At 69.7% G+C, this 54783-nt stretch carries 54 protein-coding genes (1 of these 54 running past the window's edge); 22 read left to right on the top strand and 32 right to left on the bottom strand.

All coding sequences use genetic code 11. From position 1 onward, the window contains the following. Positions 1–1950, top strand: the 3' portion of a protein-coding gene (locus AC07NS_RS14820; protein WP_494604405.1) for a methyl-accepting chemotaxis protein. 270 nt of this gene lie to the left of the window's left edge; the window shows 1950 of its 2220 coding nt (coding positions 271–2220); its start codon lies beyond the left edge, outside the window; it ends in the stop codon at positions 1948–1950. 241 nt (positions 1951–2191) lie between these two features. Here AC07NS_RS14820 and AC07NS_RS14815 read toward each other — a convergent pair whose 3' ends face one another. From AC07NS_RS14815 to AC07NS_RS14785, 7 genes are all read right to left on the bottom strand, one after another. Next, complete coding sequence (locus tag AC07NS_RS14815; RefSeq protein WP_494604403.1) at positions 2192–3295, bottom strand: HPP family protein; 1104 nt, start codon at positions 3293–3295, stop codon at positions 2192–2194. Between the two features lie 57 nt (positions 3296–3352). Continuing rightward, a complete protein-coding gene (locus AC07NS_RS14810) occupies positions 3353–3634 on the bottom strand; it encodes a DUF1294 domain-containing protein (protein ID WP_494604401.1) in 282 nt (93 codons plus the stop codon). Continuing rightward, complete coding sequence (locus tag AC07NS_RS14805) at positions 3631–4080, bottom strand: hypothetical protein (RefSeq protein WP_494604400.1); 450 nt, start codon at positions 4078–4080, stop codon at positions 3631–3633. Before AC07NS_RS14805 ends, AC07NS_RS14810 begins: the two co-directional genes overlap by 4 nt. A 232-nt stretch (positions 4081–4312) precedes the next feature. Continuing rightward, positions 4313–4945, bottom strand: a complete 633-nt coding sequence (locus tag AC07NS_RS14800) for a hypothetical protein (protein WP_494604398.1) — start codon at positions 4943–4945, stop codon at positions 4313–4315. 145 nt (positions 4946–5090) lie between these two features. Beyond that, positions 5091–6110 carry a hypothetical protein gene (locus AC07NS_RS14795; RefSeq protein ID WP_494604396.1) on the bottom strand — a complete coding sequence of 340 codons (1020 nt, stop codon included), beginning with the start codon at positions 6108–6110 and terminating at the stop codon, positions 5091–5093. A 131-nt stretch (positions 6111–6241) separates the two neighbouring features. Then, a complete protein-coding gene (gene carB / locus AC07NS_RS14790) occupies positions 6242–9538 on the bottom strand; it encodes a carbamoyl-phosphate synthase large subunit (RefSeq protein WP_494604394.1) in 3297 nt (1098 codons plus the stop codon). Between the two features lie 181 nt (positions 9539–9719). Further along, positions 9720–10340 carry a DUF2306 domain-containing protein gene (locus tag AC07NS_RS14785; RefSeq protein WP_494604392.1) on the bottom strand — a complete coding sequence of 207 codons (621 nt, stop codon included), beginning with the start codon at positions 10338–10340 and terminating at the stop codon, positions 9720–9722. Between the two features lie 118 nt (positions 10341–10458). Here AC07NS_RS14785 and AC07NS_RS14780 point away from each other — a divergent pair, with 118 nt between their 5' ends. After that, complete coding sequence (locus tag AC07NS_RS14780) at positions 10459–11217, top strand: LytTR family DNA-binding domain-containing protein (protein ID WP_494604390.1); 759 nt, start codon at positions 10459–10461, stop codon at positions 11215–11217. Between the two features lie 178 nt (positions 11218–11395). On the opposite strand, the gene AC07NS_RS14775 is transcribed toward AC07NS_RS14780, so the two are convergent. Further along, complete coding sequence (locus AC07NS_RS14775) at positions 11396–12574, bottom strand: patatin-like phospholipase family protein (RefSeq protein ID WP_494604388.1); 1179 nt, start codon at positions 12572–12574, stop codon at positions 11396–11398. A 158-nt stretch (positions 12575–12732) separates the two neighbouring features. Then, a complete protein-coding gene (locus AC07NS_RS14770; protein ID WP_110118155.1) occupies positions 12733–12942 on the bottom strand; it encodes a cold-shock protein in 210 nt (69 codons plus the stop codon). A gap of 278 nt (positions 12943–13220) precedes the next feature. Here AC07NS_RS14770 and AC07NS_RS14765 point away from each other — a divergent pair, with 278 nt between their 5' ends. Next, positions 13221–13421: a hypothetical protein gene (locus AC07NS_RS14765; protein ID WP_110118154.1), complete on the top strand. Its 201-nt coding sequence runs from the start codon at positions 13221–13223 to the stop codon at positions 13419–13421. 105 nt (positions 13422–13526) lie between these two features. Continuing rightward, the gene (locus AC07NS_RS14760; RefSeq protein WP_199228314.1) at positions 13527–13673 is read left to right on the top strand and encodes a hypothetical protein; all 147 of its coding nucleotides are present in this window, start codon (positions 13527–13529) and stop codon (positions 13671–13673) included. A 108-nt stretch (positions 13674–13781) separates the two neighbouring features. On the opposite strand, the gene AC07NS_RS14755 is transcribed toward AC07NS_RS14760, so the two are convergent. Both AC07NS_RS14755 and pgsA read right to left on the bottom strand, forming a co-directional pair. Next, on the bottom strand, positions 13782–14117 hold the full coding sequence (locus tag AC07NS_RS14755) for a hypothetical protein (protein ID WP_494604387.1): 336 nt from the start codon (positions 14115–14117) through the stop codon (positions 13782–13784). Between the two features lie 77 nt (positions 14118–14194). After that, the gene (gene pgsA / locus AC07NS_RS14750) at positions 14195–14812 is read right to left on the bottom strand and encodes a CDP-diacylglycerol--glycerol-3-phosphate 3-phosphatidyltransferase (protein ID WP_487287631.1); all 618 of its coding nucleotides are present in this window, start codon (positions 14810–14812) and stop codon (positions 14195–14197) included. Between the two features lie 127 nt (positions 14813–14939). On the opposite strand from pgsA, the gene AC07NS_RS14745 reads away from it, so the two are divergent. The 3 genes from AC07NS_RS14745 to AC07NS_RS14735 all read left to right on the top strand — a co-directional run bounded on the left by AC07NS_RS14745 (position 14940) and on the right by AC07NS_RS14735 (position 18962). Continuing rightward, positions 14940–15683: an SDR family NAD(P)-dependent oxidoreductase gene (locus tag AC07NS_RS14745; protein WP_494604385.1), complete on the top strand. Its 744-nt coding sequence runs from the start codon at positions 14940–14942 to the stop codon at positions 15681–15683. Between the two features lie 177 nt (positions 15684–15860). Then, the gene (locus tag AC07NS_RS14740; protein ID WP_494604383.1) at positions 15861–17138 is read left to right on the top strand and encodes an MFS transporter; all 1278 of its coding nucleotides are present in this window, start codon (positions 15861–15863) and stop codon (positions 17136–17138) included. A gap of 147 nt (positions 17139–17285) precedes the next feature. Further along, complete coding sequence (locus AC07NS_RS14735) at positions 17286–18962, top strand: sensor histidine kinase (protein WP_494604381.1); 1677 nt, start codon at positions 17286–17288, stop codon at positions 18960–18962. A 181-nt stretch (positions 18963–19143) separates the two neighbouring features. Here the strand turns inward: AC07NS_RS14735 and AC07NS_RS14730 are convergent, their stop codons facing one another. The 5 genes from AC07NS_RS14730 to AC07NS_RS14710 form a co-directional block, all read right to left on the bottom strand. Continuing rightward, positions 19144–20262, bottom strand: a complete 1119-nt coding sequence (locus AC07NS_RS14730) for a hypothetical protein (protein ID WP_494604379.1) — start codon at positions 20260–20262, stop codon at positions 19144–19146. A gap of 49 nt (positions 20263–20311) precedes the next feature. Beyond that, positions 20312–21664, bottom strand: a complete 1353-nt coding sequence (locus tag AC07NS_RS14725) for a lipocalin-like domain-containing protein (protein ID WP_494604377.1) — start codon at positions 21662–21664, stop codon at positions 20312–20314. Between the two features lie 159 nt (positions 21665–21823). Next, positions 21824–23734 carry an excinuclease ABC subunit UvrC gene (gene uvrC / locus AC07NS_RS14720; RefSeq protein ID WP_494604942.1) on the bottom strand — a complete coding sequence of 637 codons (1911 nt, stop codon included), beginning with the start codon at positions 23732–23734 and terminating at the stop codon, positions 21824–21826. A gap of 19 nt (positions 23735–23753) precedes the next feature. After that, entirely contained in the window at positions 23754–24032 is a 279-nt protein-coding gene (locus AC07NS_RS14715) for a type II toxin-antitoxin system RelE/ParE family toxin (RefSeq protein ID WP_494604375.1), read from the bottom strand. Next, complete coding sequence (locus AC07NS_RS14710) at positions 24029–24319, bottom strand: antitoxin (protein WP_494604940.1); 291 nt, start codon at positions 24317–24319, stop codon at positions 24029–24031. Before AC07NS_RS14710 ends, AC07NS_RS14715 begins: the two co-directional genes overlap by 4 nt. A gap of 61 nt (positions 24320–24380) precedes the next feature. Between AC07NS_RS14710 and AC07NS_RS14705 the strand changes: the two genes are divergently transcribed. The 7 genes from AC07NS_RS14705 (at position 24381) to AC07NS_RS14675 (ending at position 31984) form a co-directional block, all read left to right on the top strand. Continuing rightward, positions 24381–25001: a TIGR02466 family protein gene (locus AC07NS_RS14705; protein ID WP_494604373.1), complete on the top strand. Its 621-nt coding sequence runs from the start codon at positions 24381–24383 to the stop codon at positions 24999–25001. A 126-nt stretch (positions 25002–25127) separates the two neighbouring features. Then, positions 25128–27212 carry a multicopper oxidase family protein gene (locus AC07NS_RS14700; RefSeq protein ID WP_494604371.1) on the top strand — a complete coding sequence of 695 codons (2085 nt, stop codon included), beginning with the start codon at positions 25128–25130 and terminating at the stop codon, positions 27210–27212. Positions 27213–27289: 77 nt separating this feature from the next. Continuing rightward, complete coding sequence (locus AC07NS_RS14695; protein ID WP_494604369.1) at positions 27290–28999, top strand: tyrosinase family protein; 1710 nt, start codon at positions 27290–27292, stop codon at positions 28997–28999. A 43-nt stretch (positions 29000–29042) separates the two neighbouring features. Beyond that, positions 29043–29468, top strand: coding sequence for a hypothetical protein (locus AC07NS_RS14690; RefSeq protein ID WP_494604367.1), 426 nt, complete (start codon positions 29043–29045; stop codon positions 29466–29468). Beyond that, on the top strand, positions 29465–30283 hold the full coding sequence (locus AC07NS_RS14685) for a DJ-1/PfpI family protein (protein ID WP_494604365.1): 819 nt from the start codon (positions 29465–29467) through the stop codon (positions 30281–30283). Before AC07NS_RS14690 ends, AC07NS_RS14685 begins: the two co-directional genes overlap by 4 nt. Before the next feature lie 348 nt (positions 30284–30631). Next, positions 30632–31393 carry a phosphocholine cytidylyltransferase family protein gene (locus AC07NS_RS14680; RefSeq protein WP_494604363.1) on the top strand — a complete coding sequence of 254 codons (762 nt, stop codon included), beginning with the start codon at positions 30632–30634 and terminating at the stop codon, positions 31391–31393. 147 nt (positions 31394–31540) lie between these two features. Continuing rightward, positions 31541–31984 carry a hypothetical protein gene (locus AC07NS_RS14675; RefSeq protein WP_494604361.1) on the top strand — a complete coding sequence of 148 codons (444 nt, stop codon included), beginning with the start codon at positions 31541–31543 and terminating at the stop codon, positions 31982–31984. Here AC07NS_RS14675 and AC07NS_RS14670 read toward each other — a convergent pair. Then, on the bottom strand, positions 31981–32907 hold the full coding sequence (locus AC07NS_RS14670; protein ID WP_494604359.1) for a phosphodiester glycosidase family protein: 927 nt from the start codon (positions 32905–32907) through the stop codon (positions 31981–31983). The genes AC07NS_RS14675 and AC07NS_RS14670 overlap by 4 nt on opposite strands. A 214-nt stretch (positions 32908–33121) precedes the next feature. After that, on the bottom strand, positions 33122–33856 hold the full coding sequence (locus AC07NS_RS14665; protein WP_494604357.1) for an SDR family NAD(P)-dependent oxidoreductase: 735 nt from the start codon (positions 33854–33856) through the stop codon (positions 33122–33124). 85 nt (positions 33857–33941) lie between these two features. Between AC07NS_RS14665 and AC07NS_RS14660 the strand changes: the two genes are divergently transcribed. Continuing rightward, a complete protein-coding gene (locus AC07NS_RS14660; RefSeq protein WP_494604355.1) occupies positions 33942–34358 on the top strand; it encodes a winged helix-turn-helix transcriptional regulator in 417 nt (138 codons plus the stop codon). Here the strand turns inward: AC07NS_RS14660 and AC07NS_RS14655 are convergent. Genes AC07NS_RS14655 through AC07NS_RS14630 form a run of 6 tightly spaced genes read right to left on the bottom strand, consistent with a single transcriptional unit; the run spans position 34355 to position 40071 of the window. Beyond that, positions 34355–35419, bottom strand: coding sequence for a hypothetical protein (locus AC07NS_RS14655; protein WP_494604353.1), 1065 nt, complete (start codon positions 35417–35419; stop codon positions 34355–34357). The two genes, AC07NS_RS14660 and AC07NS_RS14655, sit on opposite strands and share 4 nt — an antisense overlap. 18 nt (positions 35420–35437) lie before the next feature. Then, entirely contained in the window at positions 35438–36196 is a 759-nt protein-coding gene (locus AC07NS_RS14650) for an NTP transferase domain-containing protein (RefSeq protein ID WP_494604938.1), read from the bottom strand. Beyond that, positions 36196–37350 (bottom strand): ceramide synthase, encoded by a 1155-nt coding sequence (gene bcerS / locus AC07NS_RS14645; protein ID WP_494604351.1) that lies wholly within the window; start codon positions 37348–37350, stop codon positions 36196–36198. The genes AC07NS_RS14650 and bcerS overlap by 1 nt, the downstream gene beginning before the upstream one ends. Then, the gene (locus AC07NS_RS14640; protein ID WP_494604349.1) at positions 37350–38411 is read right to left on the bottom strand and encodes an LptF/LptG family permease; all 1062 of its coding nucleotides are present in this window, start codon (positions 38409–38411) and stop codon (positions 37350–37352) included. The genes bcerS and AC07NS_RS14640 overlap by 1 nt, the downstream gene beginning before the upstream one ends. Next, positions 38408–39601: an LptF/LptG family permease gene (locus AC07NS_RS14635; protein ID WP_494604937.1), complete on the bottom strand. Its 1194-nt coding sequence runs from the start codon at positions 39599–39601 to the stop codon at positions 38408–38410. The genes AC07NS_RS14640 and AC07NS_RS14635 overlap by 4 nt, the downstream gene beginning before the upstream one ends. A gap of 32 nt (positions 39602–39633) precedes the next feature. Next, complete coding sequence (locus AC07NS_RS14630; RefSeq protein ID WP_494604347.1) at positions 39634–40071, bottom strand: HIT family protein; 438 nt, start codon at positions 40069–40071, stop codon at positions 39634–39636. Positions 40072–40143: 72 nt separating this feature from the next. Between AC07NS_RS14630 and AC07NS_RS14625 the strand changes: the two genes are divergently transcribed. Next, positions 40144–40629 carry a DUF2141 domain-containing protein gene (locus tag AC07NS_RS14625; RefSeq protein ID WP_492854986.1) on the top strand — a complete coding sequence of 162 codons (486 nt, stop codon included), beginning with the start codon at positions 40144–40146 and terminating at the stop codon, positions 40627–40629. A gap of 149 nt (positions 40630–40778) precedes the next feature. Here AC07NS_RS14625 and AC07NS_RS14620 read toward each other — a convergent pair whose 3' ends face one another. Next, positions 40779–41666 (bottom strand): metallophosphoesterase family protein, encoded by an 888-nt coding sequence (locus tag AC07NS_RS14620; protein WP_494604345.1) that lies wholly within the window; start codon positions 41664–41666, stop codon positions 40779–40781. 150 nt (positions 41667–41816) lie between these two features. Here AC07NS_RS14620 and AC07NS_RS14615 point away from each other — a divergent pair, with 150 nt between their 5' ends. The 6 genes from AC07NS_RS14615 (at position 41817) to AC07NS_RS14590 (ending at position 47110) form a co-directional block, all read left to right on the top strand. Beyond that, positions 41817–42866, top strand: a complete 1050-nt coding sequence (locus AC07NS_RS14615) for a CDP-alcohol phosphatidyltransferase family protein (RefSeq protein WP_494604935.1) — start codon at positions 41817–41819, stop codon at positions 42864–42866. Continuing rightward, positions 42866–43777 (top strand): diacylglycerol/lipid kinase family protein, encoded by a 912-nt coding sequence (locus AC07NS_RS14610; protein ID WP_492854984.1) that lies wholly within the window; start codon positions 42866–42868, stop codon positions 43775–43777. The genes AC07NS_RS14615 and AC07NS_RS14610 overlap by 1 nt, the downstream gene beginning before the upstream one ends. Beyond that, on the top strand, positions 43774–44688 hold the full coding sequence (locus AC07NS_RS14605) for a hypothetical protein (protein WP_494604343.1): 915 nt from the start codon (positions 43774–43776) through the stop codon (positions 44686–44688). Before AC07NS_RS14610 ends, AC07NS_RS14605 begins: the two co-directional genes overlap by 4 nt. A gap of 32 nt (positions 44689–44720) precedes the next feature. Continuing rightward, positions 44721–45266, top strand: coding sequence for a helix-turn-helix domain-containing protein (locus AC07NS_RS14600; protein WP_494604341.1), 546 nt, complete (start codon positions 44721–44723; stop codon positions 45264–45266). Between the two features lie 154 nt (positions 45267–45420). Beyond that, positions 45421–45762, top strand: coding sequence for an endonuclease domain-containing protein (locus AC07NS_RS14595; protein WP_494604933.1), 342 nt, complete (start codon positions 45421–45423; stop codon positions 45760–45762). Positions 45763–45895: 133 nt separating this feature from the next. Continuing rightward, positions 45896–47110: an MFS transporter gene (locus AC07NS_RS14590; protein WP_494604339.1), complete on the top strand. Its 1215-nt coding sequence runs from the start codon at positions 45896–45898 to the stop codon at positions 47108–47110. A 231-nt stretch (positions 47111–47341) separates the two neighbouring features. Here AC07NS_RS14590 and spt read toward each other — a convergent pair whose 3' ends face one another. The 7 genes from spt to lptC form a co-directional block, all read right to left on the bottom strand. Continuing rightward, on the bottom strand, positions 47342–48556 hold the full coding sequence (gene spt / locus AC07NS_RS14585; protein ID WP_110118121.1) for a serine palmitoyltransferase: 1215 nt from the start codon (positions 48554–48556) through the stop codon (positions 47342–47344). 3 nt (positions 48557–48559) lie between these two features. Next, positions 48560–48811, bottom strand: coding sequence for an acyl carrier protein (locus tag AC07NS_RS14580; protein ID WP_198575767.1), 252 nt, complete (start codon positions 48809–48811; stop codon positions 48560–48562). 80 nt (positions 48812–48891) lie between these two features. After that, complete coding sequence (locus tag AC07NS_RS14575) at positions 48892–49848, bottom strand: NAD-dependent epimerase/dehydratase family protein (RefSeq protein WP_494604337.1); 957 nt, start codon at positions 49846–49848, stop codon at positions 48892–48894. A 1-nt stretch (position 49849) separates the two neighbouring features. Next, complete coding sequence (locus tag AC07NS_RS14570) at positions 49850–51562, bottom strand: fatty acyl-AMP ligase (RefSeq protein ID WP_494604335.1); 1713 nt, start codon at positions 51560–51562, stop codon at positions 49850–49852. Continuing rightward, positions 51559–52956: a lipopolysaccharide biosynthesis protein gene (locus AC07NS_RS14565; RefSeq protein WP_494604333.1), complete on the bottom strand. Its 1398-nt coding sequence runs from the start codon at positions 52954–52956 to the stop codon at positions 51559–51561. The genes AC07NS_RS14570 and AC07NS_RS14565 overlap by 4 nt, the downstream gene beginning before the upstream one ends. Then, on the bottom strand, positions 52953–54107 hold the full coding sequence (locus tag AC07NS_RS14560; protein WP_494604331.1) for a CDP-glycerol glycerophosphotransferase family protein: 1155 nt from the start codon (positions 54105–54107) through the stop codon (positions 52953–52955). Before AC07NS_RS14560 ends, AC07NS_RS14565 begins: the two co-directional genes overlap by 4 nt. A 12-nt stretch (positions 54108–54119) precedes the next feature. Continuing rightward, positions 54120–54728, bottom strand: coding sequence for an LPS export ABC transporter periplasmic protein LptC (lptC, locus tag AC07NS_RS14555; RefSeq protein WP_494604329.1), 609 nt, complete (start codon positions 54726–54728; stop codon positions 54120–54122). Between the last annotated feature and the right edge of the window lie 55 nt (positions 54729–54783).

Here is a 54783-nt window from a genome sequence, read left to right as displayed (position 1 = left end):
CGCGCCGTCTATCTGGCCCAGTTGAAGCCGATCGCCAGCGCCTCGCGCACCGAGCTGGGCGCCTGGCTGATGTTCGCCCCCGACGCCCTGGGCGACGACGCCGCCTTCGCCGGCCGCGCCGACCTGGGCTCGACCCCGCAGGGCCGCTTCATCGGCTACTGGGTGAAGAGCGGCGACAGCCTGAGCCTGGAGCAGGGCGAGGACGACGAGTTAACCCAGGACTTCTTCACGACCAGCTTCAACAGCGGCCGGCCGGCGATCCTGGAGCCCTATCGCGACAACATCACCGACGGCGGCGAAACCAAGATGCTGCTGATGACCTCGGTCACCTATCCGGTGATCGTGGACGGCAAGACCGTGGGCGTCATGGGCGCCGACCTGGCGCTGGACGACATCGCCAGCCGCCTGACCGCCCTGAAGCCGTTCGACGACGGCCGGGCCATGCTGGTCTCGCCGGGCGGCCTTTGGGTGTCGCACCCCGAGGCGGACCTGCGGATGAAGGCCTATGCCGATCCCGGCCTCGACACGATCAAGGCGGTGATCGCCGGCGGCGGTCCGACGGTGATCGAGGGCGTGAAGATCAAGGGCCAGCGGGCCGAGCGGTTGGTGGCGCCGGTGCGCCTGGCCTCGGGCGCGACCTGGGCCATGGTGGTCGATGTGACGGAAGACGCCTTGCTGGCGCCGGCGCGCAAGCTGGCCATGGGGTTGGCGATCGGCGGTCTCGTGCTGCTGGCCTGCGCGCTCGGCGTGCTGGCCCTGGCCTCGCGCCGGCTGATCGCCCAGCCCCTGCTGGCCCTGCGCGGCGCCGTGGGCGTGCTGGCCGAGCACCGCTACGACCAGCCGGTGGCCGAGGCCGCCCGCGCCGACGAGATCGGGGCCATCGCCCGGGCGCTCGATAAGCTGCGGCAGGAGCTGGCCCGCGCCCAGGCCATGCGCGAGGAGCAGGAGGGCCTGCGCCGCGCCGCCGACGCCGACCGCGACCGGGCCGCGGCCCTGACCCTGTCGATCGACGAGCAGACCGACGTGGTCCGCCAGGTGGGCGAGGCCCTGGCCGCCGTGGCCGAGGGCGATCTGGGCCGTCGCATTCCGGGTCCCTTCGCCGAGGTCTACGAGCCGTTGCGCCGCGACTTCAACACCGCCGTCGAGAGCCTGGAGCAGGCGATCGGCGAGATCGCCGAGGCCAGCGCCGCCATCGGCGAGGCCACGACCGCGCTCAGCCGCGCCTCGGGCGAACTGGCCGGCCGCACCGAGCGCCAGGCCGCCGGCATCGAGCGGGCCGCCGGCTCGCTGAACGAGATCACCCAGGCCGTGGGCGAGGCGGCCGGCGGGGCCGACGAGACCCGCCGCCTGGTCGCCGCCGCCCGCGCCGAAGCCGACCAGGGCGGCGCGGTGGTCACCCAGGCCGCCGCCACCATGGGCGAGATCGACGCCTCGGCCCGCCAGATCGGCGACATCGTCGGCCTGATCGACGAGATCGCCTTCCAGACCAACCTTCTGGCGCTGAACGCCGGGGTCGAGGCCGCCCGGGCCGGCGACGCGGGCCGCGGCTTCGCGGTGGTGGCCCAGGAGGTGCGGGCCCTGGCCCAGCGTTCGGCCGGCTCGGCCAAGGAGATCAAGACTCTGATCGGCGCCTCGGCCGTGCGGGTCGAGGCGGGCGTCGGCCTGGTCGAGCGGACCGGCTCGGCCCTGCACGGCGTGGCCGGACGCATGGCCGGCATCGACGCCGCCGCCACCCGCATCGCCTCGTCGGTGCGCGAGCAGGCGCAAGGCCTGTCGGCGGTCAACGCCGAGGTCGCCGAGATGGAGCGTTTCACCCAGGAGAACCTGGCCATGGTCGACCAGGCCCGCGCCGCCGACCAGGCCCTGGCGGGGCAGGGTGAGCGGCTGGAGGCCCTGGTGGGACGGTTCCGGCTGGGACGATCGGCGGGACGGCGGCGGGTGGCGGCTTAGGAACGAAAGCCGCGCCCTTCTTGAACCCTCTCTCATCGAGAGAGGGAGGGGCCCGCGCCGAAGGCGTGGGAGGGTGAGAGGTTACGAGCTCTCCGAACGAGGCTCGGTCGTTCGTCGCGGATATCTTGAAGTCCTGGGATTTGCCGGCCGGCGGTGAAACCCCTCACCCTCCCACCGCTTCGCGGTGGGCCCCTCCCTCTCCCTATGGAAGAGGGGAGCGATGAGCCCGCCAGGTTGAAATCTAAAGCACGCTCTCGACGATGTGCGCCCGGTAGAGCACCGCGATCAAATCCGTCTGGGTGATCACCCCCACCAGCCGCCGGTCGCGATCCACCACCATGGCCTCGTGGGTCTGGCCGCTGGAGAGGATCGGCAGCAGGGCGGCGATCGGGGTGCCTTCGCGCACGCGGTGGACGAAGGGATCGAGCGCGGCCTCGACCGTGCGGCGGCGGTTGGCCTGGAGTTCGGCGCGGCGGGCCATGCCGATGACGCGGCCCTCCTCGTCGACGACAGGGGCGACGCGCAGGTCGTGGCTCTGCAGGAAGGCCAGGGCGCTTTCGGCCGACTGGGCGCGGTCCAGCCGGATGACGTCGCGGGACATCACGTCGCCGCAGCGGATCTGCGAGTGCAGGCGCTGGTGGGCCTCGATCTCGACCTCGCGGAACAGGACGTCGAGGTCTTCGCGGCTGACGTCGAGCAGTTCGCCGTAGCGGGCCAGGGCCTTGTCGAGGTCGCCGGTGCTGTAGCCGATGCGCGAGGCGGGGGCCGGATCGGCGGTGCCGTGCGGGCTGGGCGGCGGGGCGGGCGCCTTGTGCGGATAGGAACGGCCGACCGCGCGGTTGTAGGCCATGCCGGCCAGGACCAGCAGGATCGAGTCCACGGCCACCGGATTGAGCGCGAAGAGATAGCCGGCCTTGGTCACGGCCGGTCCGCCGATGACGGTGATCAGGGCCACCGCGCCGCCGGGCGGGTGCAGACAGCCCAGCAGCACCATGGCGGCGATGGCCAGGCCAACGGCCAGGGGCGCGGCGAGCAGCGGCTGGGCCGGCAGCAGCAGGGCCACGGTGATGCCGATCAGCGCCGAGACGACATTGCCGCCGATCACGCCGCGCGGCTGGGCCAGGGGGCTGGCGGGCACGGCGAAGACCAGCACGGCCGAGGCGCCGATCGGCGCGACCAGCAGCGGGTGCAGCCAGTCGCCGCCGCCGACGGCGAAGCGTCCCAGCACCCCGGCGAACAGCAGGCCCAGCAGAGCGCCGCCGCCGCCCTTCAGCGCGTCGGCCGGCCGGATCGGCGTCTTGCCACGAAGCAGGGTGAGCAGGCGGTCGGTGGTGAGCGCGGTCATCAGGGTTTGATAGGCGATGCGGGCCGGCGATGGCGCCGAAAATCGCTGGCCGGCGGCTCAGCCGCGCTGGAAGGCGAGGGCGACCAGGCCGGCGACGATGCAGGCCTGGGCGAAGACGATCAGGGCCAGCCAGGCGCCGAACGGCTGCTTGCGGGTCTTGTGGCGCAGCCAGCGCTGGGCCAGCAGCGCGCCGGGCGCCGCGCCCAGGCAGGCCGACAGCAGCAGCACCCGCTCGGGCACGCGGCGCTCGCCCTCGACGGCGGCGGCCTTGTCGTGGGCGAACAGCATGAAGCAGAAGAGGTTGGCCGCCAGCAGGGCCAGGACGACGATGAAGGTCACCGCACCGGTTCCGGCGGGGCGTGGTCGAGGGGCGCCAGGTCGGGCTCGACCCAGCCGCGGCGGGCGGCGACGCTGAACAGACGTTCGCGCGACCAGAAGCCCAGCGGCCAGGCCTTGTCGCCCAGGGGCGTGGCCAGCAGGCGGGCGGCGGCTTCGGCGTCGTCCGTATCGGCGGGCAAGGCGGCGGCGAAGGCGCGGATGGCGGCCAGATAGGCCTGGGTGATGGTCTCGTGATAGCCGCTGGTGTCGTCGTTCACCCCGCCGACGGCCTCGTTATAGGCGCGGATGATCCCCGGCAGGTCGCGCTCCAGATTGGCGTCGCGGGTGCGGACGAGGCGCAGCGTCGCCGTCAGGTGGGCCGCGTGGGTCCACTCTTCCTTGGGCAGGCTGCGATCGAGCAGGCGCTCGGCCAGGCGGGCGATTTCGGCGTTGGCGTAGGCGGTCATGGCGGGTTCCGTGGAACCCGTCTGTAGGGGAGGCGGGGCGGCGAGGCTAGGCATGATCCTTCTCCCCTTGCGGGAGAAGGTGGCGGCCGAAGGCCGACGGATGAGGGGTTTCTCAGACATGAGACGCCCCTCCCGGCCTGACCGCTGTGCGCAGCTTGCAGTTCTGAGAGACCCCTCACCCGACCCCGCTCCGCGGGGCCACCCTCTCCCGCAGGGGGAGAGGGAATACGCCTTACCGCCGCACGTCCATCAGCTTGCCCTTCTGGTGCATGTCGAGCAGCTGCGCGTTGGAGATGAAATAGGTCTCGCCGGCGACGTAGTCGGAGGGGCTGGCGTCCCAGGGGACGTCGGAGGAGCGGTTGTAGATCTTCTTGCTGGGATGGATGTAGACGCCCTCGGCGTTGACCGCGCTGACCACGGCCGCGCCGTACTGGCAGTCGGGGCACTCGGTGTTGCGGCTGTCTCGGCCGAAATCCATCGTATAGACGTCGTCCACGTGGGGCGCGTGCAGATAGGTCAGGTTGTTCTTGCCGTCGACGGCGGCGCTGACGCCGACCAGCACGACCAAGGCGCCGGCGCAGCCCAGGCCCACCAGCCAGCCGCGACGATCGATGAACGGGATCGGCGGCTTGGAGAGGCCCGCCTCGAAGGTCTTCGAGTTCAGCAGGCGGTCGGCGTGGCCGCAGGTTTCGCAGACCTTGTGCCAGACCTTGCCGGTGGTCCAGCGGAACAGGAACCAGAGGTGCCGCACGGTGTAGTCCAGGACCACGGTGCTGGGCTGTTCCTTCTCGCAGTGACTGCACCGGAACGCGCCGGCGTTGGCGAACACGCGTCGTTGGCCCTGATGCCCCCAGGCGAAGAACATGGTCGTTTCCCCCTCGTCGGCCGCCATCGTGATGGTTCGGCGACCGTTGTTCCTTCATGCTAGGACACCGGTGTCCTACGATGCAAGCGGGATGCGTGCGTTGATGCTCTGGCTTCCCTTATGACGCGTGTTCCGGCTGGGCCGATCAGCGGCGGACGGGTTCGGCGAGGCTGATCGGGCCGTAGGGCGCCATGACGACGAAGCCATCGGCGTCGCCATGGGTTTCGGCGCAGGCGTAGGGACGGGTCTCGTCGTTGTCGGCGTCGGCCTTGGCGATGGGCCACAGGCCGTCGCAGTCGTCGATCAGGCAGACGCAACCGACATAGTCGGCCTCGTCCGGCGCGTCGGGATCGGGCTCGATCCGCTGGCGAAACAGACGAAAGGGGGCGTCGGGGCGCTGGCGCAGGCGGGCGAAGACCGAGGTCTTCGACCGGAACAGGGCGTAGGTGTCGCTTTGCGGATCGGCGAGCTCCTCGTCGACAACCTCGGGCGCGTAATCGCCGCCATAGGGGACGTTGTAGGCGTGGGCGTCGCCCTTGATCACCGCGGCGCGCCAGGCTTCGAGGGCCGCGCGCGGGGCCGCCGTGGCGGGGTTGTTCCGCGTTTCGTCGAGATCGCCGAAGGCCGCGCGATCGGCCGCCGAGACGCGCCGCACGGGGAGGGGGCCGGGCCGGGTCTCGACACCGGCCAGGATGATGTAGGGACCTCTGCCGACATAGTGGCAGTAGCCGCCCATGAAGCTTCCGTTCTCGCAGCGGCCGACCGTGCCGACGACCTCCACGGGGGCGAGCTGTTTGGGGACTTGGTCGAAGACGCCGTCGCCGCCGTAGAAGCCCAGGCGACGGATGGGGGCGTCGAAGTCTCCCGAGCGAAGGATCGGCCCCTTCTGGCGGTAGAAGCTCTCGATGTCGGGATAGAGCGTGTGGATGGCCGCCAGGCCGCTGACGCGAACGCACTTGCCGACGAACCGGGCCGGGTTGGCCAGCAGCCGGTCCAGGGCCAACCTGCGGGTCCTCTCGGGCGGACAGGAGCCCGGCTTGAGCGACATGGAGATGACGAAGTCGAGGTCGCCGTCCTTGGCTTCCGCCTGAGCTGGGGCGGGGGCTTGAGCCTGATCCGCGCCCGTCGCCAGCAGCAGCGCCGCGAGCACCCATCCGATCACCATGCGTCTCCCCCCGAAGTTTCGCCTCAACCTAGAGGGGCGGAGGCGGCATGGCGATAGGGTGGCGTCCCGACACGAAAAAGGCCGCCCGGATCGCTCCGGGCGGCCTTCCTGTCTCGAAAGCTCGTGGCGTCTTACGACGCGTAGCTTTGCAGCGGGCGCACTTCCAAGGCCTTGGCCGGGGCCGAGGAGATGGCCTGGGCGGCGGCCAGGGCGCCGGCGCTGGTGGTGTAGTAGGGCACCTTCATCATCAGGGCCGTGCGGCGGATGTCGAAGCTGTCTTCCAGGGCCTGCTTGCCTTCGGTGGTGTTGAACACCAGCTGCACGCCGCCGTTCTTCATCACGTCGACGATGTTCGGACGGCCTTCCAGCACCTTCTTGACCAGCTCGACCTCGACGCCTTGCTCGGCCAGATAGGCGCGGGTGCCGACGGTGGAGATGACCTTGAAGCCGGCCGCCTGCAGCAGCTTCACCGGCTCGACGATCCAGGGACGGTCGCTTTCCTTGACCGACACGAACGCCGTGCCCGAGGTCGGCAGGGTGACGCCGCCGCCCAGCTGGCTCTTGGCGAAGGCGCGGGCGAAGGCCGGGCCCAGGCCCTGTTCGCCTTCACGGATCCAGTCCAGGCCCATGACCTCGCCGGTCGAGCGCATTTCCGGGCCGAGGATGGTGTCGACGCCGGCGAAGCGGGCGAACGGGAAGACCGCTTCCTTGACCGCGATGTGGTCGTAGGGCTCGTCCTTCAGGCCGAACTCGGCGAGCTTGGCGCCGGCCATCAGCTTGGCGGCGATGGCGGCCACCGGTTGCCCAATGGTCTTGGCGACGAAAGGCACGGTGCGCGAGGCGCGCGGGTTCACTTCCAGCACATAGATGCGCGGGTTGTCGCCGTGCGGCTCCTCGATGGCGAACTGCACGTTCATCAGGCCGCGCACGTTGAGGGCCAGGGCCATCTGCACGGTCTGGCGCTTCAGCTCCTCGACGGTCTCGGCCTTGAGCGAGAAGGGCGGCATCGAGCAGGCGCTGTCGCCCGAGTGGACGCCGGCTTCCTCGATATGCTCCAGCACGCCGGCCACGAACACGCTTTCGCCGTCGCACAGGGCGTCGACGTCCACTTCGGTGGCGCGGCTCAGATAGTGGTCGAGCAGGATCGGGTGCTCGAACGAGATCTCGCCGGCGTTGGCGATGTAGCGTTCCAGGCCGTCCTGATCGCGGATGATCTCCATCCCCCGCCCGCCCAGCACGTAGGAGGGACGCATCACGAACGGGAAGCCGATCTTGTCGCCTTCGGCGCGCGCCTCGTCCCAGGTGCGGGCGATGGCGTTTTCCGGCTGGGCGATGTTGAGGCCGTTCAGCAGTTGCTGGAAGCGCTCGCGGTCCTCGGCCAGGTCGATGGCGTCGGGGCTGGTGCCCAGGATCGGCACGCCGGCTTCTTCAAGCGCGTGGGCCAGCTTCAGCGGGGTCTGGCCGCCGAACTGGACGATGACGCCGGCCAGCTCGCCCTTGCTCATCTCGACATGCAGCAGCTCCAGCACGTCCTCGGCCGTCAGCGGCTCGAAGTACAGACGGTCGGAGGTGTCGTAGTCGGTCGAGACGGTCTCGGGGTTGCAGTTGACCATGATCGACTCCACGCCGATCTGGTCGAGCGCGAAGGCGGCGTGGCAGCAGCAGTAGTCGAACTCGATGCCCTGGCCGATGCGGTTGGGACCGCCGCCGAGGATGACGGCCTTCTTGGCGCCCGATGGCTCGCTCTCGCACTCGGGAACCTGGCCCAGGGCGCCGAACTCGTAGGTCGAGTACATGTAGGGCGTGGAGGCCAGGAACTCGCCGGCGCAGCTGTCGATACGCTTGAACACCGGGCGGACGGCCAGGTCCTGGCGGGCCTTGCGCACGGCCTTTTCTGTCGAGGCGGTCAGCTTGGCGAGGCGGGCGTCGGAGAAGCCCTGGGCCTTGAGGGCGCGGAAGCCCTGGGCGTCCTTGGGCAGGCCGCCGGCGCGGACCAGGCCCTCCTGGCGGACGATCTCGGCGATCTGGCGCAGGAACCACGGCTCATAGGAGCAGGCGGCGTTGACCTCTTCCACGGTCAGGCCGTGGCGGAAGGCCTGGGCGATGACGCGCAGGCGGTCCGGGGTCGGCACGCCCAGGGCGCGGATGACCGCGGCCTTGCCGGTGTCCGGATCCTCGGCGCCGTGGATTTCCACCTCGTCGAAGCCGGCGAGACCCGTCTCCAGGCCGCGCAGGGCCTTCTGGACGCTTTCCTTGAAGGTGCGGCCGATGGCCATCACTTCGCCGACCGACTTCATGGCGGTGGTCAGCAGCGGCTCCGAACCCGGGTACTTCTCGAAGGCGAAGCGCGGAATCTTGGTGACGACGTAGTCGATCGACGGTTCGAACGAGGCCGGGGTCGCGCCGCCGGTGATGTCGTTCTTCAGCTCATCGAGCGTGTAGCCGACGGCCAGGCGGGCGGCGACCTTGGCGATCGGGAAGCCGGTGGCCTTGGACGCGAGAGCCGAAGAGCGCGACACGCGCGGGTTCATCTCGATGACGACCATGCGGCCGTCGGCCGGGTTCAGGGCGAACTGGACGTTCGAACCGCCGGTCTCGACGCCGATCTCGCGCAGCACGGCGATCGAGGCCGCGCGCATCCACTGGTATTCCTTGTCCGTCAGGGTCAGGGCGGGGGCGACGGTGATGCTGTCGCCGGTGTGGACGCCCATCGGGTCGATGTTCTCGATCGAGCAGACGATGATGCAGTTGTCCGCCGTGTCGCGGACCACTTCCATCTCGTATTCCTTCCAGCCCAGGACGCTCTCTTCGATGAGCACCTCGGTGGTCGGCGACAGGTCGAGACCGCGCTCGACGATCTCCTTGAACTCTTCGAGGTTGTAGGCGATGCCGCCGCCGGTGCCGGCCAGGGTGAAGGACGGACGGATGATCGCCGGCAGGCCGACGAAATCCAGGCCTTCCATGGCTTCGTCCATGGTGTGGGCGGCCTTGGAGCGCGGGCTCTCGAGGCCCAGCTTGTCCATGGCGTCGCGGAACTTCTGGCGGTCCTCGGCCTTGTCGATGACCTCGGCCTTGGCGCCGATCATCTCGACGCCGAACTTCTTCAGGACGCCAGCTTCCTCGAGGGCGAGGGCGGTGTTCAGGGCCGTCTGGCCGCCCATGGTCGGAAGCAGCGCGTCGGGGCGCTCCTTCTCGATGATCTTGGCGACCATGTCCGGGGTGATCGGCTCGATGTAGGTCGCGTCGGCCACGTCCGGATCGGTCATGATCGTGGCCGGGTTCGAGTTGACCAGGATGATGCGGTAGCCCTCGGCGCGCAGGGCCTTGCACGCCTGGACGCCCGAATAGTCGAACTCGCAGGCTTGACCGATGACGATCGGACCGGCGCCGATGATCAGGATCGAGGAGAGGTCGGTACGTTTGGGCATGGCTAACTCGCGCAAAGACACGGTCGCGCACATCCGCGCGCCCGCTGTCGACCATCTTGCAGGTTAAGCCGCCCCTTTAGAGAGGGAGTCAGGCGGGCGCAACCCCAGAGTCGGGGAGTCTGGAAAAGCGCTGTTAGCTGTGCAGCTTAGATGGCGGGCGGCCGGCGACGCCGGGGCCTTGTCAGGTCCCGGCGGGGGCGGTTTGCGGGGAGGGCGAACGGCGCAGCCACAGCTCGGCGATCAGCAGGTTTGGAACCCAGCACAGGAAGGAAATGGCCAGGTAGGCCTCGCGCATCGGCAGGCCCGAGATCGCCGCCAATGGCAGGTAGAGCCGCAGGGTGACGGCCGCGAAGGTCAGGGCGAAGGAGCGGATCATCCAGGCCCGGTGCTCGGGGATGCGGCGGGCGATCGCGCGGCGCACGGCCTGGCCGGTGGTCCACAGCCAAGCGAGGGCGAGCAGGCCGAAGCCCGCCGTGGCGACCGGGCCGGCGGTCGAGCCGAGCGACAGGACGAGACCCGCGAGCCCACCGACCATGCAGCCGGCGACATAGAGCCGGCCGAGCGCGCGGTGCAGGGCCGGGCGGCGGGCGCGCAGGCCGGCCAGGAACTGGAAGGGGCCCACCAGCAGGGCGGTGGCCGCTCCGGTCACGTGCAGCAGCAGGAACGGCGAGAAGACCGGGTTGGCGCGGACGCCCGGCGGCGCAGGCGTGGCCGGCGCCACGTAGCGGTAGGCGTAGAAGGCGATGGCGACGCTGAGCAGGGCGCCAAGCGTCCAGAGCGTGCGGGAAAGAGCGCGGGGCAAGGAGGGTCTCCGGTCGGGTTCGCGCCGAGATTGCGAGGGACGACGGAGCGCGCTACCGGGGTTGCGCGAGCGGCGCCCATTCTGCGCGAGCGGCGCCGCGGAAGGTCGGGGACCAAGGATGACGCCCATCGACGGTTGGCCCATCGGGCGGCGGCTGGCGGCGGACCTGGCGCTGCTGACGGCTCTGGGCCTGTTCATGGGCGTGCTGGCCCCGTGGGGCACGGCCGACCTCGGCCCTGTCGGCAAGATCACCTACTGGCTGGCCTGTATCGTCGGCGGCGGCGTCATCGGCGTGGCGGTGGACGAGGCCCTGGGCCGGCGGCTTGGCGGCTTCTGGAAGCGGCTGGTGGTCGTGACCCTGCTGATGACGCCGCTGGTCACGGCCTGGGTGTCGTTGATCGAGGGCTTCTACGGCGCCGACGACGTCCACATGCCGCTCGAGCTCTGGTGGCGGGTCTGGGTGATCAGCACGCTGGTCATGGCCATGCGGGCCCTGGTCTGGCGGGCGCCGCGCAGGGTGGTCGAGACCCGGGTGGTGGTCGAGCCGCCGCTGCCGCAGGCCGAGGCCGCCTTCCGTCGCCGCCTGTCGGCCCGGCGGCGGAGCGCGCGGCTGATCGCGGTGGAGGCCCACGACCACTACCTGAAGGTCCACACCGATGCGGGCGAGGAACTGCTGACCCTGCGCTTTTCCGACGCCCTGACCGATCTCGCCGGCGTCCACGGCCTGCAGGTGCATCGGTCCTGGTGGGTGGCGGCCGAGGCGATCGAGGGCGTGCGCTGGCGGCGAGGGGCGGGCGAGTTGGTGTTGGCGGGCGGCGTGAACGCGCCGGTCAGCCGGCGACATGCGCCGGCGGTGCGCGCGGCCGGCTGGGTCTAGGTCGGATCGACATTCACCGGCTGGAACTCATTTTTCACCGAGCATCCCCGCGAAGGCGGGGATCCAAGCCGAGGTTGGGGTCGACCCACGGCCGCGCCTCATCCTGAAATCCAGCTTGGATCCCCGCCTTCGCGGGGAGAGACGGATTTGAAGGTCGCGAACAGCTGAATGTCGATCGCTAGCGCTTGACCGGCGGGGCCTTGACCACCGGAACCTCGGCGGGCGGGGCGGCCAGGCTCCAGGCCCAGCCGGCGACGGCGCGGTCGTAGCCCATGTGGAACAGGGCCTTGCGGTTGTCGGCGGCGAAGTCGAGACCCGAGGTGTCGGCCTCGGCGGCGTCCGGAATGGCGCTGTAGAACAGCTGCCCGCCGTTGCGCTGGGCGAAGCCGGCGCTGGCGGCCAGGTGGGTGCGGATCAGGGCCTTGCTCATGGTCTGCCAAGAGCGGCCCACGATCGAGGCCGCGCTGCCCTTGGTGAATCCGAAGACGCCCCCGACCTGGCCGTTGACCACGACGAAGATCCGGCCCGGGCGGGCCTCGCCCTTGTCGACGGTCCATAGCAGCAGGGACTCGGGGGCGACGAAGAACGGGATCGAGACGCCGCCGTCGACGTGCATCTCCGACAGCCGCCGGCCTTGGCCCTCGACCTGGATCAGGGCGGGCGGGAAGACGCCGGGAATGCTGGCCGAGGCGACCAGCACGTCCTGGAACAGCTTGCGCGAGGCCTCGTCGCCCTTGGAGGCGATGGCGCCCATGTCCCAGATCACCGTCTCCTCGGTGTCGAGATTGGTGGTGGCGATCAGCAGGCGGCGGCCGCGGCGGTGCTCGGCGGCGACGGCCTGCATCATGTTGGCGTCGGCGTACTTCTCGACCAGGCCGCGCAGGGCGCCGCTGTCGTAGAAGCTGGGGTGGAACAGCACGCCCAGGCCGCGCGGCTGCAGGATGCGGTCGGCGGCGGGGCCGGTATAGACCTCGGTCAGCCGCTCGTCCCAGGTGGGGCCCAGGAACGCGAAGGGAGCGGTGAGGGCGCCGGTCGAGACGCCGGTGACGATGTCGAACTCGGGCCGCTCGCCGGTCTTGGTCCAGCCGGTGACCACGCCGGCCCCATAGGCGCCGTTCGAACCGCCGCCCGACAGGGCCAGGACGTCGAAGGTCTTCTGGCCCTTGGCGCGGTTGCGGGCGGCTTCGGCGAAGCGGATGCCGGCGGCGCTGTCGCTGGCGTTGAAGCGGATGTCCGACAGGCCCGTGGGCGGCGGGCCGACCATGTCGCTGGCCTTGTAGGCGTCGCGCGAGATCGAGCCGCAGGCGGTCAGGGCCAGCAGGGCGAGGGCGGCGGCGAGGAGGCGGAGCGGACGCATGGCGACTGGGTGGGCGGACTGGCTGGAAGACACCGCGCGAACCTAGGCGGGCAGGGCGCTCACGTCCACCGGATGGCGCCGCGGTGCAAAACGGGAGCCGTAAACGCAAAACGGGCCGGCTTGCGCCGGCCCGTCTCAGTTCGTCAGGTCAGAGCGGCTTAGGCCGACTGCAGTTGACCGGCCGACATCTTGCCGCTGCGACGGTCTTGTTCCAGCTCGTAGCTGACCTTTTGACCTTCGTTCAGCGAGCCCAGACCGGCGCGCTCAACGGCCGAGATGTGCACGAACACGTCGTTGCCGCCGTCGTCCGGCTGGATGAAGCCGAAGCCCTTGGTGCCGTTGAACCATTTCACGGTGCCGATAGCCATTTGGGTAGTCCTTTAGTTCATAGTTCAGGGCGTCGCGAGGCGCGTGCCGGCGACGATCAATTTCGTTGAGGGTCGGAGGGCTGGCTCGGCGCTTCCTTGAAAAGAAGCATGGAGTAGCAGATCGAGCGGCAGCGAATTCGATGGATGATCTGTAAAAGGCGCGGCCGGTGATGGCAAGCGAAATATGGGGATTTTATTTTTTCGCCCGCAAGCGTCACCTTCGAAGCTCTTTGCGCGTTGTGGTTATCGACACCGCTGAATTTGAGTGGAGCGTGACCATGACGTTGATCGACCGCATTCCCACCTTGAAGGACTCTGAGCTGGCGCAACTGCTCAGCAATGTGCGCCGACTGGATGTCAGCGGCACCCCTGACGAACGCCGCCAGGCGGCCGAGGTTGCGCCCCATCTGGAGCGCGAAGCCTCGCGCCGTCGCGAGAAGGTGCTGATGTCGCGTCGCGCCGCTACGGCGCGCTTCTAAAGGGGCGCGACGTTTCAGGTCAGGAACCTTACGCGTCGAAATCGCCTTGATCAGGTCGCTATTGAGAGTCACTCTCAATAGCGACCTTGAGTCCTGGAGGCGATCATGGTGTTGCGGATGACGGGAACCCGCTGGCTGGCCCTGATGATGATGGCCGAACGCGCCGGCGGCGACGAACGCCCGGACAGCGAATGGCTGCTGCACGGCCCCTCTGAAGAAGACGACGAAGAAGAGATCCTGGCGGGGGAGTGACGCTGGTCCTTCTCCCCTTGCGGGAGAAGGTGGCGCCGATAGGCGACGGATGAGGGGTCTCTCAAACCTCGACGTCGCGTCCGGTCGATCCGCTTGGAGCGGACAAGGCTATCGACCCCTCACCCGACCCGGCTCCGCCGGGCCACCCTCTCCCGCAAGGGGAGAGGGATCAAAAACGAGCACCCGCCCAAAGAAGGGCAGGGCCCTGTCCTCGACGCGGCCGAAGTAGACGACCGGATAGCGCCGGCTTCCGGTCTCGTGGCCGTCGGGAAGATAGGCCACGGCCTTGCGGGTCGGGGAGGCGCCGACCCTGTTCCCGTCGAAGCGTTTCGAGACGACCTCGAAATCGACCAGCCGGCTCTCGGCCCGCGCGGCTACTGGCGCGGCCAGGGGCGCGACGAGCAGAAACGCAAGACACACCGCACGCCACAGCAAGCCGAGCATGGCCGAGCCCCCGCCATCGAACGTCGAAGGCTGAAGCTCGCTCTATGCGTGTGTCGAATTTGCGGCCGGTCTAGGGGTCAGGTCAGGGCCTTGCGGGCGGCTTCCCAGTACTGGGCGCCGGTGATCAGGGTGACCACGGCGGCCAGCCACAGCAGGCCGTGGGTGATCCACGAGGCGGGCTCGAAGATCGCCGGGTCCTGCGGCAGGTTGAACGCGCCCCACGAGACGATGATCATCTCGGCGCCGATGGCCACCAGCTGCAGGGTGGTCTTCCACTTGGCCAGCAGGGTGACCGGCAGCTTGATCCCCTTGCCGGCGCCGACCTCGCGCAGGGCGCTGACGGCGAATTCGCGGAACAGGATCAGGCCGGCCGGCAGGATGACCAGCGGGTTCGGGCCCAGAGCCATCAGGCCCAGCAGGGCGCCGCAGACCAGAATCTTGTCGCCGATCGGGTCGAGGATCGCGCCCCAGATGCTGACCGCGTCCAGCTTGCGGGCCAGCCAGCCGTCGAAGAAGTCGGTCACCGCCGCCACCACGAACGCCCAGAACGCCCAGCGCTGCAGCGAGAACTGCTGGTCGGCGGTGAGCTGCTCGCTGAGCCACGGCACGCCGCCGGCGGCGGCCGCCAGGGCGACGAACATGAACAGCGCGATGACCAGGCGGGCGGAGGTCAGGATGTTGGGCAGGGCTTTCATGGCGCCGTTCTAACGCATGAGCGCGGCGGAGGGCTATGCCGCATGCATGACATGGTGGCGCTCGCGGGCGGCCATCCCCAGATAGGAGGCGGGGCGTACAGTGTAACAGTAAGTGGAGTAGTCCCTGATGAGCACGGAATTCGCGAACAAGGCAGCCATCGTCACCGGCGGCGCCTCGGGCATCGGCGAGGCGGTGGTGCGTGAACTGGCGGCCGGCGGCGCCAAGGTGGTGATCGCCGACTTCAATCTGGAAGGCGCGCAGGCCCTGGCGGACGAGGTCGGATCGGCCAGCGCCTTCAAGGTGGATGTCGGCGACCCAGAGCAGGTCGAGGCCATGGTCAGGTTCGCGGTCGACACCTACGGCGCGCTGCATCTGGCGGTGAACAACGCCGGCATCGGCGGACCCAATCTGCCGACGGCCGACTATCCGCTCGATCAGTGGAAGCGGGTGGTCGATGTCGACATGAACAGCGTGCTCTATTCGATGAAGTACCAGATCCCGGCGATGCTGGCGGCCGGCGGCGGCTCGATCGTCAACATGGCCTCGATCCTGGGCACGCACGGCTGGGCCGGATCGACCGCCTATGTGTCGTCCAAGCACGCGGTGGTGGGCATGACCAAGACCGCGGCCATCGAGTATGCGCCGCAGGGCGTGCGGATCAACGCGGTCGGGCCGGGCTTCATCGAGACCCCGCTGATCCACTCTGAAATGACCGACGAGGCCCGCGCCGGGCTGATCGGCCTGCATCCGGCGGGACGTCTGGGACGGCCCGAGGAGGTGTCGGCCCTGACCTGCTTCCTGCTGTCGGACCGCGCTTCGTTCATCACCGGCAGCTACCACCTGGTGGACGGCGGCTTCTCGGCCCGCTGACGGGATCGGCCCCGCCGTTCGCGCGGCGGGGCAAGTCTCTTCCTGAACGGGCGATCGCGCGAAGAAAACGCATCGATATCGGGGTAATTCTCCAGGCCGGCGGGTGATTTTTATCCGCTGCGTGGTTGACGTGGCGGTCTTCGGAAGCCAAGCCGTGGTCAAGTTCCCGAGGACGCCATGACCGCCAGCGCCGATCCGACCGCCAATTCCTCCCGCCGCGTGCTGCTGGCCAGCCTGGTGGGCACGGCGGTGGAGTTCTACGACTTCTACATCTACGCCACGGCCGCCTCACTGGTGTTCGGGCCGTTGTTCTTCCCGTCGCATTCGCCGTCGATGCAGCTGCTGGCCTCCTACGCCAGCCTGGCGGTGGCGTTCTTCGCCCGGCCGGTCGGGGCGATCGCCTTCGGCCACTTCGGCGACCGCATCGGCCGCAAGTCGACCCTGGTGGCGTCGCTGATGCTGATGGGCGGCTCGACCCTGCTGATCGCCTTCCTGCCGACCTATCAGATGGCCGGATGGCTGGCGCCGGCGCTGCTGTGCCTGCTGCGCTTCGGCCAGGGCTTCGGCCTGGGCGGCGAGTGGGGCGGAGCGGCGCTGCTGGCCGTCGAGAACGCGCCTCCCGGCTGGAAGGCCCGCTTCGGCATGTTCCCGCAGCTGGGCGCCCCGGTCGGCTTCATCGCCGCCAACGGCCTGTTCCTGATCCTGGGCCTGGCGCTGAGCCCCGAGCAGTTCGAGGCCTGGGGCTGGCGCCTGCCGTTCCTGGCCAGCGCCGTGCTGGTGGGCCTGGGCCTGTGGGTGCGTCTGAAGCTGACCGAGACCCCGGCCTTCGCCGCCGCCCTGGCCCACGAGCCGCCGCCGGCCGTGCCGCTGGCCGAGCTGCTCAAGCGCCACTGGAAAGAGACCCTGGGCGGCACCTTCGCCGTCGTCTGCTGCTTCGCCCTGTTCTACCTGAGCACGGCCTTCGCGCTGGGCTACGGCGCCAAGACCCTGGGCTACGACCGCCAGCTGTTCCTGGGCGTGCAGCTGTTCGCCATCCTGTTCATGGCCGGCGGCATCGTCGTCTCGGGCTACTGGTCAGACGCCTCGTCGTCGCGCCGGGTGCTGATGGCCGGCTGCGCCATGACCGTGGCCGCCGGGGCGCTGCTGCCGGTGATGATGGGGGCCGGTTCGCTGGCCCTGATCTGCGCCTTCCTGTCGCTGGCCCTGTTCGCCATGGGCTTCGTCTATGGCCCGCTGGGCTCATGGCTGCCCGAGCTGTTCCCGGCCCGGGTGCGCTACACCGGCGCCTCGATGGCCTTCAATGTCGGCGGCATCATCGGCGGCGGCCTGACGCCGATGGCCGCCACGGCCCTGGCCGCCAAGGGCGGTCTGGTTCCGGTCGGGATCTATCTGGCGGTGGCCGCCGGGATCAGCTTCGTCGCCCTCGTGCTGCTGAAGCCGCGCCCCACCGAATAACGCCGGTTTCTTACTGGGTGACAGCGCCGACGCATCGCGTAAGGTCGCGTCATCCGGGACGGGGCGGGAGACGACCATGGCGGTGACGGGCGGGTTGAGCCATAAGGCGCCCGGCAACCTTCGGTCAGTCGTCGCGTAAACCCTCCCATGGCCTCCGTTCCCTCCGATACGTCCGCGTCCCAGCGGCGCGGGCTGCGCGGCTCGGTCCGCGGGCTGCTTGTGCTGCTGACCGTCAGCCTGCTGATCCCGGCGCTGATCGCCACGGCCCTGCTGCTCGAGCGCGCCAACAGCCAGAGCCGCGACCAGCTGGACGAGCAGTTGATGGCGACGGCCCGGGCGCTGTCGGGCGCCGTCGATCGCCAGGTGGCCGAGGGCGTGGCCGTGGCCGAGACCCTGGCCACCGACCAGGCCCTGCTGAACGCCGACTGGAAGAGCTTTCACGCCCGCGCCAAGCGCACGACCGCCAACCGACCCGGCTGGATCGTGGTCACCCGGCCCGACGGCCAGCAACTGGTCAACACGCTGGTTCCGTGGGGCGCGCCCCTGCCGCGCACCCCGCCGCCCGACTACATGGTCCGCGCGCGCCAGGAGGGCCGCACCGTCGTCTCGGACGTGCGCATGGGGGCCATGGCCAAGCGCTATGTCATCACCGTCGGCGCGCCGGTGGACATCAAGGGCGAGCCCTTCGTCGTGGCCTATGTGGTCGAGTCGGCCAGCTTCACCTCGGTGTTCCGCCAGCAGCGCGCGCCCGATCGCTGGGTGGCGACGATCCTCGACAACCAGCGCAAGGTGATCGCCCGCTCGGTGCGCAACGAGCGCTGGATGGGGGCGACGGCCTCGCCCGACATGGCCCGCAACCTGGCCCGGGCCAGCGAGGGGGTCAGCAAGAGCGTCTCGCTGGAGAAGGTGAAGACCCTGGTGGCCTACACCCGCTCGCCCCGGACCGGCTGGACCCTGGTGGTGGCCATACCGCGCGACGAGGTGGCCCGCACCGGCGTGTCGGTGGCGCTGGGAACGGCTGCGGTGTTTCCGCTGCTGCTGCTGCTGGGCATCGGCCTGGCGCTGTTCTTCGCCAACCGCATCAACCGCGAGGTCGCCGACCTGGTCGAGGACGCCGCGACGATCGGGGAGGGGCGGCCGCTTGGTCCCGGACGGAGCGACGGCCTGGCCGAGATCGCCGCCGTGCGCGAGGCCCTGGTCGCGGCCTCTCACGAGCTGGAGGCGCGCGAGGCCCGCCAGGCGGTGATGATCAACGAGCTGAACCACCGGGTGAAGAACAACCTGGCCACGGTGCAGTCGCTGGCCCGCCAGACCTTCGCCAAGCTCGACGCCGAGCAGGTGCGGATCTTCACCGAGCGTCTGGTGGCGTTCTCGGCCGCCCACGACCTTTTGACCCGCACTGGCTGGACCGAGGCCGACCTGACTGACGTGGTGGCGATCTGCGTGCGGGCCCATGGCGACCGCATCGACGCCGAGGGACCCAGCGTGACGCTGAGCCCGCACGTGGCCGTGTCGCTGTCGATGGTGCTGCACGAACTGGCGACCAACAGCGCCAAGTACGGCGGGCTGTCGGCGCCGGAGGGGCGCGTGGCCCTGCGCTGGAGCCTGGACGAGGCGGCGCGGCAGCTGCGCCTGACCTGGGCCGAGACCGGCGGGCCGACGGTCAGCGAGCCGGCCACCTTCGGCTTCGGCGCGCGGCTGATCGAGAACCTGACCCAGCGCGAGCTGAAGGGGCGCTCGCGCTTCGACTTCCGTCCCGAGGGGCTGTCGTTCGAGGCCTGGCTGCCGCTGGCCTCGATGCAGCGCTGGAAGAACGACTTCTAGGTCGGATCGACAGTCGTCCGATTGCCGTCCCCAGATCCGACTTTCCCCGCGAAGGCGGGGATCCAAGCTGGCTTTCAGGACGAGGCGAGGCCGTGGATCATACCCGAACTCGGTTTGGATCCCCGCCTTCGCGGGGATGCTCGGTGAAAAATCAGCTCGCGGTATCGGGTGCCGATCCCCTTTAGGGTTCGGGGACGTACGGCTCCTCGAGCGCGCCCTGGCCGGGGCATTCCCAGGTGCGCACCCGCTTGACGTAGCGCAGGTCGCGCAGGCCGGTGGCGACGACGCCGGCCACGCACAGGCTGCCTTGGCGGGCCAGGTCGCCTTCGTGTTTGGTCAAGACCCAGTCGGTTGGGCGGTCGGCGACGGTGACGGTCGCTTCGTAGTCCATGGGATTGGGATCGTCATGGTCATAGCGCAGCTCGGTCAGGACGGCGGGAACGTCCGCTTCCGACCGGGTCAGCCAACGGTTGGCGCGCAGCTGCAGCAGGTCGCTGCTGAACGGGGTCAGCACCAGGGCGATGATCCCGAGGGTCAGCAGCGTGCGGTGGGCGGCCGGTCGGCGCAGGCCGGCCAGCAGGAAGGGGGCGAACGCGACGCCCAGCCAGACGCCGATGCCCAGCCAGTCGATCTGGGCGTAGGTCTCGATCTGGCGGGCGGCGGCGACTTCGTTCTTCCAAGCGGCGATCGGCACGGCCGCCAGCACCAGGGCGGCCCAGCCCAGGCCGAGGGCCTGGACGACCGCTCCTGCGGTCGGCCCAAGAGCGGTACGTTCGGGCCACAGCGAGGCGACGGTGCTGATCGCGTCGCCGGCGGCGACCAGGTCGTGCTCGCCCTCGGGATCGTCCGGGCGCAGGCCGCTGGTCATGGTCGCCTGGACGCCGCTCTTGTCTATGGCGATGGTCTTGGCCCCGGCGTCGAGCAGGGCGATGACGGCGGCGCGCAAGTCCGGCTGGGCGCGGAGGATGTCGGCCAGGCCCGGGTCGTCGGTTCCCAGATAGACGCGGGCGTCGAAGTCGGGATCGCCGGTCTGGTGTTCGGCGGCGTAGCCGATCCGCTTGGCCAGGCGGTCGAAGCCGGTCTCGGCGAACAGCCTGCTGTGGCGCAGACCCCGGCGATAGGCCGACAGGGTGTTGGACAGGCGCATGCTGTTGCGCTGGCCGTCGAACAGGCCCGAACGCGCGCCGCAAAAGCCCAAGGTCTCGCCGCCGGGACCGGTGCCCGTCCAGTCGTGATTGCCCTGGTGCGTCCAGCGGGAGCGGAGCGGCGAGGAGGAAGCGGAATCGTCGGCCAGGGACATGGCTGCAAGCTAAGCTTGCAACCATGCGTTCGTCATCCCCGGTGAAGGTTCAGAGCGCCTGTTCGATCCAGCCGGTCCCGGAGGTCGGCTTGCCCTGGAAGGTGCCCTCGGCCGAGGCGATGCCTTCGTAGATCGAACCGGCGGGCAGCAGCGGGAACTCCTGGTCGGGAACCAGGGCCTTGAAGTTCAGCACCGCGTCGAAGCTGGCGATGTCGAGCTGGTAGTCGAGATAGTATTGGGTCTTCGAGTGCGGACTGATCCAGGGCCGATCGGCGATCATGACGCCCGACACCAGGTACATCTGGCCTTCCGGGTCCTGCAGGGTGACCTCGCAGGGCACGGGCTCGCCCGGCTTGGGCGGCTTGTTGGGGCCGTAGAGCACGTAGTGGTTAGACAGCGACCAGCCGTTGTCGAGCTGGGCGTTCTGCAGGTGCCACTTCACCGGGTTGGCGGCCGAGCCGAAGAAGCCGTATTCGTGGTCCATCCAGGTCTTGCCCGTGACCTCGAACACCTCGCCGTCGATGGTGATCGTGCCGGCGGCCGCGACGTTGGTCAGCGAGTAGTAGTAGTTGCCGGTCTGCAGGTGCGAGCCCCAGGCCGGCGGCAGGACCTGGCTGACGCCCGTGCCCCAGACCAGGAAGGGGTCGCCCTTCTGCGACATGGTCAGGTCGAAGACCACCTCGGTTCCGGTGGCGTCGTCGGTCAGCTTGGTGACCACGGCCATGTTCTGGGTCGGATCGCCCCAGGCCGCGTCCATGGTGATGAAGGTGTGGACGGCCTTGGCCGTCGCGCCCGAACCGGCGCCGCTGGGGTCGGTGATGGTGATGTCGGGAAGCGAGGTGTAGCCGCGGCCGAGGTTGGCGACCTGGATCGAGGCGATCATGCCGCCGACGATGACCGGATAGGCCACGGCCTGCGAGCCGCCGCCGCCCGACACCGTCACCACCGTGTGGGCCGGATCGTAGCCGGAGCCGGGGTTGGTCACCTTGACGGCGGTGAACAGGCTGCCGGCCTTGCCCAGGCCCACATGCCAGTCGCGGGCGACGTCGTGCTCGGCCCAGTTCGCCGGATCATAGCCGGCGGGCGTGTTGTAGACCGTGGTGGCCTGGTAGTGCTTCTGGTTCTGCACGTCGGTCAGCATGATCTGCGAGAAGCCGAAGGACGGCGCGCGGCCGGCGAATGACGCGGCGTTGATCTCGAAGCCGAACACCCGGTCGCCGGCCTTCAGCGTGCCGATGTGCCACCACCATTCGGTCGGCGCGTCGCGGTGCAGGTAGTGGTCGGCGGGCAGGTGGATCACCGACTTCGAGCGCGGAACCGGCACGGGCGCGGCGGTGTCGGCGCAGGCGTCGGCGAGCGGGCGCGCGAAGCCGCGGCCCCGCAGGAACGGCAGACTGGTCATGGCGATGTTTCCCCCAAAGCGGCTCCGGGCGGCGCGCCCGGCGCGCGCCGCATGTCAGGTTGCAGACATGTCCAGAGCGGCCGGAGGTTGTTCTCGGCTAACGGTGTTGTCAATCGCCGCCCAGGGTCGTTTTGGGCGGCGTCGTCGGGGAGAGGGGGATCAGCTCTTGCGGAAGAAGGCGTGGATGCGCTCGGCCAGGGCCTGGCTGACGCCATCGACCTTCACCAGGTCCTCGACGCTGGCCCGGCCCACGCCCTTGGCCGAGCCGAAGGCGTGCAGCAGGGCCTTCTTGCGGCCGGGACCAACGCCCTCGATCTCGTCGAGCGGGTTCTTCTTCAGGTCCATGCTGCGGCGGGTGCGGTGGGCCCCGATGGCGAAGCGGTGGGCCTCGTCGCGCAGGCGCTGGAGGTAGTACAGCACCGGCGACTTGGGCTCGAGCATGAACGGCGTCTGGCCGGGGATGAAGAACCGCTCCAGGCCCGCGTCGCGGTCCGGCCCCTTGGCGACGCCGACCACGGGGATGTCGTCGACCCCGAGATCGGCCATGATCTCGAGCGCCGCGTCGAGCTGGCCCTGGCCGCCGTCGACCAGGACGAGGTCGGGACGGTTGGCGTCGTCGCCTTCTTCCTCTTCCTTGACCAGGCGGGCGAAGCGACGCTTCAGCACCTCCTTCATCATGCCGTAGTCGTCGCCGGGCGTGAGCTCGGTGCTCTTGATGTTGAACTTGCGGTACTGGCCCTTCATGAAGCCTTCCGGCCCGGCCACGATCATGCCGCCCACGGCGTTGGTGCCCTGGATGTGGCTGTTGTCGTAGACCTCGATCCGCTCGGGCGGGGCGTCCAGCTTGAAGGCCTCGGCGACGCCGGCCAGCAGCTTGGTCTGGGCGCTGCCCTCGGCCATGCGGCGGCCCAGGGCCTCCTTGGCGTTGGTCAGGGCGTGGCCGACCAGGTCGGCCTTCTCGCCGCGCTTGGGCACGGCGATCTCGACCTTGCGGCCGCTCTTCAGGGCGAAGGCCTCGCTCAGCAGCTCGACCTCGGCCGGCTGGACATTGGCCAGGATCAGGCGCGGGATCGGCTTGTCGTCGTAGAACTGGCCCAGGAACGCAGTGATGATCCGCTGCTCCTCGGTGGCGCCTTCCTCTTCGTCCTCGGCCGCGCCGGTGATCCGCGGGAAGTAGGCGTGGTTGCCCCAGTTCTGGCCGGCCCGGAAGAAGAACACCTGCACGCAGGCCTGGCCGCCCTCGACGTGCAGGGCGACGACGTCGGCCTCGTCGACGGTCTCGGGGTTGATCTGGCTTTCCTGGGCGACGGCGGCCAGGGCGCGGATGCGGTCGCGAAGCCTGGCGGCGCGTTCGAACTCCAGGTCCTCGGCGGCTTCTTCCATCTGCTTGGCCATGGACGCCATGACGGCGCGCGACTTCCCCCTCAGGAAAGCCTCTGCCTGGTCGACCAGGGCGCCGTAGTCCTCCAGGCTGACCAGGCCCGTGCAGGGGGCGGCGCAGCGCTTGATCTGGTGCAGCATGCAGGGCCGGTCGCGTGTCTCGTAGACGCTGTCGCTGCACGAGCGGAGGAGAAACGCCTTCTGCAGGGTGTTGAGCGTGCGGTTCACCGCCCAGGCGCTGGCGAACGGTCCGAAATAGTCGCCCTTGATGGTGTGGGCGCCGCGGTGCTTGCGCAGCTGGGCGGCGTCGTGGTCGCGGCGGATGAGGATCTCGGGAAAGCTCTTGTCGTCGCGCAGCAGCACGTTGAAGCGCGGCTTCAACTGCTTGATCAGGTTGATCTCGAGCAGCAGGGCGTCGGCTTCGGTGCGGGTGGTGACGAACTCCATGGCCCGCGTGGCGTCGACCATGTGGGCGATGCGGTTGGTGTGGAAGCGCCCTTGCGCGTACTGCACCACGCGCTTCTTCAGGCTTTTCGCCTTGCCGACGTACAGCACCTCGCCGCCGTCGCCGATCATGCGGTAGACGCCCGGACTGTCGGGCAGGCGCGTGACCTCGTCCTTGATCAGGGCGGCGCCGGCGAGGCGAGGGGAGGCGTCGGTGTCGGTGGTGGTGTCGGTCACGAGGCAGATATAGGCGAGTCCGGCGGGTTCAGCGACGTTCGAGGCTGTGTCGGATGCGCGCGATGAGAATGACGTCGCCTTGAACCCGATACTGAAGAACGTAAGCGTGCGCGCCGAAGGGGACATAGAGCTCGCGCATGCCGTGACCTTTGCTGCGACCACGGTTCGGATGCTCGGTGAGAGAACCCGCGCTTTTCATGATGATGTCGATTGCGCGATCAGCCGCCAAAGGGGCTCGGTTCACAAGCCATCGACGCAGCTTGATGAGGTCTCGCTTGGCGCGAGGATCGAAAACAACCGACTTCATCCCGGTGTTTTGACCTTGGGGTCAGGCGGGGGGAGTTCGTTTTCGGTGTCCCAGGAGGCGACCCAGCGCTGGACGTCCTCGAAGGGGATGCCGCCTTCGCGCAACGTCTGGTCTGAATGGGCGCGCAGTTCCTGCCAGTAGGCGTCGTCGTCGGTATAACCCCAGTCCTGATCGGACATCACGTGAAGGGCGTCGATCGCATAGGTATCGACATCCTTGCCCTCGGCTTCGGCGGCGGCCTTCAGGCGGGCGGCGAGCTCGGCGGGAAGAGTGATGCTCACGGTCATGTTCACATGATGTTCTATTCGCGGTTTGTCGTCAACGCAGGGCGCCTGTATGACGCCGCCCATGACCACGCGCTCCCTCTTCGTCACCCCGCTCTATGAAGCAAGCCTCGCCGGCGAGAAGGGCTTCGAGACCTTCATCGACGAGCTGCACGACGCCTGCATCGCCGTGGCCGAGGATGACGAGGCCGGCCAGGCCTGGGCCGAGCGCAAGGGCTATCTGGGCTATACCTCCTACGCCTCGCTCGACGACCTGGCCCAGCGCGACAGCCTGTTCGCCGACCTCAAGAAGAAGCTCGACAAGCACGCGGCCGCCTTCGCCAAGGAGCTGCGCTTCGACCTGGCCGGCGGCAAGCTGGTGATGGACAGCTTCTGGATCAACATCCTGGATCCGGGCGGCCAGCACACCGGCCACATCCATCCCCACAGCGTGATCTCCGGCACGGTCTACGTGACCATTCCGGAGGGCGCCTCGGCGCTGAAGTTCGAGGATCCGCGCCTGCCGATGATGATGGCCGCGCCGACCCGCCAGGACGACGCGCCCGAGACCTTGCAGCCCTTCGTCTATGTGCAGCCCGAGCCCGGCACGATCCTGATGTGGGAAAGCTGGCTGCGGCACGAGGTGACGCCCAACCAGGCCGAGGAACAGAGGATCAGCGTCAGCTTCAACTACGCCTGGCGCTAGGCTTCTAAACCTGTGCGAAAGCGCACAAAAATTGTGACTTCAAGTTTATCGACGCAAGAGTACAGTTCTCCCAGGGGTTGAAGGATCGGGGAGGCTGCGATGGGCTATGCTCACGGGCGCTGGACTGTGCGTGGACGACGTCTGGCTCTGGCGACGGGGGCGGCGTTGGCCGTCGTGGCGCTGCAGGCCGCGAGCGCGGCGGCGCAGGACCGGGTCGTCGATGATCCGCGGGTGCTGGGCGCGCCGCTGCCCTCGAAGGAACTGGGCGCGGCCAAGCCGCCCGAGCCGCTGGCCCTGACCGGCACCGCCTCGAAAGACAAGAGCTACGTCATCGCCCCGGCCAGCACGGCCGAGACCGGCGACCGGCGGCTGAACCTCAACGTCGTCTACACCGACGGCCAGCTCTACAACCCGGCCAACGGGCGCAACGACAAGGTCCACCTGCGCAGCTACAACGGCACCGACGTCTCGGCGACCACGCCCTATGTGGCGCCGACCATCCAGGTTCGGCCCGGCGACACGGTGCGGGTGGCGCTGGACAACAAGCTGCCCGCCGATCCCAGCTGCACCGACCCCAACTGGCTGGTCAACGTGCCGCACTGCTACAACGGCACCAACCTGCACAGTCACGGCCTGTGGGTCAGCCCGACCGGCAATAGCGACAACGTGCTGCTGTCGATCAATCCCGGGGTGCAGTTCGAGTACGAATACAACATCCCGCGCGACCATCCGGCCGGCACCTTCTGGTACCACACCCACCGCCACGGCTCGACGGCGCTGCAGGTCTCCAGCGGCATGGCCGGGGCCCTGATCATCAAGGGCGACCGCAAGCCGACCCCGACCACCAACGGCGATCTCGACACCCTGCTCTACAAGGGCCGCTCGCCGATCCCCGAGAAGCTGCTGGTGTTCCAGCAGATCCAGTACGCCTGCCTGGACGCCCAGGGGAACATCAAGGTCAAGACCGACGCCCAGGGCAATGTGATCGAGTGGGTCTGCGATCCGGGCGACACCGGCGTCATCGAGTTCTACAGCGACGCCAACGGCAACGGCTTCGGGCCGGGCAGCTGGGAGCAGTCGGGCCGCTACACCAGCATCAACGGCCAGGTGCTGGCCACCCTGCCGGCCAAGCAGGGCGAGCTGGCCCGCTGGCGGATGATCCACGCCGGGGTGCGCGACACCATCTCGCTGCAGTTCGTGAAGATGGCCGACGGCGGGGCCGCGGCCCTGGACCGCCTGGCCGCCGCCGACGGTCCCAAGTTCCAGCAGACCTACTGCGTCGGCGAGCCGGTTCCGGTCTACATCGTCGCCGACGACGGCCTGACCGACGCCCAGGCCCGCAAGACCACGGTCGTCACCCTGCAGCCGGGCTACCGCAACGACCTGCTGGTGGTTTTCCCCAAGGCGGGGAACTACTGCATGCTCGACGCGCAGACCTCGACCGCCGGCACGGTCAACGGCGAGGCCGTCGGCACCCGCCTGCTGGGCAAGGTGGCTGTCGCTCCGGGCCAGGAGGTCAAGGACATCCCGGCCTTCGTGACCGCCGAACTGGTCGCCGCGGCCAGCGTCCAGATGCCGACCGACGTGCGCGCCAGCGTCGTGGCCGACCTCAAGGACGGGCTGAAGCTGACCCGCTTCGTGCCGCACCCGACGATCACCGACGCCGAGATCAAGGGCTCCAAGACCGAGAAGGTGCTCTTCAACATCGCCATTCCCGGCCAGAACACCAACATGCCGGTGCAGTTCGAGGTCGGCTCGCAGGACTATGCGCCGCGGCCCTATTCGCCGGACCGGATCGACCGCACCCTGGTGCTGGGCACGGCCCAGGAGTGGGAACTGCGTTCCGAGTTCGTCAGCCACCCGTTCCACATCCACGTGAACCCGTTCCAGATCGTCAAGATCCTGGATCCGACCGGCAAGGACGTCAGCGCCCCGGGGGCGGTCGATGACTTCGGCCTCGACGGCGTGGACCCGCAGTACCCCGGCCTGAAGGGCGTCTGGAAGGACACCCTGTGGGTCAAGAGCGCCCAGAAGGTCGAGAACGGGCCGTACCTGCCCTACACCCTGATCGTCCGTACACGTTACCAGCGCTACATCGGCGAGTACGTCCTGCACTGCCACATCCTGGACCATGAGGACCAGGGCATGATGCAGAACGTCCAGATCGTGCTGCCCGACGGCGCCGGCGGCGTCTCGCACGGCCACCACTGAGTTTCGAGCCTTCCGGCCTCCGGCGCGATGAGCGCGCCGGAGGCCGTCGTTCGCCATCAAATTCCGAGAGCCCTTCCATGACCCACGATCCCGCGGCCGGTCCGCATTCGTCCCTGTCGCCCTCGCGCCGCGCCTTGATGGCGAGCGGCGCGGCGGCCGCGCTCGGTCTGCTGGCGGCGGGGCAGGGCCAGGCCCAGCCGGCCGCCCCGACCAAGACCCGCTGGCGGCGCTGGAACGTCAGCAGCCCGCAGGGCCAGAAGGCGTTGCAGAGCTACGCCAAGGCCATCGAGATCATGCTGGGCCTGCCGCCGGAACATCCGAACAACTGGTACAACCACGCCCTGACCCACACGGTCGACTGCCCGCACGGCAACTGGTGGTTCGTGGTCTGGCACCGCGGCTATGTCGGCCTGTTCGAGCAGACCGTGCGCAAGATCAGCGGCGATCCCGACTTCGCCTTCCCCTACTGGGACTGGACCGCCGATCCGAAGGTGCCGGCGGCGATGTTCGAGGGCGTTCTGAACCCCAACAACGCCGCCTACATCCAGAGCCTGGACGCCTTCAACAAGGCTTTCGGCCCGGTGCTGGAGACGTTCTGGAACGGCCTGACCTCGGCGCAGAACCAGCAGCTTCTGATCCGCGGTCTGCGTTTCCCGGCCGACCTGTTGTTCGATATCGGGCCCAAGGGCGGGCCGATGTTCTTCGCGCCGCCCAATGCGCGCGGCTCGACTCCGCAGAACCCCGGCTTCGACACCATCACCAACAACGCCGTCTCGTCGTGGATGCTGAACGACGCCCTGTCGCCGCGCGACTTCATCGGCTTCGCCAGTTCCAAGTCGAACTACCACAGCAGCATCACCGGCTTCGGGGTGATGGAAGGTCAGCCGCACAACAAGGTGCACAACTGCGTCGGCGGCATCTGGACCGACGACGACGGCAACACGACCGACAAGGGCGGCTTCATGCAGTCGAACCTGTCGCCGGTGGACCCGCTGTTCTTCCTGCACCACGCCAATATCGACCGCATCTGGGACGTCTGGACGCGCAAGCAGCAAGCCTTCGGCTATCCCACCCTGCCGGCCAACAACCCGAGCTATGTCGACCCCAAGGGCGACCTGGTGCGCTGGCAGACCGAGCCGTTCCTGTTCTTCACCGACGCCGACGGCAAGACGCTGCCGCCCGAACAGCAGAAGGCCCAGGCCTACCAGACGATCGGCGCGTTCGATTACGACTACCAGCCCGGCTCCGGCGAGAACGTGGTGCCCAAGCTCGGCGCGCCCAAGCTGAAGGCCGCCGCCACGGCGCCGGCCCGCTACGCCGCCAAGCTGAAGACCCCGGGCGTCGGCAGCCTGGGGGGCGGCGACGTGGCCGTGCCGGCCGCCGTCCTGGCCCAGGCCGCCAAGCCCGAGGGAACCAGCCTGCTGGCCACGATCACCATCGACCTGCCGCCGTTCGAGCACGGCGCCGGCCTGGCGGTGGTGATCAACACGCCCGAAGGGGCGGCGGTGGAGCCGGATGCGCCGGGTTTCGTGACCACTCTGTCGATGTTCGGTCGTCACCTGGTGACCCGGCCGGTGACCTTCACCGTCCCGCTGTCGCAGTCGCTGGCCAAGCTCGCCAAGGCGCGCGGAACGCTGGCGGCGGCCGCGCCGTCGGGCCTGAACATCCGGGTGGTGCGCCTGTCGGGCAAGCCGCTGCTGTCGGCCGGGCCGCACGCCCACCATGGCGACGCCGGCGCGACCAACGCCACGCCGCAGGTGCTGGACATCGTCGTCCACACCCAATGAAGGCGCGCCCGGTGACGCAACGCTTCAGCAGGGGAGGATCCCGATGACGTTCGACGGCAAGTGGACCTATCGCAGCTACCTGAACAATCCCGAGCTGGTGGACGGAAACGCCCAGACCGCGCTCAGCCTGATCTGGGGCGAGGGGGTGTTCACGTTCGAGAGCCCGGAATGGTGCTCGCTCATTGGCACGCTCGACATGGGCGGCGGCTACGTGCTGGACCTCAAGGGCCACATCCTGCGCGAGGGGACGGGTCCCGAGGCCCTGGTGATCAACGGCTACGGCCGTGACGGCACGCCGACCGCCGGCTGGGAGTACGACTATCACTGCTGGCCGGGCTACACTTGGCCCGACGGTGTGGATCAGGTGCCGTCGCTGGTGGGCACGGTGGTGCGCGCCAAGCCGCACAACGGCGAGCCGGCCGGGGTGGTGGCCTCGTTCATCGCGGTGTCCCAGGCGGTGTCGCAATGAGCGACGCGCGCCTCGCGGCCCCGCCGCAGCCTGACCTGCCGCCGTTCACGGTGGGCATCGTGCTCTATCCGGGCGTCGACATCCTCGACGTCTCCGGCCCGCACGAGGTGTTCGGCTTCTTCGACGCCTCGGTGATCGGCCGGACCAGCCAGGTGGCGGTGGTGGCCGCCACCACCCAGCCGATCCAGACCTCCGGCCCGCTGAAGGTGGTGGCCGAGTACGACTTCTACTCGTGCCCGCATCTCGACATGCTGTTCGTGCCGGGCGGCGGAAACGGCCTGCAGGAGACGATCGGCGACAAGGATCTGCTGGCCTTCCTGGTCGAGCGGGCCAAGACGGCGACCTATGTGGTCTCGGTCTGCACCGGCGGGCTCATCCTGGCCTCGGCCGGCCTGCTGGACGGCTATCAGGCGACCACCCACTGGGCCTTCATCGACTGCCTGAAGCTGTTCCCCGAGGTGACCGTGGTCAACGGCTGCCCGCGCTGGGTGAAGGATCGCAACCGCGTCACCGGCGGCGGCATCTCGTCGACGGTCGACGAGTCGCTGTTCATGGTCCAGACGATCGTGACCGACCTGGCCGGCGGGCCGGACGCGGCCGACAAGGCCGCCCTGGCGACCCAGAAGGTGCAGCTGTCGATCCAGTACCATCCCGATCCGCCGTTCACGGGGGGCGATCCGTGCTCGGTCGACTATGCCGTCTACGAGCCGGTCAACGCCGGCATGACGGATTTCCGCGCCAGCATCGACGAGGCCATCGAAAAGCGGCTGCATCCGACGGTGGCGGCGAAGGTCGGGGCGACGGTCGAGGCGTAACGGAGCCTGAGGTCGCCTGAGGTTCAACCTCCTCCGAGCATCCCCGCGCAGGCGGGGATCCAAGCCGAGGTGGCGGGGAGACCACGGCCACGCCTCATCCGGAACGTCAGCTTGGGTCCCCGCGTGCGCGGGGATGGGCGGATTTTAAACTGTCCGCTCGGTCTTCAGTCACCGAACCTGCGCCGCGCCCCCGGCGCACATTGTCGCAAATCGGCCTTTTGCGGGACGTCGGGCCTTGCCGCGGCTATGGTCGCGACCAATTTGCGCTGGTAAGGCTCGCTTCGAGTCGCTTCCTCGCCCTTTTCGTTCCGCCTTCGCCGCCTCGCGCGGCGCGTTCGAGTTTCCCGCATGCAGTCGCCGGTCAAAGCCATCATCCTCAGCGCCGGGCAGGGCAAGCGCCTGTCGCCGCTGACCGACACCCGGCCCAAGTGCCTGGTCGAGCTGTCGGGCCGCTCTGTCCTGGAATGGCAGATCCGCCACCTGCACCGCGCCGGCGTCACCGAGGTGGTCGTGGTCACCGGCTTCGCCGCCGACCTGGTCGAGGCCGAGCTGGCCAAGCTGCGCCTGCCGGGCCTGACCGTGCGCACCCTGTTCAACCCGTTCTACAGCGTCAGCGACAACCTGGCCTCGGTGTGGATGGCGCGCGCCGAGATGCAGGGCGCGTTCCTGCTGCTGAACGGCGACACCCTGTTCGAGCCGGCCATCGCCGAGCGCCTGCTGTCGGCGCCGTCCGCGCCGATCACCGTCACCATCGACCGTAAGGCCGGCGGCTACGACGCCGACGACATGAAGGTGCGCACCGACGGCGACGCCTTGCGCGAGATCGGCAAGACCATCACCACCTACGACGCGGAGTCGATCGGCTTCCTGCGCTTCGAGCCCGAGGGCGCGGCGCTGTTCACCGACATTGTCGAGCGCGCCCTGCGCACGCCCGAGGGCCTGCGCCGCTGGTACCTGTCGGCCATCGACCAGATCGCCCGCGCCCACGACGCCGTGGCCGTGCGCTCGATCGAGGGCCTGGACTGGGCCGAGATGGACTTCCCCGAGGACCTGCCCAAGAACCGCGAACTGGCGGAAGCCTGGACGGCGGCCGAGGCGACCCCGGCCTGAAACGGCGAGGCGGCGCCCGCTCTTTCGGCAGGCGCGCGATCTCCAACATTGGGGCGGCTTTAGTCGTTCCTCCCAAGAATGTGTCATGCGCCAATGCGATCATAGGTTGCGCAAAATCGTCGCGCGACCACGGATCGAGGACGCGCCATGCCCGACGCCACCACCCTCAAGCTGACGGTCTACAAGCCCGACATCCTGGCCGACGGCCAGGTGGGCTTCGACTATGAACTGGCCCTGGTCGTCGCCGACGAGAAGGCCGACCTGCTGACGGCCGCCTGCGCCGCGCCGGAGGCCGCATCCACCGCGCGGTGCGAGGTGCTTCCGGTGACGGGGACGCTGTCGTTCCCCAACCCGGCCGCGCCGGTGATCTCGCCGTTCACGGGGCTGCTGTTCATCTACGATAACGCCCCGGCCATCGGCTTTCCGTTGTCGATCATGGCCCAGAGCACCAGCGACGAGCTGCTGCAGTTCAGGCTGAACCTGTGCTTCCCGTCGGTGTCGACCGACCCGCTGTCGGGCTCGATCGTGTTCGGCGACTGGCCGGGCCCGCTCAGCAACGTGGCGGCCAGCTTCCTGTCGGCGCGGAGCTAGGGGGAGGGGGCGTCCAGCACCCGCACGCCCAGCTGGTTGGCCACCGGCCGCTCGCGGCCGGGCACGCCGGTGTGGATCGGCGAGTTCAGCACGCGCGGGCGGCCAAAGCCGTCGTCCACGGCCAGGGTGGTCGAGCCGCCGCCGTCCAGGTTGATGGCGTCGGCCGCGCCCAGGTCGCGGAAGAAGGCGGTCAGCTCGGCCAGGGTCGCGCCCTCGCTGATCACGGTCTGGCGGCCGTCGACCACCACCAGCCAGCCGGTGCGGCCGTCGGCCGAAACGCCCAGGGCGGTGCGCGGATGGCGGTCGGCGGCGTATTTCGGCCCCGCGTGCTTGAACGACTGCTCGGCCCCGTCGACCAGCAGCACTGGCCCGGCGGCCACCGCGTCGACCACGTCCCAGCGGCAGGTGTGGCCCGAGCGGATCTCGACGAACGAGGGGTGGATGCAGAGGATGGCGTTAACGCGCGGATCGACCTCCGGAACCTCCGGCGGGGCGACGACGGCGCCGGCGACGATCACCTTGCCGACCGGGTCGACGTGCTGGCCGGCGTGGGGCACGAAGTCGTCGCCGCCGCGCGCGCCGGGCTTGAAGGGCGTGAAATAGCTGGCGTTGACGGCCAGCAGGGCGCCCGAGGCGGTCACGAAGTCCGAGGTGGTGCGGGCGTGATACTGGCCGGCTCCGTCATTGGGCGGCGAGACGAACAGCTGAACCTTGGGATTGGCCAGGTCCAGCCGCACGACGTGGAACACCTGCCGCAGCGGGTTCTCGCGCGTCTCGCTCCAGTAGGTGACGCCTTCGGAGAGGGTGCTGGTCTCGCTGCGGCCGAAGGCCGTCTGCGGCGTGGCGGGGATATGGACGCTGGCGCAGGCGGACAGCAGCAGAAGACCGCCGATAGCGGCGGCGCGCACGAGAGACTGGAACACGGACAAGCTTACGAGACTGTGGATCGGCCCCGTCACGCCGTGGGCGGACGGTTTCCCGCCAGATAGGCCCGCCGCTGCGTCCTGGAAAGGCTTACTGTGAGTGAAATCGCCGAAAACCTTTGGTTTTCAAGGTGATGTTCGCCAGTCGGGCGAGTCTTGCGGCGTCGAGGGCTTCGGTGCGGCCGAAGCCCTCGGGCTCATGTGGCGGACGGCCTCAGACCTGGGCCAGGCCGCCGTCGACGAAGACCTCGCCGCCGGTCATGAAGCTGCTGTCCGACGAGGCCAGGAAGGCGGCCACCGCGCCCGTCTCGGACGGATCGCCCAGGCGCCCGATCGGGGTCATGGCGCCCAGCGCGCCGAAGGCCTCCTCGCCGACGATCTCGAGCGCCAGTTCGGTGCGGGTCGGTCCCGGCGACAGCACGTTGACGCGCACGCCCGTGCCGCGCAGGTCCTGCGCCCAGCTGCGCGCCAGATTGCGGATGGCCGCCTTGGTGGCGCTGTAGATGCTGAAGGCCGGCGTGCCCATGACGCCGGTGCTGGAGCCGGTGAGGATGATCGACCCGCCTTCCTTCATCAGCGGCAGGGCCTTCTGCACCGTGAACACCAGCCCCTTCACATTGACGTCGAAGATCTGGTCGTAGTGCTCGGGCGTGATCTCGCCCAGCGGGGCGAACGAACCGGTCCCGGCGTTGGCGAACAGGACGTCGAGCCCGCCGCGTTCGGCTTTCACCGTCTCGTACAGCCGATCGAGATCGGAAAGGTCGGTGACCGAGCCCCTGACGGCGCGGGCCGAGGACCCGAGCTGGGCCACGGCGGCGTCGAGCTGCTCCTGTCGCCGCCCGAACAGATAGACGAACGCGCCTTCCTCGACGAACCGCTTGGCGGCGCCGAGTCCGATGCCGGTTCCGCCGCCCGTGATGACCGCGGTCTTGCCTTTGAGCCTGCTCATGATGTGCTCCTTCAATGAGGTTGCACAGAGCTGGCGACCTACCCACCTATCGACAAGTATGCACCTTTTGGTAAGTGCCTAAGAAATGTCGTCGAACCCTTCGAACCCCGCCCCGCCGCAGGCTCAGACCTGCACCCCGACGCTGCCGGGCTTCACCTGCGGCCTCGACGCCACGCTGCGGGTGGTCGCCGGCAAGTGGAAGCCGCTGATCCTCTACTTCCTCGCCCAGGGCGGGCCGACCCGCTACGGCGAGCTGCGCCGCGCCGTGCGCGACGTCAGCGACAAGATGCTGATCCAGCAGCTCAAGGAGCTGGAGGCCGACGGCCTGGTGAAGCGCACCGACTACAAGGAAGTGCCGCCGCGGGTGGACTACAGCCTCACGCCCTTGGGCGTCAGCCTCGCGCAGGCGCTCGTGCCGCTGTGCGCCTGGGGCGAGGAGAACATGGCCGAGGTCACCCGGGTGTTCGCCCAGCGCGAGGCGTTGAGCGTGGCGAGGGGCTAGCGTGGTTCACGGCTGATGGTGAAATCGGCGAATGGCGAGGCGGCCAGTTCGCGGCCGATCACCTCGGCGGCCAGCCTGTAGTCGACCACCAGGCAGAAGGCTTCCATCGATCCCGAGCCGCTGGAGCCGCCGTCGCAATGGCCTAGGCCCAGCCAGCCGGTGACCTCATCGAGGAAATCCTCCAGGGCGTGGCGGCGCTCGAGGTCTTTGGTCGAGCCCATGCCGTCGATAGGGATGCTGACCAACAGGCCGGCCATCCGCGATTCCGTGATCGCCTTGAAACCATCGGCGCGGGCGGTGGCGGCGATGCGCTCCACGATCTTGCGCTGGGCGCGGGCGTCGGCGGCGGGGTGTTCGACGACCTCGCCGCGTTCGCCGCACGGACCGAAGTGCTCGACCACCGTCTCGCCGTCGACCCACGCCTCGCGATAGTGCAGGCGTCTGTCGATGCGCTTGTGCAGCTTGATCGTCGCGACGGGTTCTTCGGCCGGACTGAAACGCGCCAGATAGGCGGCGATGTCGGCCGGCTGCACCTCGACCGGGGGATTCGTCAGGAGCGAGGCCATGGCGGCCAGCGGCGGCTTGAAGCCGATGGATTGTATCCCACCCTCGGCCGTCGCGTGCACGTAGATCGGCTTCAGGGCCGCCGGGTTCTCTGGCGGAGAGGCTTTGAGGGCTTGGGTCGCGCGGTCGATGGCGGCGGTCATGGCGTCGCGCTCGGCCTGGGTGATCCGGGTCTTGTGGACGGCGGCCAGAGCGGCCCTGGCCGCCGTGGCCACGGCTTCGACGCGGTCGGGCCAGCTGTCGCCGATCCAGGCGTCGTAGTCGAGGCCGGCGCTGGCGATGAAAGTCTGGTCGTCGCTCGAGAGAGTGCCGCTGCCCTTGTGGCGCGTGGACGAGGCGGGGTGGTCGACGCCGAAGCCGAGGCAGAGCTGGTCGATGTGCGCGAAAGGCGCGGCCGTCTCGCAATCGGCGATCAGGAGCGGGGCGAAGGCGTCGACCGTCTCGCCGATGGCTTGTGTGTCAGGATAGCCCCAGAATATCCGCATGGTGACGCGCATGGTTCCCCCCGTTCGCGTTCAGGCCGTCTCCCCGACGATCCGCCGCACCAGATCCAGGTCAGCGGGCTTGTCGACGTCCACCGCCGCCAGGCCGTCCTCGGCGCGCACCGCCGCCGCCTTGACGCCGGCCAGGGCGCCGAGGCGGGCGATGGCTTCGTCCAGGGTCAGCAGGCCCAGCAGGTAGCGGACCAGCAGGCCCGGGCCGAGCATGGCGGCGATCTTCCAGGGCTGCTTGCGGTTCTGCTCGACGCGGCGCCAGAGGGCGATGGCGGGCAGGGCGGCCTCGCTGCGGAAGAGGAAGAGGTTGCAGCCCGAAAAGCGGCCGTCGCGAAACTTCAGATAGGTGCGCTTCGTGTCCGGCGCGGCGGCGCGGACGCGTTCCTCCGGGGCCAGCATCAGGGCGACGTCGGCGCCCTGCGGGGCGTCGGCCAGGAACTGGGTGATCCACTCGGGCTTGAGCAGCGCGTGATCGACCGTGGTGATCAGCAGCGGAAGGCCCAGGCTCTCGGCGCCCTCGCGCACGCTCTGGCTGGGGCCTTCGGTCGAGGCGGCGATGGCCTGCACGCCTTCGGGCAGGGCCGAGACGATGGCCGCGTCGGAGGTCGAGACGCCGACCGCTTGCGCACCCGCCGCCTGCACCGCGCCGAGCACGCGGTCCAGCAGGGTGCGTCCCTCCAGCGTGATCAGGCCCTTGTGCGAGACGCCGGCATAGGCCGCGGCGCTGTCGACCTCGCCCGGCCGCGAGCCGGCCAGCACCAGCGCCTTGAAACCGTGAATCACAGCGCCTTCTCGTAGACGCGATAGGTCTTGTAGATTTCCGAGCCCAGGGACTCGGCGATGCGGCGCATGGGCATGTTCTCTTCCAGCACCCACGAGATCTCGAAGCGCTCGTAGCCCAGCGCCAGGGCCGAGGTGCGGCCGGCGTGCATCATCTGGAACGGCAGCATGCGGCCGCGGATGCCCTCGGCGAACTTGCGCTTCACGCCCATCAGCGGGATGCGGGCCGACTTCACGCGCTTGACCTTCAGTCGCCACAGCAGCTTGGCCCAGCCGAACGGCAGCAGCTTGCCGCCAAGATCGCGGATGGCCTCGTTGACGTTGGGCAGGAACACCAGGAAGCCGGCCGCCTCGCCGTCGATCTCGGCGAACCAGGTCAGGCGCTTGTCGATCACGGCCTTGAGGGCCTTGGCCAACTGGGCGGTCTCGGCCTCGGTGGTGGGGGTGAAGCCCCAGTTGTCCTTCCAGGCGTCGTTGAGGATGTCGGTCAGGGTGGCGACCTCCTCGTCGTAGCGGCTCATGTCGAGTTGGCGCAGCACGACGCCGTCGGCCGGCGGGCGCTCGGCGCGGCGGCGCACGGCCGGCGGCAGGTCGGCCTGCATCGGGGCGTAATAGGCGTAGACGTCCTTGGCCTTGGCGTAGCCCTGCTGCTCGACGCGGGCCCCGGCATAGGCCGGATCATGGCCCATCATCACCATCGGCGGGGTGTCGAAGCCGTCGACCAGCAGGCCGACCTCCTCGTTGATCGACAGGTTGAACGGACCCATCACGTGGGTGCGGCCGCGCTCGCGCAGCCAGGACTCGGCGGCCGCGAACAGGGCGGCGAAGACGTCTGAGTCGTCTTCGGCGGCGATCAGACCGAAGTGACCATCGAGGCGCCCGGGGACCTTCTGCGGCGTCAGCTCGTCGATCTGGGCGCTGATCCGGCCCACGTCGCGACCGCCGCGCACGGCCAGGAACAGCTGCACCTGGGCGTGGGCGAAGAACGGGTTGGTCTTGGGCGACAGGGCTTCGGTCCGCTCCAGGAACAGCGGCGTGATCCAGCTTCGATCTTTTGCATTGAGGCGGGCGGGCAGGGCGATGAAGCGCTTCAGCTCTTCAGGCGTGCGCACGGGCAGGACCGAGATCGCCTCGGCCGCGGAATCGAAAGGCATCATCCCTCCAGGGATACGAAGGCGCGCACCGCGAGGGCGGTGAAGACGGCGGGGGCGGCCCAGGCGGCCAGGATCGGCGACAGCGAGCCGGACTCGCCCAATGCCGACAGCAGGCCGTCGGCGACCAGATAGACGAGGCCGGCGGCCAGGCCCGAGGTCAGCAGGATCGCGCCCTGGCCGCTGCGGAAATTGGCCCAGGCGACAGGGGCGCTGAGCAGCAGCATGACCAGGGCCGCCAGCGGTCCGGAGAAGGCCGTCTGCAGGCGGGTGGCGTAGAAGCTCTGCGGCCGGTCCGAGCCGCCGTTCTCCAGCGCCCGGCGGGCCGAGGCGGCCGACGGGGCGGGGGCGTCGGCGAACAAGGCCTGCACGTCGGCGGGGCGCAGGGCCGTGGGCCAGGTGGCCGAAGCGGCGACCATGGGTTCCACGCGATCGCCGATGAAGCGGGTGGTGACGGGCTTCTCCAGTCGCCAGGCACCCTTCTGGAAACTGGCGACCGGGGCCACGACCCGCTCGGTCAGGGCGCCGGACTTGTCGCGGCGATAGATGGTCAGGTCGCGCAGCTCCGCGCCGTCGGCCAGGGCTTCCTTGGCGGTGACCAGGTCCTCGCCGGCGCGGAAGGTGCGGGCGGTCGGGGGCTTGCGCTCGGCGACCGGGGTGGTGGCGGCCCACCAGGCGCTGAGCGTCGGGTCGGTGCGCGGCGAGATCACCTGGGCGCACAGGGCGTCGAGGGACAGCACGGCGATCGCCACCGGCACGGCCATCAGCACGATGCGGTAGCCGGAGATCCCGCTGGCGCGCATGGCGACCACGGCGTTCTCGCGGGCCAGTTGCGAGAAGGCGAACAGGCCGCCGGCCAGCACGCCCAGCGGCGCGACCTGCTCGAACAGGCGCGGGGCGCGCAGGGCGGCGTAATAGAACACCCCGGCGACGCCCAGGCCGCGGTCGAGGATGTCGGTGGTGACTTCCAGCAGGTCGAGGATCTGCAGGATGGCCATCAGGATCAGGATCGCGCCGAGCACCCGGGTGGCGACTGTGCGCAGGACGTAGAGCGGCAGCTTCATGCGGCGCGCTCCTTGCGCTGGAAGGCTCTCAGTACGCGGCGGAACCAGGCGCTCATGGCCAGGACGAGGCGCGAGATCGGCGTGTCGCCGGGGCGCGTGCGGCTGCCGACGAACAGCCAGACGGCCAGGCCGGTGAACACCAGGAACGGCGCGCCGACGGCGGGGATGGGGGCAAGACGGCCGGACTCGGCCAGGCTCTGGCCCAGCAGCAGGCTGTGCTGGAAGGCCAGCAGCAGCACCCCGGCCAGCAGCAGGCCCGGCGCGCGGTTGCCGCGCTTGGCGGCCAGGCCCAGCGGGAAGGCCAGCAGCGGCAGGAACGGCAGGAAGGCGGCGCGCGCCAGGCGGCCGTAGAACTCGGCCCACAGGGTGGCCTTGGGCACGACCGGGTTCGGTGAATTGGCCTGGCGGGTCAGCTCGATCAGGGTCAGTTCGCGCTCGTCGCCGCCTCTGGCGCGCAGCAGCCCGGCGGCCGCCTTCAGCGGGGCCTGGGTGGTCAGGTCGTCGAAGGCCAGGCTGCGGTAGTTGCCGCGGGCGTCGCTGCCGATGCGGCGGCCCGACCTCAGGCGCATGGTCACGGTCTTGCCGTCGGCGGCGACCTGCAGGGTGGCGCTGGCGGCGGTGATCAGCTCTTCGTGGCCGGCCGCGTCGGGACGGCGGATGAAGACGCGGGTCAGGGTCTGGCCGGCCAGGTCGGCGCTGTCGGCGGTCATCAGCGAGCCGTCGTCGTCGATGAAGGCCCCGCCCGAGAGCCGGCCGTTCCAGCCGGCGTTGACGGCCGCGTGCATGACGGCGCGATAGGCGTAGCGGCTGTAGGGCTGGACGTAGCCGAACACGGCGATGCTGAAGACGCTGAGCGCCAGGCCGATGCAGACGAAGGGCGCGGCGACGCGTTCAAGGGATTGCCCGCCGGCCAGCAGGGCGTCGATCTCCGAGCCGTCCGACAGCTTGCTGATGACGATGAACAGGGCCACGAAGAAGGCCACCGGCAGGGCCAGGCCCAGATAGTGCGGCACCAGGTTGAGGGCCAGCTGGGTAACGTAGTCGAAGCGGGCGCTGCTCTGCGACAGCAGGTCGAGCAGGCGCAGCACGCGCTCCAGCAGCAGGGCGACGACGGTCAGGCCCAGGCACCCGACCAGCGGCCAGAACAGCAGGCGCAGCAGGTAGCGGTCGATCAGGCCAAGGGCCGTCAACCGCCGCGGATCGGGTTTCTTCCTCTTGCGGCTCACGCGGCGACCCACGCCTCGGCGAAGTCCTGGGCCAGGCGGGCGACGGCGTCGTCGTCCAGCGCGACGGCCGTTCCCAGGGCCGGGGCGGCGGGCCAGCCGGCGTCAGGGAAGCTTAACCCCTCGTGGTCGCGCGCGCCCTCGTAGCGGGGCAGCACGTGGAAATGGACGTCGCGGTCGACCATCATCAGCATCAGGTAGTTGATCTTCTCGTACGCAACCTTGGACTTCAAAACGCGTTCGATCCCGGCGATCGCCGTCTGCATGTCGGCGAAGGCTTCGGGGCTCAACTCCGAAAAGGCGTGAGCGGGTTCCTTGCATACGAGGACGAGAGACCCGAAAGTCGGCTGCTTGGGACGGACCAAGACCAGCCAGCGATCGGTCTCCGCGACTTTCGAGCGGGGGTAGCCGAACGCGAGGGCTGTGGGATTGGGCATGCGGCAACCGATACTGCGGGCGAGTCCGGACGCGGATCGCGACGCGGCGACAATAGGGACACGACGTTTTACATGGAAGCACGAACCGTTCTTCCAGGCCTTGCGGCGCTAGGGACGCTGCTGGGCGTGCTGGGAATGGCGGCGCCGGCGACGGCGAAGCAGGACTGCGTCGGACGCGACACGGGCGTTCGGCTGACGGTCGAGGTCGGAAAGCTGAAGTCCGACTCAGGGCTGGTGACGGTGACGATCTATCCGTCCGACCCCAGCCGGTTCCTGGCACCGCGCGGCAAGCTCTTGCGCCTGCGGGTGCCAGCCAGCGCCCCGACCACCGAGGCCTGCTTCAACCTGCCCAAGGCCGACATCTATGCGGTCGCGGTCTATCACGACAGCAACGGCAACAAGGACTTCGACCGCAACGCGGTGGGCGTGCCGACCGAGGGCTATGGCTTCTCCAACGACGCTCCGTCGCGCTTCGGCGTGCCGTCGTTCGATTCGGCGCGGATCAACGTGAAGTCGGGCGACAACACGATCCGGGTGCGGATGCGCTACGGGAAGTAGGGGGCTTCAGATCCTCCCCCAGAAGGGGGAGGTGGCCCGAAGGGCCGGAGGGGGAAGTCCCTGCTGGCGTCGCGGCGTTGCTGGCTGACAGGCCACATCCCCCTCCGTCGGCTTCGCCGACACCTCCCCCTTCAGGGGGAGGGTCTTGGCTAAACCAGCGAATACCGCCCCAGCTCCCGAATCCCGCCGGTTTCCGGATCGAGCCCCCGCGCGATCACCCGCAGCGAGAAGCCGCCGTCGCGCTCCTCGATCTCCAGCGCGTGCCAGCGCGCCGGCGAGTGGCCGCCGCTCCAGGCCGAGGCGGACGGCACGCCCAGCACCGGGATGGCCTTGCCGTCGGGGCCGGGCACGCTGGCCGTCAGCGACTCATGGGCGTGGCCGTGCAGCACGAGGTCGGCGCCGCGCCGGGCCAGGACGGCGCGCAGGTCGGCCTGGTCTTCGAGCGCCTTGCGCGACGACACCGCCCCGGCGTTGGGCGGATGGTGCAGCAGCACCACCTTGAAGCGGTCGCCATAGGCCGGGTCGGCCAGCAGGGCGTCGAGTTTTTTCAGCTGCTCCGCACCCAGGCGGCCGGTGGCCAGGTGCGGGGCGGTCGGCACGGCCGAGCACAGGTTGAACAGGGCTACGGGGCCGCGCAGCCGCACCTGCGGGAAGGCAGCCTCCTCGTCGTCGCCCAGCCAGGCGGTCCATGGGGCGAAGCGGCCTTGGGCGCTCTCGCCGACCAGGGCGTCGTGGTTGCCGGGGCTGACGGTGACGGTCTCGGCCGGACCCAGCGATCTTAGCCAGCGCGTGGCGGCGTCGACTTCGGCTTCCGAGGCGAAGTTGGTCAAATCGCCGGTGATCGCCACATGGTCGGGGGCGTGGGCCGCGAGGTCGGCGACCAGGGCGGCCAGCACTTCGGGCCGGTGGACCTTGCGCTTGCGGCGCCAGGCGATCCGGCTCAGCAGGCGCTTTGACGCGATGTCACGCAGGCGAAAGGCGCCGGGCGGCGGCGGCAGGTGAGGGTCGGAAAGATGGGCGAGGCGGAATATCGACAAGAGCGGCCGGTGCGATTGTGGCGAATTGCGACGAAGCTGCTTATCAATCGCCTCGGCTTTCAAGGGGTTTAAGTTCCGGTGACGGGTGAAATCAATCCGGCAGGTTCGCGCGCCGTGACGGTGGGCGAGAGCCAGGGACGCATCTGGGGCATGACCTCGGGCGAGCGGCTGTCGCGCATCTATCGTCGGATCGGACTTTCCGAGGGCGCCGGAGAGGGCGACGTCGTGGCTGTCCACGCCGGCTGGGTGTTCGACGAGTCGCTGATCAAGGCCCTGGCCGGACGACCCTGGGCCGTGCTGGTCGACGACGCGGGCGCGGCCGTGGCGGTCAATGCTCCGGCCGAGGTCGCGCAAGCGGCCGTCGCGGCCCTGGCGGCCGGCGATGATCCGTCGAGCGTCGATCCGCGCTTTGTCCGCCTGACCGCGCTGGAAGTGGGCTCGGCCTACAACAGCGCCTTGCGCAAGCGCGAGCCGCCGGTGCTGGAGCGCCTCGACAAGGACACCGTCCGCGCGGTCGAAAAGCGCCTGTTTCAGGGCTCGTACAAGGGCGTCACCGATCTGGTCACCAAGTACGTCTGGCCGACCCCGGCGCGGATCGTCACCCGCTGGTGCGCCCTGGCCAAGATGACGCCCAACCAGGTGACCTTCATCGGCTTCCTGCTGACCATCGCCGCCTTCGTGCTGTTCTGGCGCGGACAGTTCGGCTGGGGCCTGGTCTGCGCCTGGATCATGACCTTCCTCGACACGGTCGACGGCAAGCTGGCCCGGGTGACCCTGACCTCGTCCAAGTGGGGCAACGTCTTCGACCATGGCATCGACCTGGTGCACCCGCCGTTCTGGTGGTGGGCCTGGTATGTCGGCGTGTTCGCCGTGGGCCTGTCGATACCTTGGGCGCCGTGGCTGCTGGCCATCGTCGTCGGCGGCTACGTGGCCCAGCGGGTGGAGGAGGGGATCTTCCTGTCCCTCTTCAAGCTGGAGATGCACGCCTGGCGGCCGTTCGACAGCTTCTTCCGGCTGATCACCGCCCGCCGTAACCCCAATCTCATCCTGCTGACCGCCACGGCTCTGGTCGGCCGTCCGGACATCGGTTTCGTGCTGGTGGCCGCCTGGACGGCGATCTGCTTCGTCGTCCACGCCGTCCAGATCCTGCAGGGCTTCGCCGCCCCGAAGGGCTCGATCCAGAGCTGGCTGTCGCGGTGATGCGCGTCGGCGTCGTCCGCAATCCGCGCAGCCACGCTAACCAGGGGCGGGTGCATGCGCCGACGCCCGAGGGCGTGCGCGTGGTCGAGCCGGCGACGCGCGAGGCGCTGTCCGAGGAACTGGCCCGCTTCGCCGACGAAAAGATCGACCTGCTGGTCATCGACGGCGGCGACGGCACGGTGCGCGACGTGCTTGGCCTGACGCCGGCGACCTTCGGCGACGACATGCCGATGCTGGCGGTGGTGCCGTCGGGCAAGACCAACGTCCTGGCCATCGATCTGGGCGCGCCGCGCGACTGGCGGCTGGAAGAGGCGCTGGCCGCCGCCGCCCAGCCCGAACCGCGGGTCAAGATCCGCGCCCCGCTGGAGGTGCGCTTCGCCGACGGCCGTCCGCCGCTGCGGGGCTTCTTCTTCGGCCTGGGCGCGCTGGTGCGGGCCACGGCCCTGTCCAAGCGCGTCAACCGCATGGGCGTGTTCCAGAGCCTTTCGGTGGCGGTGACCCTGGCCGGGGCCGCGATCGGCGCCCTGTTCGGCGGGGCGCGCGACCAGTGGCGGCAGGGTGTGGCGGTCAAGGTGGCCATCGACGGCGAGGCCCAGCCGGCCGGAGAGCGCTTCGTACTGCTGGCTACGGCCCTCAAGCGCCTGCCGTTCGGCCTCAAGCCGTTCGGTCCGCCACGCGAGGGGCTGAAGGTGCTGGACGTGGATGCGCCCCCCAGGCGCCTGCTGCGCATGCTGCCGACCGTGCTGTCGGGCAAGCCCAAGCCGACCCTCGAGGCGCGAGGCTACCGTCGTCGCGACCCGGCGGCGCTGTACGCTTCGGGCCAGTTCGACTTCGTGCTCGACGGCGAGGTGTTCGAGGGCGGCAAGATCGCCGTGGCCCTGGGCGCGCCGCTGCGGTTCGTGGTCGGATGAGCGCGGTCCGGCCGCTGGTCGAGGCCGAACTCGACCAGCCGATCCCCGCGCCGATCCGCGCCTTCGCCGAGCATCTGACGGGCCTGTTCCCCAGCGCCCAGGCGGTGCTGTTCTACGGCTCGATCCTGCGCACCGGCGACCTTTCGGGCGTGCTGGATTTCTACGTCCTGACGCAGCGGCCGCCGCGCGGCCTGCGCGGCGTGGCCACCCGCATCCTGTGGCCCGACGTCAGCTATCACGAGCTGGAGCATGACGGCCTGACCCTGCGGGCCAAGGTCGCCTCCATGACCCTGTCGCGCTTCGCCCAGGCCGTGAAGGGGCGGGGGATCGACACCACCCTGTGGACCCGCTTCGTGCAACCGTCGGGACTGGTCTGGGCGGTGGACGCCGCCGCCCGCGAGACGGTGATCGAGGCCGTGCGCCGCGCCGCCCGCACCGCCGCCCGCTTCGCCACGGCCCTTGGGCCGGAGGAGGGCACGCCGGAGGCCTATTGGACGGCGCTGTTCCAGGAGACCTACGCCGCCGAGTTCCGGGTCGAGAAGTCGGGCCGCGAGGCCTCGATCCTGGCTTTCGACCCCGGCCACTACCAGCGCCTGCTGCCGGCCTGCTGGGCCGACGACGGGCGGCTCGACGGCGAGGGGCGGCCCGTCCCGGAGATGTCGGCCATCGAGCGCAAGCGCCTGAAGAGCGCCTGGCGGCTCCGTCGCAATCTCGGCAAGGCGTTGAACGTCGCCCGGCTGATCAAGGCGGCCTTCACCTTCCAGGGCGCGGCCCGCTACGCCGCCTGGAAGATCGAGCGCCACACCGGCTTCAAGGTCGAGCTGACCCCCTGGCGCGAGCGCCACCCGGTGCTGGCCGCGCCGGGCGTGTTGCTGCGTCTGTGGAAGTGGCGGCGGGCGCGGGGCGGCTAGCCTCCGCGCGGGCGTGGAGTTACCCTGGGGGCATGCTGCACGACCTTCCCGTCGGCCGGGCCCTGCGCAGGTTCCGGCGCCTCAACGCCGTTAAGCAGGGCCATCTGGCCGAGCTGCTGGCGGTGTCGCAGGCGACCGTGTCGCGCTGGGAAAGCGGCGCGCAGGAGCCCGACGAGGCCCATCGCGCGCGCATCGTCGCCCTGATCGCGGCCCAGGCCGGCCATCGCGGGGACTCGGCCCTCAAGCGCCTGGTCGAGACCTCGACGATGCCGGTGCACCTGGTCTGCGACGCCACCCATCAGCTGCTGGCCGTCTCGCGCCCGCGGGCGGCGACCTGGGCGGTGGATGCGTCCGAGATGCTGGGAACCTCGCTGTGGCGCTTCGCCAGCCCCGGCGTCGTGGCTGCCCAAGCGGCTCTGGCCGACGGCGGCTGGTTCGAGCGGTCTTATCAGCAGCTGCGCTTCGAGACCGGCTCGAACGGCCATGACGACATCCCGATCCGGCCGGGCCTGCTGCAGTGGGAGACCGTGCCGCTGTCGGACGGCCGCACGGGCCGGCTGGCGACGACGGTCGGGTAGTGGAAGGCGTGAGCGGCCCCAGGAAACCCCTCTCTCTTAGAGAGAGGGAGGGGCCCGCCGCGAAGCGGTGGGAGGGTGAGTGGTTTCGCCGATCACAGGAAAATCCCAATTCCTCTGCTTGAGAACGCAGGACGGCCGTGCCGAGGCTTTGGGTATGGACAGGACCGCCTACGCCCGTCGCCTTCGCCAGCGCCAGACCTTGGCGGAAAAGACGCTCTGGGCCCTCGTCCGCAACCGTCGCCTCGCCGGCTTCAAGTTCATGCGGCAGATTGCGATCGACCGCTATTTCGCAGACTTCATCTGCGAGGCTCGCAAACTGATCGTGGAGCTGGACGGCGCCGCTCATGAGGGCCGCGAAGACTACGACGAGTATCGCACCACCAGTTTGGAGCAGCTCGGGTACGTCGTCCTGAGGTTCCACAACGAGCAGGTGCTGACCGATCCCGGCGGGACCGCCGAGGATATCCTGGCCGCGCTCCGATCGGCTAGACCGTAACCACTCACCCTCCCACCGCCTACGGCGGCGGGCCCCTCCCTCTCTCTAAGAGAGAGGGATCTGTTCGTGGATACGCCCCCCGCGCATAAGTTTTACGTGTCCTCGCGCGACGGGGCGCCCTAGAGGGGCGGCCATGATCCGTACATGGCTGAACATCATCGCGCTCTGGCTCATCGGGGTGCTGGCCGCCGCGCAACTGCCCAAGATCGCCGTGCTGGCGCCGGTGCTGCGCGAGACCTTCCATCTGTCGTTGGCGGGGGCGGGCCTGCTGGTGTCGCTGCTGGAGATCGGCGGGGCGGTGTTCGGCATCGCGGCCGGACTGGCGCTGGGCCGCTTCGGAGGGCGAAGGTTCCTGGTGAGCGGCCTCTTCGTGCTGCTGGTCTGCAGCGTCATCGAGGCCTTCGCGCCCAACGCCGGGGTGCTGTTCGCGGCCCGGGCGGTCGAGGGCGTCGGCTATGTGCTGGTGGTCATCGCCGCGCCGACCATGATCGTCGCCATCGCGCCCGAGCGCATTCGCGGCCCGGCGCTGGTGCTGTGGAGCACCTTCGTGCCGGTCGGCGTCGCCGCCGGCAGCGGCGTCACGGGCCTGGCTGTCGCGGCGACCAGTCCGAAGGGCGCGCTGCTGCTGTGGGCGGTGCTGTGCGGCCTGGGCCTGGTGGCCGCCGCTCGCCAGGCGCAGGGCGGACGCAGCGAGGCGCGCATGACCTGGCCGGCCCCGGCCGCCGTGGTGCTGACCTTCGGTTTCGGCCTCTTCACCGTCTTCGTCTGCGCCCTGACCATGCTGCTGCCCAGCTTCCTGACCGAGCGGGTCGGCGCGAGCCTGTCGGGCGCCAGCCTGGCCACGGGTCTGGTGTCGCTGACCGCCTTGCCGGCCTCGGCCATCGCCATGCGTATCCTGCATGGGGCGGGCGTGGATCCGCGCCGGGCGGTGGTCGCCACCGTGGTTCCGGCGCTGCTGGCGGCGGCGCTGGTGTCGGTGTTCGTCTTCCATCCGGCGGTGGTCGGACGCGGGGCGGTCGCGGTGTCGATCGTCGCGGGCCTGGCCTTGCTGCTGGGCGGGATCGCCTCGCCGATGGTGTTCGCCCGCTTGCCCAGCCTGGCCGGCGCCAGCGCGCCAGACGATCCCAGGATCGCCTCCGCCAATGGCCTGTTGACCCAGTTCGGGGCCGGCGGGGCCCTGATCGGCCCGCCGCTGGGCGGCCTGGTCGTGGGCCGCTGGGGCTGGCAGGGCCTGGGCGTCTGCGTCGCCGTGCTGGCTGTGGCCATGCTTGCCGCGCTGCTGGCGGCCGAGCGGATGGGGCGGGCGGGCGTGGAGGCCGAGGGCGACCTGGCGGGCCAGCGGACCTGACGCGTCCATCCCACACTCCCGTCATTCCCGCCCTTGTGGCGGGAAACCCTCTGTCAGCCGCAAGGGCGGATGGGGCGGACTGCTCAGCAGTCCGCTGGCGCCTCACCTGCGAGCGGAACCAGGGGTTCTCGCCACAAGGGCGAGAATGACGGGCTGATATGTGGGAGCCAAAACGAAAAAGCCCCGGCCTTGCGACCGGGGCTTTCGTCTTTTCAGCTTCTCGCCCGCGCCTTAAGCCGTGGCGCGCTTCTGGCCGTCGATGACGCCCAGCGCCGCGCCGACTTCGGCGAACACCTTGAGGACCTGGTCGATCTGTTCGTGGGTGTGGGCGGCGCTGATGCTGGCGCGCAGCAGCGGGCGGCTGTCGGGCGTGGCCGGCGGCAGGGCGAGGTTCAGGTAGACGCCCGATTGCAGCAGGCCGTTCCACATGGCGATGGCGCGTTCGACGTCGGGCATGGTGGCCGCGACGATCGGGCTGGCGGCCGGACCGGTGACGAAGCCCAGGGCGTTGAGGCCGTCATAGAGGCGGCAGGCGTTGCTGTTGAGCTGTTCGCGCAGCTGCGGCTTGGCGATCATCTGCTCCAGGGCGACCAGGGTCGAGGCGACCACGGCCGGGGGCAGGGAGGCGGTGAACATGTACGGGCGGCAGATCACCCGCATGACCTCGAAGTCGTCGAGGCTGGAGACGCAGAAGCCGCCGATGGCGCCCAGGCTCTTGGAGAAGGTGCCGACGATGAAGTCGACATCGTCTTCCACGCCCGCGGCTTCGGCCAGGCCCCGGCCGGTGGCGCCGAGCACGCCCATCGAGTGGGCTTCGTCGACCAGCAGATAGCCGCCCATCTCGCGCTTGATGGCGGCGATTTCCTTGAGCGGCGCGGTGTCGCCGATCATCGAATAGATGCCTTCGACGACGATCAGGCGCTCGCCGGGCACGTCCTTGAGGCGACGCAGGCGCTTGGCCAGGTCTTCTGGATCGTTGTGGCGGAAGCGGATGACTTCAGCATGGCCGAGGCGCGAGCCGTCATAGATCGAGGCGTGGCTGTCGGCGTCGAGGATCAGGTGGTCGCCGCGGCCCACGAGCGTGGACAGCACGCCCAGATTGGCCTGGTAGCCCGTGGTGAACACCATGGCGTGCTTGCGGCCGTAGAACTTGGCCAGCGCTGTCTCCAGAGCCACGTGGGCTTCGAAGCTGCCGTTGGCGATGCGGGAACCGGTGGTGCCGGTGCCGCGTTCCTGCACAGCTTTGACCGAGGCGGCGATCGCCTTCTCGTCGAAGGTCAGGCCCAGATAGTTGTTGGTGCCCAGCAGAATCGTCGGACGGCCATCGACCACGCCTTCAGTGGGCGAGACGACGGCGTCGAAGCGGACGGTGAACGGGTCGGCGCCCGCTTGCTGGATGGCCTTGTACGCGTCGCGATAGGCCAGATGCTTGTCGAACAGACCCATCGGTCAAGCCTTGGTTCGGAGATCGTTGATCAGTTTGGAGAGGTCGCCGGTGGTTTCCACCGAGGCGAGGCGATCGAGGGGGATGGAGATGTCGAAGGTGTCTTCCAGCTCCATCACGATATTCATCAGGGCCAGCGAATCCACGGCGAGGTCGCGGCCGATGTGGGTGTCGTGGGTCACCTCGACGGTCCGGCCGAGCACCTTGCTCGCGGCCAGGCCGATCTCACGCAAACTCAGATCCGTCACTGTATCCATGCCAAACGCCAGTCGCCCCCGACACAAGCACTGTCACCTCACCGTAACAGTGTCTCTGTCAGATATCTGCCACAATTGAACTAGTCGCTGTATTTTTTCGGCAACCAGCCGTGAAGGCGATACCAGTCAACCGTATCGCCGAAGCCGGCGGCAACATCGTGTCGACTCGACGAGGGCGCAAGGGACGGATCGGTCAAAAAGGCCCAATCGGGGTGCGACAGTTCGCGCGCCTTGCCCGAACCGAACACCGTGGGTTGCTTTGAAAGCCGGCTCGCCACATCGGCGACCGCTCCGGCGGTGTGAATGACCGCGTCGGGGATGCGGAAGAGGCGCGGCGGCGGGGCGCCGACGGCGGTCGCGGCGGCGGCCATGATCTCGCTCCACGTATAGCCGTCGGGACGGTCGTCGCAGATCGAGGCCAGGCCCGTGCGGTCGCCTTCCAGCAGGTCGAGGATCTGGGCGGCGGCGTCGTGCACGTGGATCATGGCCACGCGTGAGGCGGGCGACAGCACTGGCAGTAGCGGGCTTTTCTGGGCGGCGGCGAACAGGCCCAGGGTCTCGCGGTCGCCGGGGCCGTAGATGGCCGGCGGGCGGATGACCAGGGCGCCGGGCAGGGCGGCCAGAACGGCCTCTTCGCCGGCCCGCTTGCTGGCGGCGTAGTCGGAGAGTTGCGGCTCGCGGGCGGCGAGGCTGGAGATCAGCACCAGGCGGGCGCCGGCGTCACGCGCGGCTTGCGCCACCGCGACCGCGCCGGCCACATTGACCTTGTCGAACCCCGCACGAGAGGCGGCCTTGATCAGGCCGGCGGCGTGGATCACCGCGCCGGCGCCGTCGCAGAGGCGCTTCAGGGCTTGGGGACTGCCGAGATCGCCCAGCACCACCTGCGGCTCGATCCCCCGCCAGAACGGCGAGACCGGGTCGCGGCGCGACAGGATGCGCGGAGCATAGCCGCGCTCGGCCAGGGCGCGGATCAGGTGCTGGCCCAGGAAGCCGGTCGCGCCGGTGACGGCGACGACGCGATTTCCGGCCAGGGCCACCTCAGGCGCGCTCGTAGGCGCCGGCCAGGTAGGCGGCCTTGGCCTTGGAGCGGCTGAGCTTGCCCGACGAGGTCTGGGGCAGGGCGTGGGCGCCGACCAGCTTGACCTGGGTCTCGACGCCGTGGCGGGCGCGGAGCACGCCGGCCACGCTCTCGACCAGGGCCGCGCGGCTCTCGGCGTCGCCGCCGCGGGCCTGGACCAGGATGGTGACGATCTCTTCCTCCTCGGCGTCGCCGGGGACGGAGAAGGCGGCCACGTCGCCGCTGCGCAGGCCGGGGATCTCGCGCTCGGCGGTCCACTCCAGGTCCTGCGGCCAGATGTTGCGGCCGTTGAGGATGATCAGATCCTTGGCCCGGCCGGTGATGACGATCTCGCCCTCGACCAGGAAGCCGATGTCGCCGGTGTCGAGCCAGCCGTCGACGGCCAGTACGCGGGCGGTCTCTTCGGGCTGCTCGAAATAGCCGCCCATCAGGCTGGGGCCGCGCGCGAAGATGCGGCCAACCTGGCGCTCGGCCAGCACCGCGCCGTCGGCGTCGCGCACTTCCAGTTCGTGGTGGGGCAGGGCGGGACCGCAGCGGGCGAAGGCGCGGGCCCTGGGCGCATCGGCGCCGACGGTCACGGCCTGGTCGTCGCGCTCCAGGCGTTCGATGTCGAGGATCTCGAGCTTCAGGCCCTGGCCCAGCGGGGCCATGGAAAGCGCCAGCGTCGCCTCGGCCATGCCGTAGCTGGCGACATAGGCCTTTTCCGAGAAGCCGACGGCGGCGAAGCGCTCGGCGAAGGCCTCGACCGGAGCGGTGCGGATCATGTCGCCGCCCAGGCCGGCGCTGCGCCAGCGCGACAGGTCCAGGTGGCCGATCGAGGCGGCCTCGGCGCGGCGGGCGCACAGCTCGTAGCCGAAGGTCGGGCTGTAGGCGATCGTGCCGCCGTTGCGGCTGATCAGGTCGAGCCACAGCAGCGGCCGGCGCACGAAGGCGCCGGTGGGCAGCAGGTCGACGCTCATCTGGCTGGTCAGCGGGCTGAGCAGGAAGCCGATCAGGCCCATGTCGTGATAGAGCGGCAGCCACGAGACGGCGCGGTCTTGCGGCTTCACCTGCAGGCCGTCACGGGTGATGGCCACGGCGTTGGCCATCAGGGCCTTGTGCGTCACCAGCACGCCGGTGGGGAAGCGAGTGCTGCCCGACGAGAACTGCAGATAGCAGGCGTGCTCTGGCGTGATCTCCGGCAGGGCCGCGCCAGCGTCTTCCGGCAACTGCGCCAGCGAACCGGAAAAGGCCAGGTCGCCGGCCGCGCCGATGTCCTTCAGCCACTGGTCCATGCCGGCCGGGCCGATCAGGATCTTGGCGTGGGCCGAGGCGCACATGCGGGCGATCTGCTCGATATAGGCCTCGCGGCCGCCCAGCGGCGCGGGCAGGGGCAGTGGCGCGGGCACGAGGCCGGCGTACTGGCAGGCGAAGAAGGCGCGCACGAAGTCGCCGTCGGTCTCGGCGATCAGGGCGACGCTGTCGCCCACGGTGGCGCCCGTCGCCAGCAGGCGGCGGGCGAGCACCAGCGACTCCTCGCGCAGGCGGGCGTAGGACAGGGCCTCGACCAGTTCGCCGCGCAGCGAATACAGGTTGATCCCGGTCTCGCCGGTCGCGGCGAAATCCAGGGCGGCGGTCAGGGTCGGAAAGTCGGCGAACCGAACGGTCCGGCCGGAAGCGGTGGGCGTAGTCATTGCGGATCGCCTTTGCGCTCGTTCCGGGGTTCCGCGCAAGCCTGTTCGCGCGCGGGGGCGCTTGCGGCGAGGATTTCGGCCTCGCGCTCGGCGGCGGCTTCGTGTCGGAGCTTCGATCTGAGGGTGATGAACATGCCCAGCGCCATGCCGGCCATGGCCAGGACCAGCGCCGCGCCGGCCCCCGTCAGGCCGAAGGTCTTCAGCAGCGGAGCGAGCGCCAGGAGGTAGGCGACGCTGACGACGATGCGCACCCGCAGCGCCGCGCCGGCCGCGCGCATCGACACCAGCATGGGCTCGATCGGCAGGGCCATGACGCCGATGGCGGCGGCGGCGACCTGCCAGGTCATGATGCCCGCGGCGGGGGCGAACTCCGCGCCCATGACGATGGTCAGCAGCCACTGGCCGGCGACCAGGCAGACCAGCAGCAGCAGCCCCGCGACCCCGCCGCCGATCAGGCCGATCTGGCGGGCCAGGCGCAGCATGGCGGCGTCGTTCTTCTGGGCGCGCAACTTGGCGAATTCGGGATGCAGGGCCGGCAGCATCAGGCGGGCGGGCTTGGCCATGCCGTCGGCCACCTGCCGCCCCACGCGCCACAGCGCCGCCGGGCCGGGACCGACCAGGGCGCCGACCGCCAGGGTCAGCACGTGGGTGAAGCCGACGTCGATGGTGCTGCTGAAATTGGTCGCCCAGGCGAAGCGCCAGACGCCTGGCAGGCCTTGGCCCAGCGGTCCCCGAAGCGAGAAGTCCTGCAGCAGGCCGCGCCCGTGCAGGCTCCACACCGCGACGGCGGCGACGTAGGTGAAGGAGGCGACCGTACCCGCCGCCCAGGCCAGCAGGAAACCCTCGACGGGCGCATGCAGGGCGGCGGCGATCGCGCAGCCGATCAGGCGCACGGTCGATGAGATCGCCTGCTCGCCGGCCAGCACCTTGAAGCGGTCGAACAGGCGCAGCAGGCCCACGGCCGTGGCCGAGGTCATGGCGGCGATCGACAGGCAGTAGAGCGCCGCGGCCGGGGCCAGGGTTTCCGACCAGCCCAGCCAGCGGCTGAACAGCAGGGCGCCGCCGACGCCCAGGGTCACGCCGATGAGCGCGCCGACCAGGTCGAGCACCAGGGCGAAACGCAGCACCTGCTGGAAGGTGGTCTTGTCGCCGTCGAGCAGGGGTTTCGCGCCATACTGCACGACGGTCTGCCAGGACTGGAACTTGGCCATGTCGCCCAGGGTCTGGGCGAAGGCGTTGATCAGGGTCAGGGCGCCGAACAGGGCCAGGCCCAGGCTGCGTCCGGCCAGGGCCATGTAGGCCAGGCCGACCACGGCGTTGACCCCCCGGCCGCCCAGCAGGGCGCCGGCGTTGGCCAGCACGCGGGCCAGGGGATTGGCCTTTTGCGGGCTCATCGGTCGAGAGCGGCCAGGCGGTCGACGATGGCGCGGGCGGCGCGCAGCGACGAGGCCTCGTCGGTCAGGTCGAAGGTTTCGGCGACGCCGGTCTTCTGGGCCTCCAGATAGTCGCCATGGCCGGCGAAGGCGGCGGCCGTCGCGTCGCAGATGCCGTCGGCGGTCTCCAGCACCGGGCCGTAGCGCCAGTGGTGGAAGCTCTCGTCGCCCTTCCAGTCGGCGTGGGCGGGGTTGAGGAACAGGCACGGCTTGGGCGTGCGCAGGAACTCGTAGACCTGGCTGGAGGCGTCGCCGAGATAGAGGTCGGCGCTGCGCGTATAGGTCATGTCGAACGCCGCGGGGCCGCCGAGATCGATATGGATGCGCGGATGGCCCTCGAAGCGGGCGACGGCGCGGTGGTCGGCCTCCGAGGCGGTCTCGAACAGGCGCACATGCGGGGCGAAGACCAGGTTGAAGCGCTCGTCGGCGGCGAACTGCTCCAGGATCGACAGGCCGAAGGCCGGCCACGAGCCCAGGCTCTCGTGGAAGTGCGGGTTGTAGACCACGGTCGGCAGCGGCTTTTCGAAGGCCGGGACGGCGCTGGGCGGCAGGGCGTCCACCAGGTCGAACTTCGGATAGCCGACCATGGCGCAGGCTTCCGGCCTGACCCAGCCCTCGTCGACCATCCGGTCACGCTGCTTGGGGCCGGCGGCCATGACCAGGTCGAAGGCCCGAAGGCGCGGCTCGAACGGCCCGCCGCGATCGCCCGCGCCGTGCTGGGTGTAGACCAGCGCCGTGCGGCGAGCGCCCAGCTTGCGCAGCAGGGCGGTGGTGCGCTCGGGCGTGACCACGGCGTCGTAGCCCGACAGGCGCGCGGCGTTCAGCGCCAGCATCAGGGCCTTGGGCGGCGGCGCGTTCTTCGACAGCCTGCGCAGCCAGGCCGGCGGCAGTAGGCGCAGGGTGACCGGCGCCCCGCCCAGGCCGTCGAGCATGCCCTGGATGTAGTCGAGGTGGCCGGCCGAGGTGGCGGCGATCTCGACCTGGATCTCCGGCCAACCGCGCGCCAGGGCCACGGCCGTCGACAGGCTGTGCCAGACCTGATGCGGCTGGGCGATGTAGAGGAAGCAGATGCGGGTCGCGCGGGCGCGGTCCAGGAGTCCGAGGCCGGTCATGTCGCGTTCGGCCTACTGGGTCTGGACGCGGGTGCGGACGCGGCCCTTGAAGACCACGCGGTCGCCCTTGTCGCTGACGCTGTAGCTGTCGGCGCGGACATTGCCCTGCGGACCCTGGCCGGTGATCTGGGCGCCGCCCACGGCCTCGCCGGTCTTGGTGTCGATCCGGGCTTCCTGCGAGGCGAACTGGTAGCCCTGGCCGTTGTCGATCTTCACGTCCTTGGTCAGCACCAGCAGGTTCTGGGCTTCCTGGTAGACGCCGTCCTTCGAGGTCACCCGGGTGGCGTCGGGCTGGCCGTAGCCGCGCACCAGGGTGGGATCGACCAGCTTGACCTTGTTGGGATCGACCGCGTCGCGCTCGGCGCGGCGGGCGGTGATCAGGAAGGCGCGGCCGTCGCGCATGGCGCCGGTGAAGCGCGGATTGTCCATGGCCAGCGGCGCGGCGGTGGCGGCCTTGGTGGCGTTGCGGGCGTCGATCATCCGATACGCCGTCTGGCCGACCACGGCGACGCTGACCCCGGCGGCGAAGACCAGCAGGCCCGCCCGCGTCCAGCGCGCGGAAGGCCGACGCCGGTTGCGGCGGGGCTTCTTGGCGGCGGTCGAGAGAGCGGCGGTGGTCATGCGGCGGACGATCCAGAACGGACGCCATGGATAGTCTTCAACGCGCCGCAGGCCA

The sequence above is a fragment of the Caulobacter sp. GW821-FHT10A10 genome (assembly GCF_059415745.1).
Note: the sequence above shows the minus strand (reverse complement) of the source record. Positions and strands in the feature narration are given on the sequence as shown.

What these genes read in the sequence shown, in the direction of transcription:
- AC07NS_RS14600 (WP_494604341.1), top strand. Translation starts at nt 44,721, where the DNA reads ATGCTGCACGACCTTCCCGTCGGCCGGGCCCTGCGCAGGTTCCGGCGC.
- AC07NS_RS14730 (WP_494604379.1), bottom strand. Translation starts at nt 20,262, where the DNA reads ATGTCCCTGGCCGACGATTCCGCTTCCTCCTCGCCGCTCCGCTCCCGC.
- AC07NS_RS14695 (WP_494604369.1), top strand. Translation starts at nt 27,290, where the DNA reads ATGACCCACGATCCCGCGGCCGGTCCGCATTCGTCCCTGTCGCCCTCG.
- AC07NS_RS14655 (WP_494604353.1), bottom strand. Translation starts at nt 35,419, where the DNA reads ATGCGCGTCACCATGCGGATATTCTGGGGCTATCCTGACACACAAGCC.
- AC07NS_RS14705 (WP_494604373.1), top strand. Translation starts at nt 24,381, where the DNA reads ATGACCACGCGCTCCCTCTTCGTCACCCCGCTCTATGAAGCAAGCCTC.
- AC07NS_RS14775 (WP_494604388.1), bottom strand. Translation starts at nt 12,574, where the DNA reads ATGCGTCCGCTCCGCCTCCTCGCCGCCGCCCTCGCCCTGCTGGCCCTG.
- AC07NS_RS14675 (WP_494604361.1), top strand. Translation starts at nt 31,541, where the DNA reads ATGCCCGACGCCACCACCCTCAAGCTGACGGTCTACAAGCCCGACATC.
- AC07NS_RS14725 (WP_494604377.1), bottom strand. Translation starts at nt 21,664, where the DNA reads ATGACCAGTCTGCCGTTCCTGCGGGGCCGCGGCTTCGCGCGCCCGCTC.
- lptC (WP_494604329.1), bottom strand. Translation starts at nt 54,728, where the DNA reads ATGACCACCGCCGCTCTCTCGACCGCCGCCAAGAAGCCCCGCCGCAAC.
- AC07NS_RS14735 (WP_494604381.1), top strand. Translation starts at nt 17,286, where the DNA reads ATGGCCTCCGTTCCCTCCGATACGTCCGCGTCCCAGCGGCGCGGGCTG.
- AC07NS_RS14745 (WP_494604385.1), top strand. Translation starts at nt 14,940, where the DNA reads ATGAGCACGGAATTCGCGAACAAGGCAGCCATCGTCACCGGCGGCGCC.
- AC07NS_RS14615 (WP_494604935.1), top strand. Translation starts at nt 41,817, where the DNA reads ATGACCTCGGGCGAGCGGCTGTCGCGCATCTATCGTCGGATCGGACTT.
- AC07NS_RS14815 (WP_494604403.1), bottom strand. Translation starts at nt 3,295, where the DNA reads ATGACCGCGCTCACCACCGACCGCCTGCTCACCCTGCTTCGTGGCAAG.
- AC07NS_RS14805 (WP_494604400.1), bottom strand. Translation starts at nt 4,080, where the DNA reads ATGACCGCCTACGCCAACGCCGAAATCGCCCGCCTGGCCGAGCGCCTG.
- AC07NS_RS14770 (WP_110118155.1), bottom strand. Translation starts at nt 12,942, where the DNA reads ATGGCTATCGGCACCGTGAAATGGTTCAACGGCACCAAGGGCTTCGGC.
- AC07NS_RS14800 (WP_494604398.1), bottom strand. Translation starts at nt 4,945, where the DNA reads ATGTTCTTCGCCTGGGGGCATCAGGGCCAACGACGCGTGTTCGCCAAC.
- AC07NS_RS14765 (WP_110118154.1), top strand. Translation starts at nt 13,221, where the DNA reads ATGACGTTGATCGACCGCATTCCCACCTTGAAGGACTCTGAGCTGGCG.
- AC07NS_RS14570 (WP_494604335.1), bottom strand. Translation starts at nt 51,562, where the DNA reads ATGACTACGCCCACCGCTTCCGGCCGGACCGTTCGGTTCGCCGACTTT.
- AC07NS_RS14680 (WP_494604363.1), top strand. Translation starts at nt 30,632, where the DNA reads ATGCAGTCGCCGGTCAAAGCCATCATCCTCAGCGCCGGGCAGGGCAAG.
- AC07NS_RS14590 (WP_494604339.1), top strand. Translation starts at nt 45,896, where the DNA reads ATGATCCGTACATGGCTGAACATCATCGCGCTCTGGCTCATCGGGGTG.
- AC07NS_RS14715 (WP_494604375.1), bottom strand. Translation starts at nt 24,032, where the DNA reads ATGAAGTCGGTTGTTTTCGATCCTCGCGCCAAGCGAGACCTCATCAAG.
- carB (WP_494604394.1), bottom strand. Translation starts at nt 9,538, where the DNA reads ATGCCCAAACGTACCGACCTCTCCTCGATCCTGATCATCGGCGCCGGT.
- spt (WP_110118121.1), bottom strand. Translation starts at nt 48,556, where the DNA reads ATGGGTCTGTTCGACAAGCATCTGGCCTATCGCGACGCGTACAAGGCC.
- AC07NS_RS14760 (WP_199228314.1), top strand. Translation starts at nt 13,527, where the DNA reads ATGGTGTTGCGGATGACGGGAACCCGCTGGCTGGCCCTGATGATGATG.
- pgsA (WP_487287631.1), bottom strand. Translation starts at nt 14,812, where the DNA reads ATGAAAGCCCTGCCCAACATCCTGACCTCCGCCCGCCTGGTCATCGCG.
- bcerS (WP_494604351.1), bottom strand. Translation starts at nt 37,350, where the DNA reads ATGCCTTTCGATTCCGCGGCCGAGGCGATCTCGGTCCTGCCCGTGCGC.
- AC07NS_RS14560 (WP_494604331.1), bottom strand. Translation starts at nt 54,107, where the DNA reads ATGACCGGCCTCGGACTCCTGGACCGCGCCCGCGCGACCCGCATCTGC.
- AC07NS_RS14690 (WP_494604367.1), top strand. Translation starts at nt 29,043, where the DNA reads ATGACGTTCGACGGCAAGTGGACCTATCGCAGCTACCTGAACAATCCC.
- AC07NS_RS14740 (WP_494604383.1), top strand. Translation starts at nt 15,861, where the DNA reads ATGACCGCCAGCGCCGATCCGACCGCCAATTCCTCCCGCCGCGTGCTG.
- AC07NS_RS14795 (WP_494604396.1), bottom strand. Translation starts at nt 6,110, where the DNA reads ATGGTGATCGGATGGGTGCTCGCGGCGCTGCTGCTGGCGACGGGCGCG.
- AC07NS_RS14660 (WP_494604355.1), top strand. Translation starts at nt 33,942, where the DNA reads ATGTCGTCGAACCCTTCGAACCCCGCCCCGCCGCAGGCTCAGACCTGC.
- AC07NS_RS14755 (WP_494604387.1), bottom strand. Translation starts at nt 14,117, where the DNA reads ATGCTCGGCTTGCTGTGGCGTGCGGTGTGTCTTGCGTTTCTGCTCGTC.
- AC07NS_RS14780 (WP_494604390.1), top strand. Translation starts at nt 10,459, where the DNA reads ATGACGCCCATCGACGGTTGGCCCATCGGGCGGCGGCTGGCGGCGGAC.
- AC07NS_RS14610 (WP_492854984.1), top strand. Translation starts at nt 42,866, where the DNA reads ATGCGCGTCGGCGTCGTCCGCAATCCGCGCAGCCACGCTAACCAGGGG.
- AC07NS_RS14565 (WP_494604333.1), bottom strand. Translation starts at nt 52,956, where the DNA reads ATGAGCCCGCAAAAGGCCAATCCCCTGGCCCGCGTGCTGGCCAACGCC.
- AC07NS_RS14640 (WP_494604349.1), bottom strand. Translation starts at nt 38,411, where the DNA reads ATGAAGCTGCCGCTCTACGTCCTGCGCACAGTCGCCACCCGGGTGCTC.
- AC07NS_RS14625 (WP_492854986.1), top strand. Translation starts at nt 40,144, where the DNA reads ATGGAAGCACGAACCGTTCTTCCAGGCCTTGCGGCGCTAGGGACGCTG.
- AC07NS_RS14710 (WP_494604940.1), bottom strand. Translation starts at nt 24,319, where the DNA reads ATGACCGTGAGCATCACTCTTCCCGCCGAGCTCGCCGCCCGCCTGAAG.
- AC07NS_RS14630 (WP_494604347.1), bottom strand. Translation starts at nt 40,071, where the DNA reads ATGCCCAATCCCACAGCCCTCGCGTTCGGCTACCCCCGCTCGAAAGTC.
- AC07NS_RS14605 (WP_494604343.1), top strand. Translation starts at nt 43,774, where the DNA reads ATGAGCGCGGTCCGGCCGCTGGTCGAGGCCGAACTCGACCAGCCGATC.
- AC07NS_RS14665 (WP_494604357.1), bottom strand. Translation starts at nt 33,856, where the DNA reads ATGAGCAGGCTCAAAGGCAAGACCGCGGTCATCACGGGCGGCGGAACC.
- AC07NS_RS14595 (WP_494604933.1), top strand. Translation starts at nt 45,421, where the DNA reads ATGGACAGGACCGCCTACGCCCGTCGCCTTCGCCAGCGCCAGACCTTG.
- AC07NS_RS14580 (WP_198575767.1), bottom strand. Translation starts at nt 48,811, where the DNA reads ATGGATACAGTGACGGATCTGAGTTTGCGTGAGATCGGCCTGGCCGCG.
- AC07NS_RS14685 (WP_494604365.1), top strand. Translation starts at nt 29,465, where the DNA reads ATGAGCGACGCGCGCCTCGCGGCCCCGCCGCAGCCTGACCTGCCGCCG.